Origin of the sequence: Clostridium sp. AM49-4BH (assembly GCF_003478335.1) — a bacterium.
Taxonomy (GTDB): domain Bacteria; phylum Bacillota; class Clostridia; order Lachnospirales; family Lachnospiraceae; genus Butyribacter.
The window spans coordinates 1-49,091 of sequence record NZ_QUFB01000020.1 but is presented as its reverse complement, the minus strand read 5'-3'; the positions used below and the strand labels follow the sequence as shown (position 1 = coordinate 49,091).

The window sequence follows — 49,091 nt, the reverse complement described above, 5'->3', positions numbered from 1 at the left end:
TTGCGCTCGTCGTTACTTATGTCTCGTATTTCAGAGACATTAAGTAACGTGACGTAGCGCATCGTAGCGAAAGCGTCCCGTCCAAAAATGGATGATACCTTGCTAAACCAGGACATCTCAGACATTCCTTCGGGCATGTATTTATCAGAGACTTAACAAAATAAGAAATCACGCAAAAAAGTTGCGTTCTGCGGCAATTATCTTAGTTCTAGGATGACAGAACAATTTAGTTTGTCGACTGCAAAATATTCTATTTATTGCCGACATAATAAGCAATATGCGGTTCGGACAAGAACTTCCGATATGGGAAGTTTCAGTTAATTTACATATACCGCTCCTCAAATTCATGGACTGGGATTGGCTTGGAAAAATAATACCCTTGATACACTCCACATCCCATTTGCGAGAGACGGCTGACCTGTTCTTTTGTCTCCACACCTTCTGTCACCACGGACAAACCAAGGACTTTGCTTAGCGAAATGATCATATTTAAGATTGACATACTTCTTTCTAATCGCTCCGATCTGGTTGTCCTCAAAAAGCCCATATCGATCTTTAACACATCAACGTCTATATCCTTTAATGTATTGAGGGACGAATATCCACTGCCAAAGTCATCAATCTCCACTTCAAAACCATAGTTTCTAAAACGGCCAATAGTTTCAAGTTCTCCGGCATTTCCCATCATGATCGCCGTCTCTGTAATCTCCAACTTCAAAGTAGATGGAATAATGCCATACCGTTCCACAAGAGATGTGATCGTCAGATAAACGTCCATATACTGAAAATCTTTGGTCGAAATATTTACAGATATGTATAGCTCATCACGTCCCTCTTTCTGCCACTTTGCCAATTGTTGTACAGCAAGCTCCCATATAAATCGATCAAGACGGTAAATAAGTCCTGTTCGCTCAAAAATTTCAATAAAGTCACCCGGGAAGATCAGTCCGCGTTTTGGATGCTGCCATCTCACCAGAGCTTCTGCACCGATCATTTTACCATCCGATGTCATCTGAGGCTGTAAATACATACAAAACTGTTTTTGTTCAATCGCCTCATCAAAATCTCCCACAAGCTGCTTTTCCTTAATCGTCTTGTCCAATATTGTATCGCTATAATATGCAATTGATCTGTCATAATTATCGCGCAAGGTTTTAATAGCAATATTTGCTTTATCACACATGATCGAAACATCTTCGTCTCTATCTGTTATTTCATAGACACCGATATATATATGCATATGATACATATTATTATTAAAAGTCTGGCCCATATCTTGTATCACTTGCATAATCTTCTGCTCTAGAAATTGATCCTTTGGAATACATACTGCAAATTTATCACCACCGATCCTTCCATAGACAGCGTTTTTACCGCAGTATTTTTTCAGAAGATCAGCCTCCATCTTTAACACTTCATTTCCTTTTTCCAGACCAAAGAGATCATTGATCAACTTAAAGTCCTTAATATTAGAACAAAGCAGCAGCCAATCCACATCCGGCGTTTGCTGCAAGACCTCTGACACCTTTGTTGCAAAATAACTTTGATTATATAATCCGGTCAAAGCATCATGCGTTGCCAAAAATTTTTCTTTTTCAAAGGCAAGTCGTTTTTCCGTAGTGTCTATAAAATTCAAGAAGAATCCGATATACTCCCCTTTTTTTGCAAATATTTTTCGGTATTCAATATCAAAATAATGCGTCACACCGTCAATAACCCATTGACTACTCGTCTCCACACTATTCTGATCTTGAAAATCATTCTCGTTGATCCAACGGCGTATCAGCTGTGTAATTTTTGAAAAATCGTCATTTGTAGATGAGAGCTACTGCGAAAATGGTCATTTGCATAGACACACTCTTGATTGATATCAAAACAAACTACCGAATTATTCATTTTAGTTACAACGAAAGACAACGTCTTTTCGATCAGTTCCCTCGGCGTCCGATACAGGGTCAGATAACATATCAAAATTGCCGCAAACACAAAAAACGGAAGTGACAGATCCAACGGAAAGCCGGAAACATTGCACGCCATGTTCAATGCCATGATCACGCAAAGGACTACAAAGATCGGAATATATTTCGTGCGATAAAAGCTCGAAATACGCATGATCTTTGTAAGAAAAGATGCAATCGCGCAAAACATCAAACAATACACAAAAACATAATGCAGATCATAAAAAATAGTTTTGCTGCTAATACAATACATTTGAATCCCTATATAGCTTACCTTTTTTAACGTAAAGACATGGTGAAAGAATGTATTTAAGAGCAAAGAAATCCCATCCAAATACGCAACAATAAAGCATCCGATTCGAAATGCGGACACTTCATGAAATACCCTTGTATATTGTTGGGAATACTGTAATATGTATATCAACACCAGATCAAAGAAAAACAAATAAACACTTTCCATAAAATATGCCACCAGCTGATACTGCGAAAAAGCAAATACGATATTGCTAATTATCGTGATTGTCACAAAGAACAAACATCTGGTAATAGAATCTGCCACATCACTTTTTACCTTTCTGGCATATTTTATACAAATCAGTATAGGAATTATTGTTAACAATAATATGACCATGTACAACTTGTCCATATAGATATCCTCCATTCCAACACAAACAATCCTATTACATTATACCCTGAAACGCGTACTTGTCAATTGACTTTCGATTTCAGAGTTCTCTGCTTTATATTGTTATCCGATCAATTTTATTGTATACTGTCACATGAATAAAAACAAAGGAGTAAAAATTATGGAAACGAAAACAAAGAAATTAGTAACCGCAGCACTCTTCGCAGCACTCGCCTGCGTTGCAACAATGATCATCAAATTCCCATCACCCTTAAAGGGCTACTTAAATATTGGTGACTGCATCGTATTGCTTTGTGGCTGGATGTTATCTCCGGTATACGGTTTTGTTGCAGCCGGTCTTGGTTCCGGATTAGCCGATCTATTATCCGGTTATCTCGTCTATGCCCCGGCCACCTTTATTATTAAAGGTCTTATGGCTCTGATCGCCTGCTATACCTTTAAGTTGATACGCAAATCTTTAGGTCATAATCTTCCTGCACGCATTGTCAGCGGTATCTTAGCTGAGATCATAATGGTACTTGGTTATTATGTATTTGAAGGGTTTATGTATGGCTTTATTGCTTCTGCAGTCAACATCCCGGCCAATGCCATTCAAGGAATTGTTGGTCTGATCCTTGGCACTATACTGATCAAGGCCTTTGAAAAAAGTAAGATAACTATAGAATAAGATTATCTCATAATCATTTTTACCAATGCTTTGCCGTCATACGATTAATCATCATCCATGACTAATCGTATGGCAAGGCATATAATTACAGTTCTGAATCACTGCCATCATTATATATCTTAAAACAAATAAAGTATTTCTACTCCACCGGGCAGTCTTCCTTTGCCACATATTCAAAGAAATCGAAATCGGCGTAATGCTTGTGTTTAACACGATCTGCACAGGTGATGCCCACCATTGTTCCGGTAAACTCTCCATATTTACAATACTCATCAGAAAACTTTGTGGTATCAAATGGGATGCCGATCTTTTCATAATGTTCCCCATCATACCCCCAATAAAACTGTGAATGTTTCCCTCGGATCTCCAATCGGAAATAGATCGGTACATCATCCACTGCTTTTCTTGTATTGACAAATTCTGTCTTCTCTCCATTTTCCAGAGCAATAATGGAAATTGCACTCTGTCCCAGCGTTTCGCTGTAATATTTCCGCAGATTGATATAATTCATATTATCATAATAAATGATAAGACCTGCCGAATGTTGATGTACCTCCGGCACAAACTCCATCTTTGTCGTTATCGTTGCATAAACACTTGTGAGTTTCCTTGCCAGAATACTCACCTTATTTAGAGAAGTTCTTGACTCCTGTCCCCTTAATCGGACATATCCTTTTCTAGCATGAATGTCTGCAAAGCTCTGAGGCATGAGACGAGGTGCATAATAAAAGTTGCCAAGCTCCGTTCCGTCAAAATCATCAAAGTCCGGTATTTCGGACACCTTATATTCCGGCAATTCACTTTCTTCGCAGTATTCCTTGGCAATATTGCTTCCGTCTGCCATGCGAAGCCACCCATCCTCGGTCCATTTCATTTTCTGGATGGCAGTCTCTCTGCCAAGCGTACAGCGAAGCTCCGGGCGGAATGGTCTGGAGCAAAGATGTACCAGATATACCTCTCCAAGCTGCGTCTCCACATAGCTCCATGACCGGCTTTCTGCAATACCACATCCGGGTTGAAATACTTTGGCTTTAAATGGTCCGGATCATGTCTTTCGTTGGACTCTATCGGATTAGACGTAACGATTGGATTCTGTGGATCTCCTTCATAAGGTCCCCATACATTTTTGGAACGCCCCATGGTTACACAATGATTATATCCGGTTCCTCCCTCGGCACACATAATATAATAATATCCATTTCGTTTGGTCAGATGTGGTGCTTCAATACAGCCTCTGTCTGTTCCACCCTTCCAGATCCGTTTTGGATACCCAATAATCTCCTTTTTCTCCGGATCATACTCAGAAACAGCAATCACTCCCGGTTTCTCATAGCCTTCTCTTGTCTCCCAATCCAAAGATACAATATATTTTCGCCCATCATCATCGTGAAGAATAGATGCATCGAAACCGGAGGAATGCAAATATACAGGCTCACTCCATGGTCCCTTAATATCCTTAGCGGTGATCAGGAAATTATCCACATCAAAATAACGTGCATTCATGGAATTCATCACACCATAGATCACGTAAAACATATCCTCTGTCTCGCAGTAAGTCAGGCATGGTGCCCAAATTCCTTTCGCTGATGGAAGTTTTTTTAGATCCGGATTGCTGTCATCTGTCAGCACATGGGTATAAAGCTCCCAGTTTTTCATATCGCGAGAATGATAGATCGGAATCCCCGGAAACCATTCAAAGGTAGATACGGCAATATAATAGTCCTCCCCTTTCCGACAGATACAAGGATCCGGATTAAAACCTTTTAATATTGGATTTCTAAGCATATTTGTTTCCTCCATTTCATAAAAAATGTACTCTCGGTATCTTCTCAAAACGAGTCATTTCGGCTGCATAAAAATGATCAATCCATTTACTCCCCACTGATCACACCACTGACTATACTGTGGGCAGACAGAACAATTTCTGTTTCTTTTCCGGAAATCCGTATATGAACCGGTACTGCTTCTTCTCCACGGTTTAACAGGATCAATACAATTCTTCCATCCGGATTTTCCCATGCAGTGACATCTATCTCATCGGTATATCTGCTAAAGCCAAGACGCACTGCACCAGGTTGGATAAAATGTGCAAAATGCCAGTAGTAATCCGCACTCATCCTCTGCAGCAATTCCTTGCGTTCCTCATCAAACAAGAACGGTGCATCACAATAGTTTCCCACATGATTTGGTCCCCCCTCTTTATTTAAGAGGATGTTCCAGTCATAAAATGCATTCAGACCATGATTCAAATTTCCAATCATATCATGAGCGAGTCGACCGGCATTGACCGATTCTGCAGCAGAATCAAACTTGTTGTATTCCAGGCAGCTTTCAGACAAAATAAGCTTTTTATCCGGGAACTGCTGTCGTACCAGGTCCAATGCCTCAAAATGATCCCCACTGTACCAATGAAATGCCGTTCCGGCAATCATGCCATCTGTTGTCGCATCGATCAGATCGCAGGCTCTTTCAAAAACACGTTCCTTGTTGTGATCCCATATAAAGATCTCTACATGCTCCAGACCGGCCTGCTTCATCGCCGGGTATAAATGATCTGTAAGAAATTCTTTTTCCTGCTCTGCAGAATACACGCAGGAGTCCCAGAGCTGGACAGCCTTTGGTTCATTTTGTATTGATATACGCTCCACCTCATAGCCACGTTTTTCAAACTCTGTGATATAACGGCAGATACATTTTGCCCATAACGGATAATATTCCTTTTTTAAGCTTCCACCATTTTTTCGCGAATCATTTGTCTTCATAAATTCAGGCGGTGACCATGGAGACAACATGATCTTTAATGGCTTTTGTGCCATCTTCTGCGCAGCAGCAAGAAGCGGAAGAATATATTTCTCTGTGTCCGAAAAATCGAATGACTCCAGATCCTGATCCCGCGGATCGCTTATGGCAGAATACAAATGTGTTGAAAAATCACAGCTGTCCATATGGATCCTCACCTTCCGGTAATTCATATGGTCCGGATGAAAATACATCGTGAGAATTCTTTCTTGCTGCTCCGGATCCAGCTGTTGAAACACATAACCTGCCGCATCCGTAATAGCTCCGCCAAATCCTTCAAAGCTCTGGTATTTCACCTGCGGATAAACGTTTATCACCTGATCCTCCACACCGTCATCATCAACAAATTCCACTGTCTTTTCATATTGTTCAAGCTTTTTTATTCCAACACTTTCTACATAGGTCAGCTTCATTCTTTTCCTCCTTCCTTCTCCCGCAAAATCATAACGCCCCAGTCTTTCAACGGCAGACTCTGCTCCTTTTTATAACACTGTCCGGTAAGAATATCTTCCACCATTTCAAAAGGACATGGAATCTCTTTCTCATCTTCGCTGTAGTGAAGAATATAGTGGATCTTCTCATGTTTATCATTGATCCCACTGCGAACGATCACCGGCCACATAATATTATCCTTAAAATAATTGTCAATGTGGGCACATGCTATGGCATCCTTCAATATTTCTTTCAGCTTGTCCTTTGTTACGTAACAACCGATATAATATCCATATCCCTGACCAAAAGAATTCTTTGTAACCGCCGCATATTTTCCCCAGTATTTATGCTCATATTGTTCCATTACTTGAGCACTGTCCGGTTTTAGCAATTCTGCAAAATATAAAACCTGTTCTCCGGCAACCTTGATCCGCCCAGGCTCAGTAAACTGGTTATAGCTCATACCGAAGCACTCGGTCATACCATGAGGCTGCGCATCCGGATACACGCTTAAATGACGATCTGACACAAAGGACTTAAAGGAGCTGACAAGCACACCCCCTGACTGTACATATTTCTTTAGTTTCTGTATAAAGGTATCTGAAACACTGTATAACGCAGGAGTAACGATCATCTGATATGGCTTATCCTTCTGCTCAAAGCGTTCTTCCATCTGATGAATATCTATCACATCACACGGAATATTCATTTCATACAGGCAGTCATACATCCGGCGTACCACATCGTTATAGCTTAAATCCTTGTCAATTGGAAACCACCGGAAACTGGTTAATGATTGATTATCTACTACCAATGCCACCGGGCTTTTTCTTGAAATGCACAGGACATCCTTTCCGATTCCTGCTATCTCTCTTCCAAACATTCCGGCTTCTTCATAAGCAGGATTTACAGCAAGATCATGGCTTAAAACGCCTTTCCAGTATGTCTCATATCCGTTATGAATGGAGTGCCAGTTCCAGTACATGATCCCTTCGGCACCACTTGCCAGATGGCTGTATCCCTGCAGTCGCAGCTGCCCCGGATACGGCGTCCAGTATTTAAATGCCTGTGCCTGGCATTCCAGTACCAAATATGAACTATCCTTCAAGGTACGGATAGAATCACCGCCAAATGCGATTTCTGCCCCGGTCAGATCATCTTGTGTCGGATGGTAAATATCCGTTCCCGCAATCGTTACTGCCTTAGACGCTTCATAATGATTTATGTCCGGCTGCACTCCATAAGAATATCCATCCTGAGCAATATCCGCTCCGAATTTCTTCCATTCGAAATCAAAATTATGCGTAATGAACTGATCCTGCCTCTTATATTTCTTTACGATCTCGGACTGCCACATCAGATATTCTGCCGCCAGACTCCTCTGAAATTTGGCAAATTCACTGGCAAGCCCGCCGTGAATACATCCGGCCATATCCGGAAAATCTGACCAGTCATGGATCGAATTACTCCAATAACGCAGTCCAAACACATCATTTAACCGCTCTGTCGTATGAAACTGCTCTTTAAGATACTCCACGAACATTGCCTGTACCTCAGGAGAAGCAGTGCCGTAATGTTTTGTCTCGTTATCAATCTGATAGCCGATAACACACGGATTCTTCGCTGTATGTTCGAGCAATCTGCAAATCACATTTTCAGCACACTGCCGAAACACCGGATGAACAATATCCATGATCTGGCGCCGTCCATATTTTGCTCTGGTGTAACCATTAAATACCATCACCTCCGGGCATTTCTTTTCCAGCCAGGAAGGAATGGCATAAGTAGGTGTCCCGATCACTGCATACATCCCGGCTTTTTCTACCGCTGCAAGAACTTTGTCAACATAAGAAAAATCGAATTTCCCCTCGACCGGTTCCAACGTGCTCCAGGTCGACTCGGCAATACGGACAGTATTCATACCTGCCTCCTGCATCATGGCAATATCCTCCTGTAAACGTTCGTAGGGCATATACTCCGGATAATATGCTGCGCCAAATATTATATCATTTCTTTCTAAGTCTTTCATAACATTCCTCCATCACGCATAGATTCATATAAGACAGACCTTCCAAAACCATAATGATCTCGGAAGGTCTTTTTTATTAATAGAAAACTGCTGACAAATGCACGCTTTCTGTCAGATTACAAATTACTACTGATCGTTACGATGCTTTCCCTGCTCCAGATCTGCGATAACCTGATCGTATTTCTTATCCAGATCAAAGAATACCATGCAGATTACGACGATCACAACCATTATAAATGGGATCCAAGCAAAGGACCAGTTGATCGCAGCCAATGCTTTTGCCGACTGTACTGCATTCTTTGCATCAAATCCACCGAAACCTAAAACCCAGCCCAGTGCTGCAGTACCGATACCGGATCCAACTTTCATACAGAAAGAGGAAGCTGCGTTGCCCATGCCGGCAGTACCATAACCGTTGTACCACTCTCCATAAGTGATCGCATCCTGCAAAAGACCAAACATGGATGCTCCTCCACAAGCAAATCCCATACCCTTTACAACAGATAATACACAGGTAAGTGTTACATTTGTTGTAAAACCGGAGAGAAGGAATCCGATTCCGGAAACAGCCATTCCACACATAAACAGATTTTTCTTGGAAACCTTTTTCATGATAAACGGTGTCACAAACAGAAATGCAATCTGTGCCATGGACAGACAGTTCGAAATAATTGCGTATTTTCCGGCATTTCCAACATTATATTGCGCAAAATATACAGCTGATCCGAAGAAACAGGACATCATAAAGTACATTGCAAAGATTGCGATTACAAGCAGTACCCAGTACTTATTTACAAATAATCCCTTGATCCCCTTGAAGAAAGAAATCCGATTCTCCTTTGTTTCTTTCTGATCGGAACCACTCTCTACGACACGTTCTTTACACATAAAGAATGTGAACATATTCAGGATTACAAATACGATCATTAAAACGATAAATGTCAGCGACCAACCTTTCTGGGAATAAACATCTCCACCACCAAAAGCTGCTGTCATCTTTAATACGACGGTGTTGATCGTCATCGTTCCTGCCGTTGCCAAAAGGTTACGGAAGTTGCCAAGAAGACCTCTCTCATACTGGTTGGTTGTCATCAATCCGTTAAGCGTAGCATACGGAACATTGATTCCTGTATAGAAGATCGTGGATACCAAGTTATATGTTAGGAACATATAAGCTAACTGTGTCTTGCCAACAAATGATGCCGGAACGGTAAACATCAGAACCGTACACACAGCCAGCGGAATACATAATCTGGCGATCCATGGACGGGCTTTTCCCCATTTACTATGGGTATGATCAATAATATATCCCATTACCAGATCTGAAATACCATCAAATATTTTTGAAATTGCAATGATCGAAGCGGCTGCTGCTGCACTGGCTCCCACCACATTCGTGTAATATACCAACAAAAATGCACTAATTGCAGAATATACTAAATTTCCTGCATAATCTCCTATACCATAAGCAAAACGCTCTAAAAAGGTAAGTCTTGCATTTGGATTCATCTTATTATCATTCATACTTGTTACCTCCTATTTTGTAATTTATTTATCTAACGGAAACCATCCAAAATCAACACAACGTCCCAGATCCCAGCTGTCCCAGCCGACCCAGCCATCTGTGTTGACTGTATCTGTAAGCAACTTATAACTCCAGTAAAAATATCCGGATCCCTTATCCCAGGCCTCCTTCTGCATTTTGGCAACCGCCTGATAGATTTCCTTTTTCTGCTCTGGAGTATACGTCTCCACAGAAGCACCTTCCAGTCCGTTAAGAACAGTCTGTCCTCCCTTAGTATCCCAACCACAGGCAAGAGAATTAAACAGACACCACTCACCGCAGATAACCGGGAAATACTGCTGCATTTCCTCGATCTCCTTCATGAAGTGCTCTTTCACATATTTTTCGTATCCTTCTACTGTCTGCTCACATCCCATCATTTCTGCCATCATCAAATATTGATGGGTATCCAGAACGACATTTTTATACTTTTCTTCCCGCATAAAATCTTTCCAGATAGTAAGTTCGAATCCGTCGTGAATAACGATGTATTTATCCTCTGACAGATATTTTTCAATGCGGTCATACGCATCCAGATAAAACTTTCGGATGAATTCCACGGTGATCGGAGCGCTTCCTTTCGCCATCTCCTCGTCTACCGGTGGATATCTTTTCTGAATATTGAGAAGCTCCCATGCTCCCTGCAATGCCGGTTCATTGATCAGCTCAATTCCCCAGAGTCCTTCTCTGTGTCCGTATCTTTGTGCCAGTCGTTCCAATACGGTATGAACAAATTCCACCTCTTCCGGATTCTGTGCCCATTTACACACGCCGCAGATTCCGCCATTATCAGATCCGTTCTGTCCCCCCGGTGCAGTATGCAGATCGACCAGTATCTTCAATCCATATTTTTCAGCCCAGTTGAATGCCTTGTCCAGATCCTCAATGCATCCAATAAACGGCTCTCTGTCTCCAAAAATAAAATATGGTACCGGAATACGAACCGCATCCAATCCCCATGATTTGATCGTTACAAAATCACGCTCCGTAATGTACTCACTGCGATGGATCTTGATCCTTGCCTCATACACCTCTTTTGGCAACTGTCTTGGAAGCCAATACTCATCCTCTGCCGTGGTTCCTTCAAACAATGCCGGATTCATCCACTTTTCCAGAACAAGCCAGTTTCCTAAATTAACACCCTTCACTTTCATAAATGTTCACCCTACCTTTCTTTTTAGATATTCCGTTTCGGTTGTTTCTTAACTTGTGACTACATTTTATGATGGAAACGGGCTCATTTATATTAAAAATATTAGATTTTTAACATAATTATCAGATAATATGATATACTTCATCTATAACATGACAGAATAGGAGGAACCCCTGATGCAAGATACCATTTTACTTCAATATCTTTCCAAAAAAATACACACTCATGCATATAAATTAACCATCGACGGGGAAATTACTTTTTCCTGCTGCAAAGTCCTTGCTTTTCAGGATACCTATATCAAAGACAAGGATTTTCTGGACTTTTTACTGGAATCACTGCCACAGGGAATTCCTTGTCTACGATCCATCCGGCAAAAAAATATTTACGGCATCGTTACAGGCCACAATGCTATTTATATTGTCGGTCCTGTCAGTTTTGCCTCTCCTGTTTATCTGAACTGCGACTACAACGAACTAATATTAGAAGAAGAAATTGAAAAATACGTTCCACAGGTCAATCCGGATGACTACCTGGAAGATATATTGTTTCTGAACCATATGATCACCGGAGTAGAATCAACAACCGAGCAGATCATAGAGACTAACTGCCTCAATCATGACCATACGGGAAAAGTACAAAAACACTTTAACGATATACTATTTGAAAACCATGAAAATAATGTCCATCATAATCCCTACGATCAGGAGATGCGGGAATTTGGCAGCATCGAAAACGGTGATCTGATCCAATTAGAAAAAAGCCTGCAAGAGGATTATGACGGAACGATCGGCACTCTTGCAAAGGACCCCTTGCGCAATCTCAAAAATCTCGGTATTGTTCTGGTCACTCTCGCAAGCCGGGCTGCGATCCGCGGAGGACTCTCTCCGGAAATTTCCTTTTCTCTGAGCGATTCCTACATCCAACAGATTGAAGAGTGCAAGGATCTTGCCCTTGTCGCTCCCCTTGCCCACAAAGCAGAATTCCAATATGCTGAAATGGTTCATGAGATCAAAGAGAAGCAGAAAGGCATTTTGAAAAAACAGAAAAATCCCCGCATTAATAAATGCAAGGATTTTATCTTTTCTCATTTACATGACCGGATCACACTAGAAGATTTGGCTGCTGAAGCAGACTGTAACCCCAACTACCTCTCCCAGCTATTCAAGGAATGCGAAGGGATCAGTATATCCGGTTACATTCTTCAGGAGAAGATCAACCGTGCCAAAAATCTACTGATCTATTCCGATTATTCCTATATTGAGATCGCAACTTATCTGGGATTTTCATCGCAAAGCCACTTGGGAACCCAATTCAAAAAACACACCGGATACACTCTGCGTCAATACCGTGAAATCTACGGACGAAAGGAATGATCTAGCGTAATTCCCTCTTCAAAATGAAGCCGTTTGCTGCAGATCTCCAACGCAGGCAACCTATGGGATACAAACAACACCGTCTTATCCGTAAGCTGCTTCAGATTATCAAGCAGCTTTCGTTCCGTCTGCTGATCCAGCGCACTGGTGGATTCATCCAATATCAATACCGGACGATCCGCATATAGTGCTCTTGCAATGGCGATCCGCTGCATCTGCCCTTCTGAGAGTCCCGCTCCCTTTTCTCCAAGGATCGTGTCAAGCTGCATCGGCAGGTCATAGACAAAATCTGCACAGGCAAGATGAACCGCCCTCTTTAGTTTCTCGTCAGGATCCATATCATTTCTGTCAGCGTGATTCCTGTCGACACTATCCGTTTTCGGGCAGTCTGCAGTCCCATCCACCTTTGACTTTCCAAAGGTGATCACATCCCGGATGCTGCCTCCCATCAAAAAATTTCCCTGCGGTACATAAGCAAATAGTCTGTTCATATTCTCTATGGCAATACTTGTACCATTGTTCAAGATCACCGATATCGTTCCTGTCTGTGGACGGTAAATTCCCATCAAGAGCTTTAACATGGTAGATTTGCCACAGCCGGAAGTTCCGGTAACCGCCACAAAATCACTCTTCTTTATCGAGAAAGAAACATTCTGTAACACATCTCTTTTATGTTCGGCAATATCAGTATCTGCGCCATTTGCCGCTACAACATCACCTTCCCGCACCGTTGAACTGCCTGTATCCGCTTTCCCCGGATAACGGAAAGAAACCTGGTGAAAAGTAATCTCCCGGATCTGTTCCGCATATAGCTTCCGGATTTCTTCGATACTGCGACGCCCTGACTCCTCTATATCTTCATATTGCTCCACTTCCATCAGCCGCTCAGCACTGGCGATCATGGTATAATACCTTGGCACATATCCCCCCAGGCCGGCAAGAGGTGACTGGAGCTGCCCGATCAACTGGATCATAGCGGTCAGCGTACCAAAAGTCACATTTCCATGGATAATGCCATAGCCGCAAAATCCAATTCCCAAAAGATACATTCCATTGATCACAAGGCTGAATCCGCTATTACAAATGTTGGAGATCCACGCTTTTCTCATACGGGAGCTTTTATGAAGCTCCATCGTATCTGCCGCCTGTTCCACCGCTATATTTTCTGCTCCAAAGACACGGGCCACAAGCATGCTGCTGATCCGCTCCTGTAGATACGTTCGGACTTTCCCGTCTTTTTCCTGAACATCCTTGTGAAATCTCTTGAGCGGTTTTCGAAGTACGACCGTAATCACCAGAAAGAGTATTCCACCGGGGATCATGATCACTGCCAGTCCCGGCTGTAAATATAGAATAAGCACCATAGAACCCACCAGCCGTATCAGCATCCCCAAAAATCCCGGCAAAATGTCCGTCATGCCGTCCGCACAAACAACAGTGTCTGATGTAAGGCGGTTCATCCACTCCTCCGAATGCTTCAAACTAACGCTTCCATAATCCTTTGTCAGCAGGGAATAAAACATCTCCTGCTTCAAGGTATTTTCCATGCTGCTTCTGGTATATTCCGAAACCTGTCTCGTTATGATGCGGATCGCAAGTTGGCTTAAAACAAGAAGTCCAAACCCTATCATTCCCATCACAAAACCATGGCTGTCCTTTGCTACAGCACGGTCAACCATCTGCTTCATTACAAGGGCATAACAGACCCCAAGTCCACTCACGATAATTTCAAATATGGCCAACAGCACAACAAAGGAACGGTATTTCTTTGTCACTTTTCTAAGCCATGTAAGTGTACTTTTTTCTTTCACCGATACCCTCCAATCCTTCTTCACTTCATTTTCGAAAGCAGCCTCCTATTCAGCCGGAACAAATGGAAGCTCTATCGTATCCGAACTTTTTTTGCCGGAATCTGATTTGTCTGATCCACCATCTTTCTGATTTTCCGGTTTCTTATTGTTATTCGTTGTCTGATCTGACCCTGTAGCGGAATCTTTACCATTGCCATCATTGCTTTGATCGCGATCTGGATTCTCCGGCTGATCCTCCTGTTTTGTTGTATCCGCTTTAGAATCCGATGGCACCTGATTTTCCGAATGTAAGGGCTTTTTATCTGCTTTCGCTTTGCTGTCTGCACCGGTTGTATTCTTTGGGTCCGGCGATTTCGAATCATTCTTTTTCCCTTTGGACTCTGCCTGCTCCCGTGATGCCTTTTTTCCATGCGTACCACTATCACTCTGTGTGGTTGATGTATCATCTCCCGACTGTGGAGTATCTGTACCAATCGGCAAAACCGGAAGCTCATTGTCCTTTTCCTTACTCTCTGTCGTCTGCCCTGATGCAGCCTGACGGCTATTCTTCATAGTACCCGGACGGTTTACTGCAATCGTCACTCCAATAGCGATTGCCATAATGACAATTCCAATTCCGGATACCAGCAATATCTTTCTCTTATTTTTCATCTTTACACCTCTGCTCATTTTAGCCATAAACACTATTATAGTAAGCTTACCATACAACGCCTGTAACCACAAGAAAAACAAGGCTGTTCAAGGCATCTCCCGTTTCCGTAACATTCCGTTTCTTATGCAAAAAATGCCAGACAGTCAAGTCTGCCTGACATTTTAAGTGCATTATTCTACAACATAATCCTTTTATGGAGTATCAATGCCCATTGGTGGGAGCGCATTGTCATCACCACTGGTCGTAATAATATCCTCTGTTTCAAATTCTACAATCTCCATCTCCGGTGTTTCGTATCTTTCTTTCATGCTTGTTTACCTCCCTTTAATTCTTGTTTTTGTAGTATTCATATCCTTGTGCACAGCTGCCATATGCATAAAGTGCCTTGACAACTTCTCTGAGCGATTCAATATTATTGATATTATCACATGCACTGCTCATGACCGTGTACGCATAACTGGTTGCGCCATATGTTAGTACTGCAGATTCTGCATCAGACAAATGCACTTCAAATTCATACTGCTTCTGCAACTGACTTGCTTTTATTCCATGCAATGTGATCTTATAACAGTTCCCTTCATTGACTTTTGTTATCTCGTACTGATCCTTTGATATTTCAGTGCTACCAAGCCAAATTGCAAACATATCTTCCTGCACTGTCACATCTTCCGCAAACTGCACAGAAACACATAGATCTGTCGTAGAATTCAAGGATAAATACGCAGATTTAAACGTAACTTTATCTGGATCACTATGGTTTGTAATAACAGCTTTATTTGCCTCATTTTTTATAAAATTTATAATGCTTGTATCATCAAACACTGGTTCTGTCAGAGCCAAGCCATCTGACGCAAGCTGATCTGTCTTATATCCAAAATATTTCTGTGCCGCACCACCATAATTCAACATGCCTTTTACAAGCTGAACAGTTGCACTGCCATAGTTACTTCCCTCTGCAGACGTATGTGACAGGATATAATCTGCATATTCTTTTACCGTGTATGTATACACTTTTCCCGTCTTTTCACCATTGTTACCAATCATCTGTGCCTTGATATCTGAAGTCATTTCTTTGGCAGCCACTTCACAGGTAAAGACGTAATACGTCACACCATTCTTTACCGTTGTATCGGTTGTGGCGGTCGAACCGTCTTCATGCGTTCCACTTACATATACCTTTGATGTCGTGCCATTGGGCAAGGTAAAATTCATATATGCGGATTCATCATTTACAATGTCATTCGACAACTCCATGTAGAAATTGACGCCGATATTACCGGTAAGACTTAAGGAATACCCAGCAAGCTTCGCACCGATGCCATCTATAATCGCACCACAGTCATCACATTTCCCATCATTATCCGCATCCGGATGGTCACCATAGGTATTCTTCTTTGTATTCGAATACGCATAAGATACGGCATCTCCAGGTTTGCCCTCACATCCTTTATAGGTAGCATTCTTGTAAACTTTAGATCCACCTAAAGTCGGATAAGTGTCTTTTCCGATGGTCTGTCCCCAGACTTCATCGGACTGGTCAAGCTGTAAGAGATACGCAACCTCACCGGTCTTAAACTCATCTGTCGTTTTGCCTTCGACTTTTTCGGTTGTTCCCATATCATTGCCTATCGCAGCTCCTGTATAAATGGTGCTGTCATAATAACAGTTTGTGATGGTTGCATTGGATTCATTACGTCCGATCACACCTCCTACATAACGTTCTTTACCACTGACACTACTGGTATTATAACAGTTTGTGATAGTTCCTTTATTCCGTCCGTTCACGCCTCCCACATATCCACTACCACTAACACTACTACCGGTATTATAACAGTTTGTGATGGTTCCTCCGTCATTATATCCGTTCACGCCTCCTACATAACGTTCTATACCACTGACGCCACCGGCATTATAACTATTTGTGATGATTCCTCCGTCATTATATCCGTTCACACCTCCCACATACCTTCGCTACCACTGACGCTACCGATATTATAGCAGTCTGTGATGCTTCCGGTATAATTAATTCCGCTCACGCTTCCGGTATAATTAATTCCGCTCACGCCTCCTACATATTCTAAGCCACTGACGCTGCCGGCATTATAACTGTTGATGATAGTTCCTTTACTATTATATCCGCTCACGCCTCCTACAAAACCGCTACTACCACTGACGTTTCCGGTATTATAACAGTTTGTGATGCTTCCGGTATCATTATATCCGCTCACGCCTCCTAGAGTTCCTAAACCACTGACGCTGCCGGTATTATAACAGTTTGTGATAGTTCCGGTATAATTATTTCCACACACGCCTCCTACCTTGCTGGTACCATAGAAATAAGAGTCCAAAATACCTGCATTGGCAATCTTACCATTGTTACGACTGAACAATCCTACATCATAACTATCCTCTTGATTGAAATACAAACCACTGATGGTGTGGTTTTGTCCGTCAAATATACCAGTGTATGGACTTGCGCTAGTGGCAATCGGCGTCCATTCCTTGAATGTTCCCTCATTCAAGGTTCCATCCGACTTCAGAACATTTTTATTCACAACAATATCCGCGATCAGAACTGCATTGGCTGATTTATTCTGCGTCACGCCCGAAAGTGTTCCATTTACAAGTCCGGCAAACCAGTAAAGCTGACCTGCATTACTGATCTCGTAAACCGCATCCTTGCTATCGTCCCCATTCATATCATACTTGTCTTTGGTGAGATTTGCCGGCTGGTATACATTATCACATGCACAGAAACCGTTCTCGCCGATGCTGTGAGTTTCTGTTTCCTTCGTCACATATCCGATCGGACAGTCTTTGCATGCCACATTTTTTATATGTTCATTGTCATCTTTCCAAGTGTATGTAACATCACCGTCTTTGTTATGTGTATGCTCTACTCCATTTACCGAAAGGCTCGCACCATCTTCCAAAGTGAGTTTCTCCGGATTGGTAATGCTCGCACCACTCTCAAATTCAATGCTTTCTTCACTTGCAATCGTTAAATCTTCTTTTAAGGTGGCTTTACCATATACATATGTTTTCGTTACATCAACACCCGTCTCATAGTCTTTCCATTGCTTTGTGATGACAGAGTTGCTACTATCAACATTTTGTATTACATCATTTTCTCCAAATGCTTTACCAGTTTCCGCCAGAATCTGACTGCCTGATATAGTAATTCCATTCTTTGATGAAATTGAACTCGCCATATCCTCGGTACTCTTAGCTTTAACATAACTATCCGTTATACTTACTGTATTACCCGAAAGTACTGATTGAAATTTATCAACGCAGGCAACAATATGACTTTTCTCTATTGTCAATTCACCATTACATTCGATATCGACAGTTTCTGTTGTTGCTCCCGTAATCTTCAGATTGTTTGTCTGTTCAGAGTTAACTCCAACAGTAATCTCACCATTTCCAATCAGACTTCCATTATCACTGCCACCGTTTATTTCCAGTGTATTACTTCCACCATCTACATTAAACTTAATCTCTCCACTCAAGGTATTTTCCCCGGATAACAAAACGGTAAGATCACCACCTTCAACAGTAATATCTTGAACAGACGCATTTTGGAGTACAAGCTGATTCTTCTCACTATCATAATGCCAATTTGTTCCCTCGTATAACGTATTCGCATTACCGGAAACTTTATCATCCTGAAGTTTCCCGTTCATAATAATAAATTGCTGGCTCTCATCCATTATAGACAAGATTTGTGGAACTTTTCCCGTTGTAGTCTCCTCCGCCTTCGCATTCATCACGCCCCAGCCGCTCACATCCACCGCCGACAGCACCATAAGAGCCGCCATGGCTCCGGCAAGTATCCGTCTTGCTCCTCGTTTTCTTTGTTTCATATCTTCCTCCCTTTCTAATATTACATATCCACCAGATCAGACCACTTCCTTATTCCTTTCATCATTTTCCTGAAACCGGCACAAATGGCAACTCCGGATTATCTATACCACTTGTTGTAATAATATCCTCTGTTTCAAACTCTACAATCTCCATCTCCGGTGTTTCGTATCTCTCTTTCATAATCTGATACTCCTTTCATTTTTGTATGAATTCTGTGTTCATGTCCATGTACTCTTGCTATTCGGTTACCTTGATCGTTCACTTACTAATTGGATTGGCATATAGACCGCGCGGTATATGCATAATTGGAAAATGCTTTCACCAGTGTCACCAGAGCATCCTCATAAGTCCCCTCCTGAGCTTGTAATACCTGATAACAGTACATCATCGCACAGTAATCTCCACTCAATGTGTTCGTACCATCAGTTACAGTAAACTTTTTTGAATTTCCTAACTCATTTGCCTTGATGTTTTCCAGAGACAGAATATAATACTGACCTCGTTTCACCGGTGTGATCTCTTTTCCGTCTACGATAAAATTCAGCTTTGACACATCGATTCCTTCCTTTGGTTCATAGAAGATATTCAATGTAGTTTCCGATTTTAACACCATACTAAGTCCGGCAAATTGTCCAAGCACTTTATTTTCAGCCTTATTTGCAACAAAACCATTAATATAACCATCAAATCGATCCTGTATTTCCAACTCATTATCATTTAAATACTTATTTGCCAGCTCATCCACCGCCTTATTAAAATACTTCTGTGAGCAGGCACCATAATTCAGCATAGCCACAGCAAAGGGATAGGCATCCTGATACAAATCAACATGATCAATTAAATATTGCGCATAGTCTCTGACGGTATAGGTATATTCTTTGCCGCACTTTCCATTTCCATCAAACATCTGCGCTTTGATATCCTGTGTCATCTCATAGGATGCTACCTCGCATGGAAATCTGTAATATGTTTTCTCTGCATTGATCGTGGTATTCGTCTGTGCCTCGGAAACCAGTACTTTCGTAACAGTTCCATTTGGAAGGGTAAACTGCATATACGCATCCTTATCTGCGATAATCTTATTCGACAACTCCATGTAGAAGTTGACGCCGATATTACCGGTAAGACTTAAGGAATAACCGGCAAGCTTCGCACCGATGCCATCAATGATTGCACCACAGTCATCGCATTTTCCATCATTGTCCAGATCCGGATGTTCACCGTAGGTATTCTTCTCTGTATTGGAATATTTATAGGACACTGGCTCTCCCGGTTTGCCCACACATCCGTTATAAATAGCGTTCTTGTAAACTTTAGCTCCACCTAAGGTCGGATAATTGTCTGTTCCGATGGTCTGTCCCCAGATGGAGCCATCGTAAGTCACAGTGTCATCACCTTCTCCGGTTGAGCAGCCCTGTGACAGGAGATACGCAACTTCACCGGTCTTGTACTGCTCTGTCGTTTTTCCTTCGACTTTTTCGGTTGTTCCCATATCATCGCCTATCGCAGTTCCTGTATAAACGGTACTGTCATAATAACAGTTTGTGATGGTTCCATTATTGTAATTACCTCCACTTAATCCTCCTACAAATTTACCTGTTGCTTTGACTTCACCCGTGTTATTACAATTTGTAATACTTGAGCTATCATTATCTCCACTCAATCCTCCTATATACTGACTCGTTCCTCTAACTTCACCTGTGTTATTGCAGTTTGTGACGGTTCCGCCATTGGAATTTTTTCCGCACACGCCACCTACATACGATTTACCGCTGACAATACCTGCATTATTACAGTTTGTAATTGTTCCGTAATTACTTCCACATACTCCCCCTACGCTTTCATCATCTTCACCAACGTTCCCCTTATTGCTGCAATTTGTAATTGTTCCGTAATTACTTCCACACACACCTCCTACAGTTTCACTTCCTCGAACAATACCTGTATTATAGCAATTTGTTATTGCTCCTTGATTCGTGTTAGATCCGCACACGCCTCCTACCTGCCATCCCTTATAGGGTTGACCATAGAAATAAGAGTCCAAAATACCTACATTAGCAATCTTACCACTGTTAACACTGAACAATCCTACAAAACTAGTCTCTTGCTTAAAATACAATCCACTGATTGTGTGGTTTTGCCCTTCAAATATACCAGTGTATGGACTTGCGCTAGTGGCAATCGGTGTCCATTCCTTGAATGTTCCCTCATTTACTGTTCCATCCGACTTCAGAACATTTTTATTCACAACAATATCCGCGGTCAGGACTGCATTCGCCGATGCATTCTGCGTCTCGCCCGAAAGCGTACCATTTACAAGTCCTACAAACCAGTAAAGCTGACCTGCATTACTGATTTCGTAAACCGCATCCTTGCTATCGTCCCCATCTATATCATACTTGTCTGTGGTAAGCTTTGCCGGCTGGTATACCTCATTACATGCACAGAAACCATTCTCGCCGATGCTGTGAGATTCCGTTTCTTTCGTTACATATCCGATTGGACAGTCTTTGCATGCCACATTTTTTATATGTTCTTTGTCATCTTTCCAAGTGTATGTAACATCACCGTCTTTGTTATGTGTATGCTCTTCTCCATCTACCAAAAGACTCGCGCCATCTGCCAAAGTGAGTTTCTCCGGATTGGTAATGCTCGCGCCACTTTCAAACTCAATGCTTTCCCCACTTGCAATTGTTAAATCTTCTTTTAAAGCGGCTGTACCATATACATATGTTTTCGTTACATTATCTTTCGTCTCATAGTCTTTCCATTTCTTTGTGATAACAGAGTTGCTGAAGCTACAATCGCTTAGTACAGGGTCTGAACAATCTAAAGCACGACTAACCACAATCTGGCTTCCTGATACATTAATTGGTTGATTTGACCTAATCACCTTACCTTCGTATCGTTCTGTTGTTGCTTTCGCTTCAACAAAACTGTCTACTATATTAATTTTATCGCCACTGATTACCGTTGAAGAATCATCATTGGCTACCACATGACTATTTTCAATCGTTACGATACCGCTGCAATCAATTTCGGAAGTCTCCAGCGTTGCTCCTATAATATTTAAATTATTATTATTTGAGACATCGTCACCTACACTGATTGTTCCGCAACTTAGACTTCCATTATGATTGTTACCATTTATTTCTAATGTAGGCACAATTCCGCTTTCTGTTGAAATACTTTGAATCAACATTTCTGATTTCATAGTATTTGTTCCGGATAAGATAATCGAAAGATCACCATTCATACTTGTAATATGTCCAGAAATAGACGCATTTTCCAGTACAAGTTGATTCTTCGTGCTGTCATAATACCAATTGGTTCCCTGATATATCGTATCATTACCAGAGACTTCATTATTTTGAAATTTCCCATTATCAATAATTTTTGTTGAGCCTATCGTCAAATATTGGGGAGTGGTTCCCACCGTAGTCTCCTCCGCCTTCGCATTCATCACGCCCCAGCCGCTGACATCCGCCGCCGACAGCACCATAAGAGCCGCCATGGCTCCAGCAAATATCCGTCTTGCTCCTCGTTTTCTTTGTTTCATATCTTCCTCCCTTTCCCTGCGATGTACTCTCGAAATTCTTCGTTTAGAAGATTCTGTCATTCAGAGATTTTCGCATAATTTAAGATCATTTCCTTGATCCTGAGTAACTCCGAGGTATAGTCCTTGTTGTCCTCTGATCCCCAGATAAATCCGCTGGCACAATACGTACAAGCCGTCATCATTGTATGCACTGTCACACGAAAAAATTCCTCCTTCGGAATATCCGTGCGGAACGTGTGATCCTCCTTTGCCTTCTCATACATCCATTCCAGTCTCGTATCGACTGAATAAAGGGATGCATGAAACTCCTCAAGCTGTTCCTCCTTCACCCCCTCATGAGTAACATAATGGTTGAAGTTGTCATTATATTGCAATAAATCCTTGTGATGCTGGTACATTTCGATATAACTGTCCAGCGTGAAAGTAAACCTATCAATTGCCGGAATATCTCCAATCGATGTAAGCGGACGCTTCGCATCCAGTGCATCCAGATACTCTTTCCATTTGGCAGCACACACCGCGATCACTAACTCCAGCTTATTCGGATAATAGCGGAATAATGTCGCGCGTCCTACTCCTGCCGCCTCTGCAATCTCTCCCATACTGACCGGCTCAATTTTCTTCTCTACAAAAATTTGAAACGCAGCATTGATAATTGCTTTTCGTCTGTTATCCTTCATACTGCTTTTTATCTGTGTCTCATTCATAAAATAACCCTTTCCGTGATACTCGCTGTCTCAATCATACTGAAAGATTATTGTCTTGTCAATATCGGATAGGGGGAAATGATCATCATTCGCTCATTATTTGTCCATTATTATTCAACACTTTCCCTACTGATCCTGTCGGATTTTTTCACAATAGTTATTTCTTGGAATGTCCTGCTTCTCCTCTCCTTACTGAAAATCATCCGAACAGCCCGGTACACCCAGTAAAACGGCAGAAGCCAGTGATGTCTTTTCAGTACCGGGCAATAATCATACTGCTCTTTCCGTCCCTTCTTCTGCGAGGATATCATTTATTCAGAACACTTTCTTGCAAAGATCCCTATTTTCTTTTTCAAAATCTGCAGTACCAAGGATCTCACACTGCTTGTCAATATAAGGAAAATCAAGAGAATCTTCCAGCCGATTCAAATACACATATTGATCCAACAGAGAACGGATCCCTGTACCGCTTCCATCAAAGTGTTTGAACATATGCGTCATAATAGCTTACGTTTCACTTCCTCCACAATATCTTTTATGCTCTCCGCCATATCCGCTTGTATGCCTACTGCTCTGTTACCAAAACTTTCCGGAACAATTGCCTGGTCAAGACTCAGTCTGATAAGACTTATATTATCATGTTCTCTTACCAGCTTTTCAAATGGAAACCGAATGATTGTTGGTGTATTAAATCCAACTCCCAGTTCCAATCTTTGCAATATTCTCTGATATAATCACAGACAGGGCAGATGGTAAAATACTGTCTTGCCAGACGGATTGTAAAGTTCTTCATATGCGACCTCTGATTCCATTCAAATTATAATTCTACTTCTGTTTCTTTTTCTTCCGGATAAATAAAGCCATTCCTGTCACTGCAATCGCTGCCGCAATTACTATCAATATAATTCCCCGCACCGGCATACTTTGTGATTTTTCGGAGGCTGTATCTGCATTTGAGCCGACGGTATTTTCGTCGGCATCTATGCCTTCATCAATTCCTGCAATCTCTGTTCCACCACCCTGCTTTTCTGTATCACCATTTTGTGCTGTAGCGCCGTCATCTGTCTTGTTTTCTTTCTTGTACTGCTCCGCAAGTTTCTTTTCCTCTGCGGCTGTATCTACTGAGGAATCAACCGTAACTTTATAATTGCTCTGATTATTGTTGGCTCCGGACTGTTCCTTAGTCTGATTATTTGATGTGCCGGACGGATTAGCGTTTCCGGCATCTTTATTTCCTGAATTATGGCCATTCTTATTGTCTGTGGCATCGGACGGATTCGACTTTCCGTTCTCATCTGTATCTTTCTTATCCGTATTCTCATTGGAATCCTCAATTTTGGTATCTGCGGAAGCAAGTACCACATTCTTGAGATTTCCGGCACCGGAAAATGCATTTGCATGAATCGTTGTAACTGTAGATGGTACGATTATCTTCTCTACCGAATTACATAATAAAAATGCATAATCATTGATTTCTGTTACCGCCTTGTCATTAATATAGGCAGGAATGGTAACCTCTTTGTCGCTTCCATTATATGCATAAATTGATACGTTTTCTCCATTATCTTCGTATTGAAAATTTCCATAATATTCTGCCGCATATACCTGCATACTTCCAAGCAGGCAAAGAAAGCAAATGCATACTGCTGTTAAAAGCATGTTTTTTATCTTCACAATCAATCTCCTCTGTGTTTAATAATTCAAATTTCTTTCCTGTAATTTTGAAAAAGCGGCGGTTTACACCGCCGCCTCCATTTTTATAATTATACCTAATCATCTAATCCTGGAATTTCACCAGTACCTCCAGAAGTTGTAATCACATCTTCTACCTCAAATTCAACAACTTCCATTTCTGCTCTTTCATACATTTCTTTTTCCATTTCTTGTATCCTCCTTTAATCATTGTATGATGCATTCTTTAAGTCACTATATATTGTTATTCGCTTACCGGAAGAATCCGTATAAACAATATATCCTATGAATGTATACTCAGAATCAGCTGTCATGGTTTTTGAATAATAAAACTGATTCTTTACATTATTTGGCGATGCATTAATTGTGCTCATTGCAGAACGAATGACTACACCCGGCGTATTCATATCAAGCGTATTCTGTTTTCCACTTACATAAACAACACCAATGTCTACTAACTCATTCCCGCTAGGAATATCATAGTTAAAATACATTGTGGCTTTTTTACTTACGCCCTGTTCCTTCACCGATATAACCGGCTCACCTATGACTATCGTCGGCTCCTTCACTACCTCACTGTCTACCTGCTCATAATATGCCGTGAGCGTGGTGTCTCCGGTGATGATGAAAGTATATGTGCTGTCATAGCTTACGATATTGCCATTTGCATCCTTCCAGCCAACAAACTGTTTACCTTCCATCGGATCTGCAGTAACCGTAACACTAGACTGTGGAGCCTTTTGCTCTGTCTGTGAACCTACTTTCAATGTATAAGTAATATCCTGCGCCTTAAATACCGGATAAAGACTGGTATTCTCACTAAAGGTCGCCGTTTCAAAATCAACCACATCTTCTGCTGTTGCACCGCTTGCCTTTGCAGACCATCCAAGGAAGTCAAATCCTACCTTTGTCGGTGCATTTACTGTAGTGGTAATCTTTCCTTCGCCGGAAACAACCTTCTGGCTGTCCAGAAGCTTTCCTGACTGATGGTAGAAACTTACAGTTACATAAGCAATCTCATTTCCTTCCTCTGTCTTAACCTTGACAAATTCCGGTGTCAATGTCGCATCACCAATCACTGTGAAGTTGTAAACAGCATCCGTACTTACCGTTGTTCCATAACTATCCTTCCAGCCTACAAATTCATAGCCATCACTCGCTGTTGCTGTCACTGTTGCTATCTGCCCATATACATACTTTCCGCCTTCTGCATCCGTACTACATGTTCCACCTTCTACGCTTTCACATGTCACTGTATATTTTACCTCGTCAAGCCATGCATAATATTCATCCGGACTGTTAGCTGCCAAAGTAAATGTATATGTACTCTCTGTTCCTACAGATGTATTGCCTGCTTTATCTTGGGTCCATCTGCTGAAAATGTATCCTACACTTGGTGTTACTTTAAGGGTAACGGTATCGCCGTTTGCATACCATCCATTTCCTGATGCTATGCCTCTTTTAGCATCCGCAAATGATATGACAATATTGTGATCTGCCTTGATAAGTCCACCTGTACCTACTGTAGATGCTGCAAGCAGCTTATCAAAGGCTGTTGCAACATCTGTATCAGAAGAAGCCTCTGTAATAGTGTCTGCAACAACAATAGCCTTTCGTAAAGCATCAATAGAAGCTGTCGTGTACTGCACATCTGCGTACTTTCCATCACTTAAATTCTGCTTAACTTTGGTAATTAGCTTTCCAAGCTGTTCAAATGTTTTAAAATCCAGCTTACAAACATCGCATTTGCCATCTAAATCTTCATCGGTGTGCTCAGCATAAGCCGGAGCTTTCTGTGTATTTGAATACGAATAGACCAGATCACCCGGATTGCCTTCACAACCTGGATAGGTTTCATTCCGATATACTGTATTCTTGGCATCCCCTGCCTTTTTCAGAACTGGATATGTATCACCATTTCCGCCAAGTGCCTGTCCCCATACAGAGCCACTGTAAGTTACGGCATCTTCACCTTCACCTACTGTACAACCTTGTGAGAGAAGATACGCAACTTCACCGCTTGCGAATTGTGCGGTGGTTTTGCCGCCATTTTCATCTTCTGTGTCTGCGAGGTAATAGCAATTTTTGATTGGCCCAAAATTGTATCCACATATACCGCTTATATCAGCATCTGAGCTAGTAGCAGTAACGGTTCCTATGTTATAACAGTTTGAAATTGGTGCAATACTACAGCCACACACACCACCCACAGAAGCTACTTGGTCGGTAGCGGTAACAGTTCCTGTGTTATAACAGTTTGTGACTGTGCCACTATTGTATCCACATATACCGCCTATAGTAGCAGATGACTTAATAGCGGTAAGATTCCCTGCATTATAACAGTTTGTGATTGTGCCGTCATTGCGTCCACACACACCGCCCACAAAATCATTCCCCTTGAAATAGGAATCAACAACTCCAACATTTTTTATGTTGCCATCAGCTTCTGAACTTCCGAATAATCCAATACGTGTTGAATTATCATTAAAGTATAAACCACTTACGGTTTTATTATTTCCGTCAAACGTTCCTGAATACAGTGTTATATGATCTTCCATACAATCTGCAATCGGTGTCCAGGTTATAAAATCACTTCCGTTGGAAACATTGCCCTCTGTGTCGTATTGTAAAGAATCAAGAAGATTATCATTTACTGTGATGTTGGCTGTCAGAATTGCATTGGCTAATGTGTTTTGTTCAATACCATCAAGAGTGCCGTTTACAAGTCCTGCAAACCAGTAAAGCTGACCTGCATTGCTGATTTCGTAAACAGTCTCTTTCATGCTGTCATCGTCAATGTCATATTTGTCAGTTGTTTCAACAGCAGGCTGATATACGATTGCATTGCATTTTGGGCAGTTCCCGAAACCGTTGCTGTTGAAAGTTATTTCAACCCCCTCATGCTTACACTCTTCCTCTTCCGTGGATTGCTGTTCAGTCTTTCCAGCACTATCATTTACCTGCACTGCAGTCTCCTCCGCCTTCGCATTCATCACGCTCCAGCCGCTCACATTCACTGCTGACAGCACCATAAGAACCGCCATGGCTCCGGCAAACATCCGCCTTATTCCTCGTTTTCTTTGTTTCATATCTTCCTCCCTTTCCGTGATACTCGCTGTCTCAATCATACTGAAAGATTATCGTCTTGTCAATATCGGATGTGGGGAAATGATTATCATTCGCTCATCATTTGTCCATTATTATTCAACACTTTCCCTACTGATCCTGCCGGATTTTTTTCACAATAGTTATTTCTTGGAATGTCCTGCTTCTCCTCTCCTTACTGAAAATCATCCGGACAGCCCGGTACACCCAGTAAAACGGCAGAAGCCAGTGATGTCTTTTCAGTACCGGGCAATAATCATACTGCTCTTTTCCCGGAAACAGTCGTTTTATTATATAAGCAGCTTTTGAAATACTTCCATCTTTTTCCGATGCTGAGACATGCTGTTTACTACTCTGCGCTCTGTCGTACCATATGCTCCGGAAGTCATATAATAATAAAGCAGCTTACTCTCTTCCGGCGAAAGAGCGTGACGAAATCTTTCCGTCCCTTCTTCTGCGAGGATATCATTTATTCGGAACACTTTCTTGCAAAGATCCCTATTTTCTTTTTCAAAATCTGCAATACCAAGGATCTCACACTGCTTGTCAATATAAGGAAAATCAAGGGAATCTTCCAGCCGATTCAAATACACATATTGATCCAATAGAGAACGGATTCCTGTACCGCTTCCATCAAAGTGCTTGAACATATGCGTCATAATATATACATAGAAATCCTCATCCGTAAAGCGATACTCGGATCGATTTCCTTTCGGACGCAGACGGTCTTTGATCCTGTCATAATAGCTTATCCACTCATTGTGATGACCCGCTCCGTAAAGTGAAGTATGCATTTCAAAATTATAAACCGGTTCTTTTTCATAGACATCATGATTTCCCTGCTCAAAAACTTCGACCTCATAACCGCGGCTTATCATGTAATCCCGGATCTGCTTCGCATAGTCTTTATCAAACAAAATGTCATTGTCCGACATCTGCCGCATGCCGATGGACGGATAAAACTCTTTTAATATCACGCCCTTTAATGGCATATGCCAAATTCTCTGCTCATCCATATAAGAAAAAATCTCTGCACGTTCCCGATCGAATAAGATTACTTTACGGATTGCTTTGGCAATACTCTGTTCCCACTCTATCGGAAGCTTCACGCCAGCCTTTTTCAGCACGGTTCCGGTAAGTGCTTCCACAAAATGAGCCTTGCTAAATCGATACATCATCTGCATTCTGTCTTCGTCGTATGCTTCCTGAAATGTCTTGATATAAGCCTTCGCAGGCATTTTCTCATTAACACCACACCCTAACAGATAAAGCAGATCACACATCATATCTGAAAGGTCCGCGTTTCTAATTTCTTGCTCCATCCTTTTCTCCTCCATCAACAATATTTTTCTCATTATATACCCACCCATATGATAAATAAGAGTATTATCTTTGGATTACTTGTTGTATAACCATTATTGAAGTTCTAGAGAATTAGAAATATAAAAATGGAAGTTCTTCTCCTTACAGTATTTTTTTATTTTTTGGATCAGTTTTTCGTCGGTTGTATATTCCAACAGATATACTTCCATTCCGTCTGCTTTGCAAGCTTCCAAATATTTGCTGTAATACTCCCGTGTTTCCCTTGTTTGCTCATTAAATGTTCCTTTATCAAAATCGATACCGCTCCACACAGATTCCTGGTTTACACCTGTCATAATATGATCAACATCCCCATAGCGTTCTCTATATTCTGTCACATATGTATCCCCACCATTGATGATGACCGCTTTTTTTAATGTCATAATGTTTTGCAAAATCGCTGTAAGACCCTCAAAAATACTTTTGCGCGGAGCATAATAATATACATCACAATTGTCTATAAAAAAACCGTCAACACCTTTTTCAAATAGTTTCTTAGAAAGCTGTTCTATAAACTTCTGCCATGCCGGGACAGACACATCCACCCATTTTTCTTCATCCCAATGCTCGTACTTGCCAATTGTAAACTTCTCGTAAGTTTTATAATATTCCCTGAAGTTTTCAACAGATCCAATATTTAGATACGTATATACCTTTGTTCCATTTTGATGGAGCGATTCGATATCCTTTTTTGTAAAATATTGCGCATCAATTACAATCAGATCATATCTTTTAAAGCGTTCCAAAGATGAGGCGTCCGCATTCAGAAACACCCCATAATCATTTTTCGCTAATGTTTTCCCATAATCATTTTTCTCTAATGTTTTCCCATAATCATTTTTCTCTAATGTTTTTACTTTATCGTCTTTTATAAAAAAGCATCCCATAATAAACATCAGAATAACTAGTAAAGCCACGGCTCCCATCTGCTTGATTTTTTTCCTGCTCAATGACACTCATCCCCTTTCCATAGTTTCCAAATCTATAACACAGTATAACACAGAATAAATGTGATATGGTGAACTAATTGAACCTCCTTAACTTAAACCATTCACTTCGTTCTTTCTGACACTGCAATCTCTGTGCCTTTCACTTTGCTGATCTCATACTCTACTCCATTCTCCCGCAGTCTGGCAGCGACACTTTCTGCCAAAACATACAGGATGATCTTCACATCTTCATCCGTCTCCAAGTCTCTCGGAGTCGTTGTGCTGTTTCCTATGGACTTGATCAGGCATGGGTATGTTCCCTCTTAACCGGAGAATCATCCCAGCCATTCGCAAAGATCTTGTTGTAAGATACACCGATACTTACGGTAAGACCTAACTCTGACTTAATTCTGCGACTGATATCCTGAGCAACTGTAAGCCCATCTCCCATAAGGGAACAGCTTCCTGACACTACCGCTGATGCCGTAATTTTCACACGGGCTGTTTGATCTTCCTGCATCTGCCGGAACCGGAGAATTTCTCGACAGCGATAACTTTGAAATGATCGAAGTAGGAAACGAAGTCGCCCCGGAAGCAGATTTTGGTATCCGAATCCACGGTGACAGTATGGAACCCCGCTATATCAACGGACAGATCGTGTGGGTACAGCAGACGGAAGAACTGGAATCAGGGGGGATCGGCATCTTCTATCTTGATGGAAATGCCTACTGCAAAAAGCTGGATTGCAGCAGACTGGGAACCTTCCTTGTCTCCCTGAATCAGAAATATGATCCGATCCAGATCACGAAGTCATCGTTTATTCCTATCTTGCCGAAGGGAGAGCCAAGCGACCAGACAGCAAGCCCCGAAAAGCCGAGCATCTTTCGTATGACCTTTGCTTTTGTGGCGGATATGCCGTCAATGTTCTGTCCGTCAACGCCCCTGATCTCCAGAAGCTCAACTCCGTTTTCCTGCATGGCTCGATCTGCCCAGCAAGGTCGGGAGCGGCTTCGTCTGCGAAAGCTACAAGTCGAAATCTCATGGCAACATCTCCAAGCTGTTTTATTGAAACTATGATAGCACAATTGCAAAAATCATCATTGCACATTACAATTTCACGCATGATGTGGTATGATATATAAGGGAATGAGATCATGGACTTTCTAAAAGAGACCGACCGCTCGGACATCGGAATCACTATTATATTCCAGGAATCAAAGATACCCTGAGTGAGCTTGCTTACTTTGAAGGCGACGACTACAGTAGGACGCTTTTATTTACAACAAAACTTGCCGGGGTCATGGATATGCTGGGAAAGCAAAGCTCACACAATCCAACAGCCGAGCCCACGATCTCCGAACAGTTGGTATGGTATGTCAACGATATGCTGTGCGAGGAAATAACTGTAGAGAGACTGGCGGAGCATTTCTTTTTAAGTGCATCCCAGTTCACCCGGCTGTTCAAGGAAGCGACAGGGGCTGAGCCTTGGGCGTGCATAACCGCCAAGCGGCTTGTCAGGGCGAGAGAACTTCTACAAAGCGGTGAGAGCGCAAAAAGAGCCGCAGAAGTTGGCAGTTTCAACGATTATTCGGTTTTCTATAAGGCATATGTAAAGCACTTCGGGGAGAAGCCGAGTGCTTTTGCAAAGGATGCAATAATATAACTATAGGAGAAACACCATGAGTATTATAACTAAAACAGATAACGGCATTATATATAAGCTCAAAGACGAGCTTGTCTGCATCGAAGCGTACGGCAGGGATATTATCCGTGTGCGGATTACGAGAAACAGTACGCTTTCAGATGAAAAATGGACTCTGCTTGATGTGGAGGACTGTTCCTTCGAGACAGAGATTACAGAGGGGAAAGCCTCTGTAACAAGCGGCATTCTAAGATCGGAGATCTGCGACCTGCCGTGGGGAGCATATATGCTTTCTTTTTACAAAAACTGCAGCCTTATTCTCCGCACTCATGAAGAGGGCGAATATACCTCAAAATTTGAACACACCGACGGTCAAAACTACCGTACACGCATCATCTTTGACGCAAGAGATGACGAGCATTTTTACGGGCTTGGGCAAGAGCAGCAGGAAAACTTTGATAAGAAATACTGTTCCTTTGACCTGAAACACTGGAACACGAAGTCGAGCCTGCCCTTTGTCTATTCCTCGCTGGGCTACGGATTCCTGTGGAACAACCCCGGAATAGGCAGAGCCGAGTTTGCAAAGAATCATACTATCTGGTCGGAAGAAAGCTGCTATCAGGCAGACTTTCTTGTTATCGCAGGAAAAACGCCTGCCGAGGTCATGAACGGTTATGCAAGAGTGACAGGCTTTGCTCCGGAAATGCCCGACTGGGCGGCAGGCTTCTGGCAGTGCAAATTAAGATATGAAAGCCAGGACGAGGTACTGGAGGTCGCCCGCAGATACAAGGCGGAAGGCATACCGATAGATGCAATAGTTATCGACTTTTTCCATTGGACGGAGCAGGGCAACTGGGAGTTCGACCCCGAATACTGGCCCGACCCGAAGGCGATGTGTGATGATCTTAAAGCTATGGGTATCGAGCCTGTTGTGTCTATATGGCCAACTATCAATCCAGACAGCCGCAACTGGGAAATGATGAAAGACGGCAATATGCTTGTTCGAACCGAGAACGGACAGTTTGGGATATTCGATTTTCACGGTCAGCAGACTTATGTTGATGTGACATCACCCGAAGCAAGAGAATACATGTGGCAGCAAGTGAAAAAGGGATATTTTGACCTCGGCATCAAGACCTTCTGGCTCGATCAGGCAGAGCCCGAGGTTCACCCGCAGCAGTTTGGCAATCTGAAATTTCACATTGGAAACGGCGCACAGACTGCGCTTGCTTATCCCTATTATTACGCAAAGACATTCTATGACGGTCTGAAGAACGAGGGTATAAATGATATAGTTCTGCTGACAAGATGCGCCTATCCCGGAAGCCAGAAATACGGCACAATTGTCTGGAACGGCGATATTCCCTCAAATTTCGATGCACTGAGGCAGAGTGTGGTTTCGGGACTGTCGATGTCTATGAGCGGCATACCGTGGTGGAATTCCGATATCGGCGGTTTCTTTGGCGGTGACATTGAAAGCGACTGGTTCAGGGAGCTTATCGTGCGGTGGTTTCAGTTCGGGCTGTTCTGTCCCGTTATGAGACTGCACGGAACACGCAACCGTCAGAGCGGCTACAAGCTCCGCCACCCGAATGTAAAAGAACCCAGCGGCGGTGACAACGAGCTGTGGTCGTTCGGCAAAAGGAACTACGAGATACTAACAGAACTTGTTAAGCTTCGTGAACGGCTGAAGCCATACATAACCGAGTGCGCAAGATGCTCATCTAAGACTGGTGAACCGATAATGCGCCCGATGTTCTTCGACTTTCCCGATGACGATATCTGCTACTCGCTAAAAGACCAATATATGTTCGGCAGAGATATTCTCTTTGCGCCTATACTGGTGCAGAACTCCACAGAACGGCAGGTATATCTTCCCGAGGGCGAGTGGATAAGAACTACTGACGGACAGCTTTACTCAGGCGACAGGTGGCTGACTTGCCATGCGGAGATAGACGAATTTATTGCGTTTGTGAGAAATGGAGCTGAGGTGTCGGAGTGTTTTAAAAAAATGCAGAGGAAGATTCTTTAATGATAACATATTTACAATACTGGTAATACAGCCTAATATTCGTATATAATTTTTTAGCGAGCTGCTGATAAACGGCAGCTCGCTTTTGTTATGATCTCAGTAAAGCGATGCGTTTCTATTAGGCAAATATCTCTGACTAAAAAAATATATATGATGCAGACGATATATGTCCCTTGCGGTCTATTTAGCTTGTTTCCTGACTATTCAGGAAAAATATTTCTACCCTCGCCCCACCTGTATTTTCAGAATTTGAAAGTTTAATACCTCCGCCATATTTTTCAGCCACAGTTTTTGCAAAAAATAGTCCCATCCCATAATGGGCTTCGCCATTTCTACTTGTGTCATCCATAAAAAACTGCTCTGTGCCATGCAATAATGCTTCTTTTGTAAATCCTGATCCGCTATCCTCCACAATGAATGTCAGCCGGCCATCCTGCTCCTTTGCGTCAATATAAATGATTCCATTTTCTTTTGTATGCTCCACTGCATTCTGAATCATATTCATTACGGCCCGGAACATCGGATCATAAGCAATCGTTACCTTTTTAGCACTTTGTTCCGCCTTCCAATCTATTTTCTGGTGATAGATTTCTACCAGTCCGAGTGCCTGTTCCTTTATATCTGCGAAAAAATCTTCTAACCTCACCGTTGTATAGGTAACATCACTGCAATTCCATGATTTTGTGACATCTATCAACTGTTTTACATAACTTTGTATCTGTGTTGTGCCGTTCAAAACATAAGTGATATTATTCTTCTGTTCTGTGGTCAGTTCAGTCTCTGAAAGTAGTTCTGCATTTCCCCGTACAATCGTAAGAGGTGTTTTAATATCATGCGCCAAAGCAGACATCTGTTGTTTCTTTTCCTGCTCTGTTTTCCACTGCTTTTCTAAAGATTCTCGCAATGCATCTCGCATATCATCGATTGCCGATAAACAGTCATCAAACTCTTTGATACCGGAACAGGATGTCTCATATTCCAGATTTTGATCCTTTATTTGTCTGATTGCGTCTAATACAGGCTGCATCTGCTTTTTGATTCTTTTTCCAAAACGTATGGACGGAATGATGATAATCGCTACCGCTCCAATCACTGACATAATACTCATCACATTCTGTGGTCCTATAAAATGCTCCCTCAAAAAAGCTGAATGATATTGAGGTGTCAGGCGATATTGCAATACAACATATTCATTTTCCCTTACAATTACTTTATAAAAATATTTCCCGGATGCGTTTCCGTACTTTGCAACATTCCATGCTATCTGTTCGTATTGTTCTGACAGATCTCCACCTATTTTCTCTCCATTCTCTGAAAAGATTACATAATCACAAAGTGCAGGAATCATCTCAGCAGTTACTTTATCCGCACGTAAAATCGTATCATATGCTTCATTAATCTTTTGCTCTGCATAATTCGCCGGATAGATACAGCCCACACTAATCAAAAGGTACAGCAGCAGCCAAGCAACAATCACCAAACCTACTAATGATCCAAGCATGACCAGTACATATCTCATAAAAATCCAGCTGAGTGCATTGCTTCTCTTTACTCTTCCCATTTATATCCAATCCCCCAGACTGTTTTTATCGGTGTATAATCATAATCCGCAAATTTTGCTCTTATATTTTTGATATGCGTGATAATGGTACTGTCATTACTCTCACTGTCAAAACCAAAGACCTCTTCTAAAATCTGTTCTTTCGAGAAAACCTGTCCCCTGTTTTTAGCCAGAAATTCACAAATTTCGTACTCCGCTTTCGTAAGAGGAAGTTCTTTATCATCCATCAACAGTTTCTTTTGAGACATCTGAATGCAGACTCTCCCTAAAACCATCCGGACAGAATGTTCCCTGTGTTCTCTTCTAAGATGTGCATTGATCCTTGCCCGAAGTTCCATCACTCCAAATGGCTTTGAAATATAATCATCTGCTCCTAAAGAAAGTCCGTTTACCAGACTGTTTTCCTCCGTTTTTGCCGTAAGAAACAAAATCGGACAATCCACAAGTATCCTAATTCTTTTGCATAATTCGAAGCCATCAATTCCAGGCATCATAATGTCCAGTAAAATCAGGTCATAACGATGTAATTCTTCCATATTAATTTTTAGTGGATTACTTACTTTGGTAACCAGATGTCCATCCTTATTCAAAATGCTTTCTATCATTTCCAAAATTGCCGGTTCATCATCAACTGCCAGTATTTTTGCCATAGTTTCCCTCGATTCTATTCCGATATTCTGTTTCCTTCCCAGTGGTTTACCCACCAAAAATAGTATACCATACTAATCCCTGTAAATATTAAGCAACCTGGTATGAATGACAACCATTCACCTACACTAGTTTCTCCCAATACAGATTGCAGATAAGTATATGGTACTCTACCCGTCCAGCAGACAAATACATATTTCCACACATAATCTCCAAGTCCGGTAAGCATCAATGCACTAATTAGTCCTGATATAATCCCTGCTCCAATGGATACCCCTTTTCCAAACTGAAAAGCCAGAATCAGCTGCCACAGATAAAGTGGAACACTGCTTCCCCACAGCAGCAATGCTGCAAATATACATCCTTTCATGATTTCGATATCGCTTGATGCGATTCTTCCAAATCCAATTCCGAATATGATTGCTGTCAATAGGATAGAGCACAGACACAAAACCAGTAGCATCAACAGTTTCGATAAAAATGCTGCAGGTTTATCCGGTAAAGACAACAGATTTTGAAAATCACCTGCATTTTGTTCCTGTTCCATCACACTTGCTGTAAAAATTCCAATAAGTACCGGAAGTCCTGCTCCTATTGCCTGATAAAATGCAATCACTTTCATATTTTCATTCCATGGTGAAAAAAAGTAATATATTAAAAATATAACGCTGGTTATAATCGGAATCAATAAGTGTGCCAGAATCACAGATGTTCCTTTCATCTTTCGCAAGTCTGCATTAAGAGATCTTCCAATCATCTTATTTCACCTCTCTTCTCTCAAACCATTTCAAAAACAGAACCGTTACAAAAACAAACCAGATGATTGAGAGACACATTCCCGGAACAATGACTCCCGTATCCAAAAGAGGATTCCCTGCTTCTGCGGCAAGTCCGTTTGGTAAAACATGAAGCAACGGCACATCATTCGCATAGGGATTGCAGAAACAAGTACATACCAGATTCTGGTTTGTGATATTACCACACCGCTGACGGTAATAAATAGGCAGACGAACAGGTTTACAATCATTCCAAATCGTTCACTTAAAAATAAAGCTACCGGAATCTCCCATAACTCAGAAACCGTCAGAAACAATACTGCAATCAACGCTCCTCCAACTGGAACATGTGTCGTTAGAAGAAAGCCTCCAAGCGTTGCTCCTGCAAACACAATCACATTAGAAAACAAAATCATGTACCCAATATAAATAATTTTCCCCAGCAACAATTTTCTTCTGTCTGTGGGAATAGTCATTAAATGATAGTATTTTATCTTTTTCTCCTGCGCCACAGAAAGATAACAAAATAGAGCAATCATCCCCGGCAGCAAAAGTGTATACCACCAGTTCCAAACACTTTCTGCATAAGCATTTGTCATCCCAAGAGTAAATATAAATGCCATGACAAATGTAAGAAGAGGAAATCCCCAGATAAACTTTTTTCGCATGGTTCTTTTGGCTTTTTGATGTTCTGCTTTTATAATATTAACCATGGATTTCACCTGCTTTCTGGTTTTTTCTTACCACATTCATAAACAAATCTTCAAGATTATCTCCCTGCTTTAATGCTCCTTCGTATCCTAAGATTCCACCTGAAATAATCCCGACTTTATCTGCAAGTAACTGTACCTCTGAGAGAATATGACTGGAGAGAATTACAGTGATTCCCTGTTCCGGAAAAGACCGGATCAGCTCTCGTAATTCCTCGATGCCTATTGGATCTAATCCATTCGTAGGTTCATCCAATATCAAAAGTTCCGGTTCTCCAAGCAATGCCATTGCAATGCCTAGTCTTTGCTTCATCCCCAAAGAAAACTGTCCTGCTTTCTTCTTTCCGGTGTTTGTAAGTGATACAATCTGCAAGACCTCATCAATTCTGTTTTCATCTATACCAAGCAATAATTGTCTTACCTTCAAATTCTCTCTGGCGGAAAGATTTTCATAAATAGGCGGATTTTCAATTAACGCTCCTATTTTTGATAAATCTTTCCTATCCAAAAGTTTTCCATCAAAGTAAATCTTTCCTGCAGTTGGTTTCATCATACCGGTCAGCATTTTCAATGTGGTAGATTTACCAGCGCCATTCGGTCCAAGCAGTCCATAAATCTGTTTCTTTTCTATATTAAGTGAAACATTATTTACCGCTTTCTGCTTTCTAAAATATTTACACAAATTTTGTGTCTGCAACATCATTTCCATCTTTACTATCCTTCCTTCCATATTTCATTTCTTACTGAAATATAACCTAACAGAAAAAAATAAAGATTTGATGAAGATTGCTAAATAATTCGTCTACTCTATTTTTATTCTCGTATGGAATAAACCATCAATTGAATATCATTATCAGAACTCGGCTTTCCACTGAAATCAGCAAAGCTGTTACAAATACGAAGTCCTAATTTACAAAATATCTCCGTGATTTCATCCAAACTATATAACCTTATAGGATTTCCTTCTTTCATTTCAGGCTTATAAAGTGCTTCTCCATACATATAGTCTACCTGCCCATATATCAGCGTTTTTCTATCCTTCTCCCATTCAAAAGCAGATAATGTAAGTCCCTTTTCTCCTGCATCCCATCTGCCATGTGCCGAAGCCCACCTGAGGGATCTCCACTTTGTTATGCAACTGAAATGTTCCGTTTTCGTGTATGTTTTCCATTATATTTTCTCTCCTTTCTTTACCTGTTACATCTCTGTCCTTTCCCGTCTAATACATCATTGCATTAATCTCGAAGTAAATAGTGCTTGATATCCGTGTCAACTGTGCGTCTGCGAATCGACGGCGCAGCGGTGCCTGCGTCTAGCTCCGCAGGTGTGCAGAGGATGCGGATAGCGAGTACTATTTACTCGAGAGAATCCGTAGACAGCTTCAGATAAGAATTCAGAGCCGCCATGGGGCCTGATACATCCCTGGACAGAACCGGAGACATGTTAGCGGCAATGGGATCCTTAGACATACGGCCGTCTGCGGAGGCTCCTATCCGCTTTCCGATGTTCACAATCCAGGAAAATGTAGCGATACACGGGGAAAAGATAAGATCGCCATACCGGCTGTTGTATGCCTCTACCCGTTCCACAAAATAGTTTACCATCTCGCAGGCCAGATTGCCAGCTTCTTTTTGTCCGTTTCCGAATTTCGCCCCTTCATTTATCATCTTCATCTGCAGAACCTGATTTCCCTCCCAGTTATTTTTCAGAATCTCCACCAGCTGCGGCAGTGTCACCATCTCTTCTTCAAATACGAATTTCTCAATGGCTGCCATGGCATCCGCCGCATTGGAAACTCCCTCGGGTTTCAGCCGCAAGGCTGAACTGTAACTACAGATGTGGGTAGATGCAGAAGATTCCTTGACATTATAGTAATGTTCAAAAAACGCTGAGAATAATTTCTTCTCAGCGTTTCCGACAACTATTTTCTTTCCTTTGACACCTTCTCACTTATTCTCTGATAGATTTCCTTTGTCTCTGCGTCATTTTCCCCATTTACAACTAATATTTTTCCATCTATGTTCATGACAACATATGAATGGCAGGAGGCATGAGTGTAGCGGATATAATCTCCGAAGATATCGTTTTTGAAGTTTCCCATAGCATACTTCAGGTTTCCAAAACCATTAGTTCTGTAATCATTATCGTTCTGCAATACATTTACTTCATAAGAAATGCTGTCAATTTGCGAATACTCCCCTGTATAATCATTCCATCCTTTTGCTTCAATGTTAAAATCACGATCATTACAACGAATCTGAATGCTTCCACAAAACAAAGTCCATATAGTAAACACAATAGTGGAAATTGCGATGATCAGATATATCACACTTTTTTTTGTATTATACTGAATTTTTAAGCCTTCTCCGGTTGCCAGCTTTTTCTTATAAAAAAGGTAGGAGTAGAGAATGCTAATGATTGCAGCTGCCATAATGCTTACAATATACACAACCAGTGCAGCCATGCTTTCCCCAAAAAGTCCACAAAGCATACATAAAATACCTGATGCCATCCATAATTTGCCGCTGAATCTATGTGTTGCATTCCAGTTTTCTTCATCCATTAAAGACCATACAACTCTTATTCCTATGGTATTATTCTGTTTCACTTTTGGCAAATAATTTCCAATAACCATAAACAGCAGTCCAGTTCCATAGTAAATTACTGCCATAAACAGATTTTCCATATCTGCACCCATATTGACCAGTCTTGCAATACCATTATAGAGTAATGTTATAATTGGTATAATCCACATCGTCATTCCTATAATCTTGCGGCTCTGCTGTCTGTTCCGGTTATCATAAAATGTTATTGCCACCAGCGCACAATCCGTCACTACAAAAAACACATTTACCCACATGCTCTGTGTACTAGTGAATCCTACTAAAACCCCGATGAGCATTACCAGAACAGAACAAATTAATGAACCTCTATATTTTTTTATCATTTCCTTCATCGTCCGATACTCCTTTCAAATCTATAATCCACAACATGACATCTTCCAATACGGAAGTGTTTAATTCATAATAAATAAATTTTCCCTCTCTTTTATTTCGGATTAAATCAGCCTCCTTTAATATTGCCAGATGTCTGGATATAGAAGCTCCCGTTACTGAAAAATGTTCACATATCTCTCCAGCAGAAAGCCGTCCATTCTTTAATAAATTTAAAATCTCACGTCGTATTGGATCTGCCAGTGCTTTTAATGTATCTTGTATACCCAAGAATTCATCACGCTCCTTGTTTAACATTTAGTCTAATTGTTAAATGTATTATAATGTAAGATATGTTATCTGTCAACGACTAGATTTTTCTAAAAGAACGTGCTTTGTTCATTAAGGGCAGAGAGGCTTTTTGTCCCTCTGCCCTTAATAACAGATATCTCTTATAGCACTCATCTAACATATCGAAAGACTCTTAAAAATCTAATTCTCCATATCAACAGTATCCTCTTTCTTCCATCCAGTCTTTCACATAGCATCTGATTCCAATATAAACCACATGCACCAGTAATAATAGTGTAATGAGATTTATAGAAATAGCAGATTTTATCCAATCTCCAAAATAAATTGCAATGGCTGTGCTTGTAATAACTTCCACAATGCTGATGATATCCCAACAATATTTCCGGTAGATTTTTCCTACCTGATAACCAATCCCAACTATCAGTAATCCGGTTATTATGAATAAAATCCCCATAACAATAGCTACGATCAGCCAGTACATAAGCCCGGAAAGGATACGGTTAGGTATTCCGCTGCTTAACTGTCCGAAAGAATCTGCACCTATGATAAACTCCCGAAACAAGCTGCCCATTCCTTTTCCTAACACACCGAAAAAGGTGATACAGTCGTTAAGGAAAACTGGCGAAAGAATAGCCGTAAACAGTGTTATTGTTATGCTGTACCATGCCAGTAGGAACAGGATACTTTCATAACCAGTTGTCATATTTTTATATTTCTTTTCCAGCTGACTTTTGCGGTTATCGCATTTTTCTTTTGCTTTCTGGTAAGCAGTGCGGTCACATTTTTCACATTTCTCATAAGGCACTTTTTTCTCAACAGCTACCTCAAAGCTAAACGGGATTGCCTATTTTCTTAAAATCTCATGTGGAGCTTCTATTTCATTTGCCAAGGTATGCTCTGTTAATTCTGACATCAATTTCAATTTTTTATTAATCAATGGTCGCATACAATTAGGAACATGTTCCTGATGCGCTCTGTGGATTGCTACACATTCCTTACAGTTTCCGTGATAACGACAGGCTTTCAGGCAAGGACAGTGATCTTTGTCTTTATACTCCTTACGAAATTCCGCTGCAAATTCTTCTTGCAGTCTCAGCCCCTCGACACGGTTTCCCTTATGAAATTCTACCATTGCATCCAGTTCTTTCTGGTTCCCTTCAATCTTCATGTTATTATAGCGCCTCCATTTCAACTATTCCTCATTTTCTGATAAATTCCGATTGAGATTTCACCTGTTTTAGGGAATTTAATAACTGTTATATTTTGTTATTAAATTCTCTGCAAACCCTTGAAAACACTGGATTTATCGCAGGTGAGCTTTCCCTTATTGTTTCCCTTGTGTTATATCGTCCCGTCAGCGTTTACGAACTCTGATAAGGGCAAATACAAGGGCAAGAAAAATCTATAAAACAGTATAACACAAAATAAAAGTGACATGGTGAACTGATTGAAATGCTTCTGATTTTTGTAACAAATGACTGATTGAATGATAAGGAGATTCTATACGATGAGAACAATATTTGCAGAATACAATCCACACAGAAACAGCATTGATATTTATACTTCTGCTGGTTATATGCTCCGCATTGACTGTTGGGAAGCCGAAAAGGATTTAAAAACCACACCCGGATCAGACTGTGCATTGAACGCACTTGCCATTGATAAACCGCTTGAATATGCAAAATTATATCTTGATGAAACAATGCAGATATGGGTAGATGCAGAAGATTCATTAGAACTATGGTGATTTTTTCAACAGCACTAAGGTTACTTTTTCCCAATCTCATTTATTGAGAATCGTCTTTTTACCGTGCATATATATTCAATATCTTTTTATCTATTATAATGAAATCAAGGGCTGGTCTAATGCCAGCCCTACAAAAATGAAAATTCACATAGAAAATAAATTTACAATTTTTCCGATATAAACCTGTTATCAACAAATACAAACATAATTTATATTATCGTATCTATTGATATGATATGTATTTCAAAGAGTTACCAGAAGTTTTTGAAAACTTTTCCCTTGTGATATTATCTAAAGCTCCTAATTTTATACTTTTCCCATGATGGAGCAGCTTATTTGACCGTATCTCTAGCACCAAAGATGTTGTATTCTATACTGATACATCAATAGAATTGCGAACTAACCTATTACCATTTTTGACAAGCGTAGATTCCACTGATTCTCTTGTAACGTTATCAAGAATGCTTGTATCAAACTTTTGTCCCGGCTTCCAATTTGGATTAGCCGATTTCACTGCTGCATACATAGCAGCTCTATACTGTCCTTCGTATTGCTCTAAAGTCCATGTACCACTTAAACGTTTGTCTTTACTTACGCTTAACTGATAATCCTTAAAAATATCTGAACGCTTAGTTGTATCACCATTTGAAATACCGTTTTCCTTAATAAATTCCCTCTTCACATTATCAAACATCTTTTGACGATATTCCTCGGATACACTCGTGAGCTGCTGCCATGATGTACCTTTTCCGGTAACATCCATTCCCGCCACTCCATTTGCATTCAGTAAATCGCCATCCGAATCAAATTGCTTCATCAGATTCTTAATAATGGTATCTCTTCCACCGAATGTTTCATATATCAATCTTTCTTCTGCTGACATCATGGCTTCATTTTGCATAATACCAGATAACCAGCCTTTTTCTTTCAAAGCCTTATATTGTTTACTATTTGTGTTGATACCATTATAGGTATTGCCTAATCCGCTGATATTCATTGACATATAAAACCTCCTTGTAAATAAATTCAAAATCCGTTTAGAATTAACTCAATGCTATATAGTATATATCGTCATAAATCTCCAAGAAATAAGTTTCACTGTTAAGTGCCCTCTTGATTATACAGGTGGTTGTTGCGTGTTCTTCGTTCCTCTTTGGATAACTTTTGACGCAACCTCTTTTCCAAGTTCTCAAACTGGCGGATTTTCTTCTTTCCATCCTCAATCTCGGCTGTCCCTTGTGGGTGTCAATCAAAATTATTTTTCTTGGTCTGCGTCAACCGTTCCAACACCGTCATCAGTATATAGCTCGGCTGGAATTGAATTGACAGCAAGTTGTTTTTCTGGCGGTATCGAATTATACCACTCAAGCCATTCAAGGGTTTCTTCGGATAAGTCCGATTTGTTAAATAACTGTCCTTCAAATTCAACCGTTTCATTTTCAGCATCTTCCATATGACTATATAAGAAATATTTACCATCAATTAAAACCACAATATTATTTTCATATTGATATACTTTAGCACCTACAATATCGTCATTGGCTTGGAAATTCTCTTTTGGCTCTTGCGATGAGCTAACTTTGCTTTCGATTTCCCCTAAATAAGTGAACTGGCTTTCTTTATCTGTAAAATCGAGTTGACTATCCGTATATTGATACAACTTGTTATTTACATAAACCATAGGAGCCAAATCTCCAGAAATAGGGGGATTAGAGCCATTAAGTAAACGCGGAATTGTAACTACGCAAATTATAAGGCAAAGACAGGCTGCCATAATTCCCCACTTTATCCATATAGGCTTTTTCATTTTCGTTTTGTAGTTGAGTGCTTCATCAACATATTTTGTATCAAGCTCGCTCATAGCGTCAGAAAATTTCTTTGCGTTCATACGAATACCTCTCTTTCAATCAAGTATTGCTTCATTTTCTCGCGGATACGGGTCAGCCGGACAGAAATATTTTTTTCTGAAAGCCCTACAAACTCGGCTATGTCCTTGTAGCTGTCGGAAAACCAATAGCGGCGCATAAAGATAACGCGGTTTTCGATAGTCAGCGTGTCTAAAAAAGACTCAATGATACAGGCTAACTCTCTGACCTCGATTTCTTCTTCAATGTTTTTCTGGTCTGCAATACAGGCTTCAATTTCCTCCAAAGCAATCGTGTAATGACTGCTTCGTTTGGCTGCTTCCTTTCTCCAATAGATTTTGAGCGAAATATTCCGAACGATTTTCAAAAGATACGACAACAATGGGTTAGGTCGTGCTGGGGGAATGGCGTTCCATGCACCTAAATAAGCGTCGTTTACACATTCCTCCGCGTCCTGTCTGCTCCCTACTATATGGTAGGAAAGATTGTGACAGGCTTTTCCATATTTTATGTCCAGTTCCCGTATGCCCTGTTCCGAACGCTCAAAAAACATTTCTATGATTTTTTCATCGTCTATCATCACACCGCCTCCTTTCCGGCTTCACTCATATACTACGGTTTCAGCGGCAAACACTACATCTAATCCGAAACTTTTTTCAAAAAATTACCATTTTGCTTTATTATAAAATACATAATCGCAGAACATGCAACTCCTACAGGATATGTTATTGTCATAGATGCCATTCATATAATTGTTCACACTAGACATTTTATAATACCTCCATTCTTTCATTAGGCTTTCGCATTAAAAACCGCCTCAAATGATATGTTTATAACTGTTTCTGTTCTCATCCGTTACAGCAAGTCCTGTTAATCCGGTATTCGGATCAATCCAGTCTCCATTTTTGTCATACTGGCTCATCAGGTTCTTAATTGCCTGAACATTTGTAAACATTGCACCGTTTCCATTTTTCATCATCTCACTCAGTACTGCTTTATACTTTTTACTGTTTGTGTCGATCGCTGCTGCTTTTAATTGTTTCTGTACAGAATTGCTATTCATTTGATAATCTGGATTACCAAAGACTGTTGGTTTATCCTTCAGAATGTACAAGCGATCAGATAACCACCATTCTTGCACTTGTAGAAGCCTATCTTCGTACATATAAAACCCATGAAACAGAATAGCAGAAAGATTTTGATTTTCTCTTGATTATTTCTGCATTTTTCTGGATAAAAACAGGGCGGTCAGCTCTCCATAGCCTTCCACCCTGTCATCTTATCTTTTCATAGAAGAAACTATTGATTATATTGGCAATTCACAATCTTTTAGCCAAAATCGCAGTTCCAACCAAAGTACCGATTTGATATTTTCCTTTTACCGAACCTTCTTATGCCTTAATATCAAAACTCGATCTATCAGGTACAGAAATACTCACAGATTCTGCTACAAGGCTCTGTGTCATACTTTTTACATCATTACCAGTTACGGATAAGGTATAATCACCCGTTTCCTTTCTTTCTGCCGATTTTTCTGCACGTTTCTTTGCAGCTTTTTCTTCCTCTGCTTTTTTAGCAGCTCTTTTCTCTTTTACTTTTTCCTCTTTTTCTCTGTTCTCTTTTGCCTTTCGTTCAGCATTCTCTTTCGCTATTTTCCCATCTGGATCATTTGTACAAGATGCTGTCTCTATAATATTTCCGTTTGCATCAATCATATAACTCTGATTTGTCACAGTGCCCAAACATCCATTAATCGTATCTTTTGTACAATCCGGAATGGCTGCTAAGTTTTCCTCCAAATACTTTGCTTTTTCCGGATCATTCATGCACTTTTGTAAAAATGCACTTGAAACAGATACCGTTGTCGGAATACCCTGCATTGAAGTCAGCCCTATATTCATATAATGGTATTTTCCTTGCAAGTATTTTGAATAATCATTTACATTACTATACCCTGTCTTAATCTGCTCTGTTTTTGTCACACCGGGACGTGATGTTTTTAATTCAACTGTACTTGTTGTCACGTTGCCATCTTTTGTATTTGTACTATCCTTTTCACTATCTGTTTTTTTTACAGTATTCTTATAATTTGAAGCATAATACGATGTGTAACTGCTGTTATTGATACCCGTAATTGCCATAATCCTACCTCCCTGTTATTGAAACTTAAAATAATTTCTATTATATTGAACGACTTGGATATTTAATTTCTCTCAGCCTCAATATGATATGTAATCCAAGTTCTCTTTTTTTCCTATGTTCAAATGACTAAGCACTATTTATACTTACTATTTGCATTTGGCAAATTAAGATATGTATCCATACTTTTCGTCCAAAGCAACGATAAGTCAAACCTTCCCAATTTGTTTAAATCTTCTATGCTTTTTTTGAACATTGCGATAAAATCTCTTCTGTCGTTAAGTCCCATATTACCAGCTTCAAGCGGCAGAGACGTGAAACCTCCCTGCTTTTCCACTTTGTAATGTGCCTCCAATGCACGCATTTCGACTACTGTAGCATTTGATGGATTAACATCATTGATATAAATTCTTTGCTCAAACTCTTTCCCGTTTTCGTCCACACCTTTCGCTAACACCACAGGATTTTCATCCGTCGAATCATCCGCATATTTAAGACAATAAGAAAGACCTGTACCATTACCTCCTGTCCACAACATATTATCTGTTGTAAATATCTGATATACCTTCGGTGTTTCTGCCATATAAAATGTCTTTTCCCCAGATGCAGGAGTTTTCATTTGATTACCTTTTTGTTGACCGTACAATGAAGATACGGTATTCAGACCAGAACCAATGTGCATACTTCTATTCCTCCAATCAGTTTATCTGAATTGTAAATGTACTGCTTGTATTCCACCATCGTCATATCTTTAGCAGACACAGAACCTATTTTTGAATTGCCCACTATACTTCCACTAGCTTCGCTCTTTTCTCTTACACTATCCGCAAAACTTGTATCTTCCTTCTCCTGATCTTTAGCCGCATTTTTCTGCTGGTACTGATTGTAAGCCCGCGTCATATAGTTCACATTAATTGTATTACTCATAGTAACCTCCTTTGCTTTCTTTATCGGATAAAATAACCTGTTCTCCTAGTCCCATATCATCAAACGACCATATTACGCACACAAAGACCATATTTTTACAAGATGACCACTGCCTTAGTAGAAGCTCTGTATCTCAAACTCTTTGAAATACAATGCTTCCCTGCATTTTCTATATCGGCATGTTGATATTATTACTTTACTATCCTGCACACTCTCTGAGAGTGACTGTATCTATCAAAAAAGAAGCCAGCAGTTTATTCACGCACTGCTGACTTCTTATAATACTACTCATTTTATTTACTTCGCTGCGTCTCAGACAATTTTTTTATTTTTAAACATAACCTCTGTTTTCCCGCCATCCCTTTACATACCACCTGATTCCAACATATACCAGTTGCACGAATAATAAGAGAAATAGCAGATTGATTGGCAATACTTCCTTTATCCAATCCCCAAAGTAGATAGCTATTGCCATACTTACAAGTATCACCATTATGGTAATCATATCCCAACAGTATTTCTTATATAGCCCTGCAATCTTTATTTCGATGAATGCCAAAAGTATTCCCACACCCACCAGACATCCACCGCAAATCAATATTCTTATCAGCCAGTTTATAATTCCAGCAACGACAGGATTGGATATTCCATCACTAATCTGTGCCACGTTCTTTCCTGCCAGTACAACCCAGCCAGCAATGGTCTGTGTGAAAGTTGCGATTGTATCAAAGAATACCACGCAATCAGAAATAAATATTTTTGACCGTATCATCTGAAAAAGAGTAGTTGATACGGAATACCATATCAGCAGAAACATCAATGCTTCATACATGGCTGTTTTTGTTTTATATCTGCCTGCCAGTTTTTCCCTCTGCATATCATACTTTTCCTTAGCTTTCAGATAAGCTGTCTGTTTACAATTCCCGCACTTTTGATAGAGTACCGGCTTTTCAACCGGTATCTCTACTTTTTTCTGATGGGAGAGTGCATAATCCCGTTCCTGTTCTGCCTGTCTCTGCTTATCTCGACATTCCTCTATCATGGCTTGGACGGTGTGTGTTTTCTCTTTCTCGCTCTGCAACAATTCTTTTGTTTTCCTCAAGTCGTTCTTTAAGGCTTGAATGTTCTCTGTTTTGTTCTCGCTGTTTAACTTCTCGTTCAAGGTCAGCGATTCGTCGAGCTGCACTTTCAGTTCCCTGATAGTCCGGTCTTTCTGGTCGAGTTCTTCCTGCATCTGCTCTGTCAGCAGAAGCAACTCTTCCAGTTGATCGTCGCTCTTTGAGTTTCTTAATTCGTTCATCAATCAACCTTCCTTTCTCTAATTGCTGTTCAAGTTCAGTAATTCGCTGTTCTGTTTCTGCAATAGCCGGTTCTCGCTGTTTAATTTCTGTGCCAATTCCTGCCATTGCTGATTTTCGTCTGTGAGTTTCTGTATCTGGTCTGTCTTTTCTTCCAGAAGCATCAACAGTTCTTCTGTATCCGGTAAGATTT

General features: G+C 40.8%; 44 protein-coding genes and 3 pseudogenes. 6 read left to right on the top strand and 41 right to left on the bottom strand.

Annotation, left to right across the window (positions count from 1 at the left end; translation table 11 throughout):
- Positions 1 to 322 precede the first annotated feature (322 nt).
- On the bottom strand, positions 323 to 1,738 hold the full coding sequence (locus tag DW981_RS07440; protein ID WP_118507280.1) for a bifunctional diguanylate cyclase/phosphodiesterase: 1,416 nt from the start codon (positions 1,736 to 1,738) through the stop codon (positions 323 to 325).
- A 44-nt stretch (positions 1,739 to 1,782) separates the two neighbouring features.
- Positions 1,783 to 2,604 carry a hypothetical protein gene (locus DW981_RS07435; protein WP_118507279.1) on the bottom strand — a complete coding sequence of 274 codons (822 nt, stop codon included), beginning with the start codon at positions 2,602 to 2,604 and terminating at the stop codon, positions 1,783 to 1,785.
- 160 nt (positions 2,605 to 2,764) lie between these two features.
- Here DW981_RS07435 and DW981_RS07430 point away from each other — a divergent pair, with 160 nt between their 5' ends.
- Positions 2,765 to 3,271: an ECF transporter S component gene (locus tag DW981_RS07430; protein WP_022024761.1), complete on the top strand. Its 507-nt coding sequence runs from the start codon at positions 2,765 to 2,767 to the stop codon at positions 3,269 to 3,271.
- A gap of 139 nt (positions 3,272 to 3,410) precedes the next feature.
- Here DW981_RS07430 and DW981_RS16140 read toward each other — a convergent pair whose 3' ends face one another.
- The 6 genes from DW981_RS16140 to DW981_RS07405 form a co-directional block, all read right to left on the bottom strand.
- Positions 3,411 to 4,247: a hypothetical protein gene (locus DW981_RS16140; RefSeq protein WP_347474530.1), complete on the bottom strand. Its 837-nt coding sequence runs from the start codon at positions 4,245 to 4,247 to the stop codon at positions 3,411 to 3,413.
- Complete coding sequence (locus DW981_RS16135) at positions 4,142 to 5,056, bottom strand: family 43 glycosylhydrolase (RefSeq protein WP_347474529.1); 915 nt, start codon at positions 5,054 to 5,056, stop codon at positions 4,142 to 4,144. The genes DW981_RS16140 and DW981_RS16135 overlap by 106 nt, the downstream gene beginning before the upstream one ends.
- A gap of 86 nt (positions 5,057 to 5,142) precedes the next feature.
- Complete coding sequence (locus tag DW981_RS07420) at positions 5,143 to 6,483, bottom strand: glycoside hydrolase family 30 beta sandwich domain-containing protein (protein WP_118507278.1); 1,341 nt, start codon at positions 6,481 to 6,483, stop codon at positions 5,143 to 5,145.
- Entirely contained in the window at positions 6,480 to 8,531 is a 2,052-nt protein-coding gene (locus tag DW981_RS07415; RefSeq protein ID WP_118507277.1) for a beta-galactosidase, read from the bottom strand. The genes DW981_RS07420 and DW981_RS07415 overlap by 4 nt, the downstream gene beginning before the upstream one ends.
- A 126-nt stretch (positions 8,532 to 8,657) precedes the next feature.
- Positions 8,658 to 10,055, bottom strand: a complete 1,398-nt coding sequence (locus tag DW981_RS07410) for a glycoside-pentoside-hexuronide (GPH):cation symporter (RefSeq protein WP_118507276.1) — start codon at positions 10,053 to 10,055, stop codon at positions 8,658 to 8,660.
- 24 nt (positions 10,056 to 10,079) lie between these two features.
- Positions 10,080 to 11,249 (bottom strand): cellulase family glycosylhydrolase, encoded by a 1,170-nt coding sequence (locus tag DW981_RS07405; RefSeq protein WP_118507275.1) that lies wholly within the window; start codon positions 11,247 to 11,249, stop codon positions 10,080 to 10,082.
- A gap of 175 nt (positions 11,250 to 11,424) precedes the next feature.
- Here DW981_RS07405 and DW981_RS07400 point away from each other — a divergent pair, with 175 nt between their 5' ends.
- Positions 11,425 to 12,624, top strand: a complete 1,200-nt coding sequence (locus tag DW981_RS07400; protein WP_118507274.1) for an AraC family transcriptional regulator — start codon at positions 11,425 to 11,427, stop codon at positions 12,622 to 12,624.
- Here the strand turns inward: DW981_RS07400 and DW981_RS07395 are convergent.
- The 13 genes and pseudogenes from DW981_RS07395 to DW981_RS15085 all read right to left on the bottom strand — a co-directional run.
- Positions 12,606 to 14,435: an ABC transporter ATP-binding protein gene (locus DW981_RS07395; protein ID WP_182434187.1), complete on the bottom strand. Its 1,830-nt coding sequence runs from the start codon at positions 14,433 to 14,435 to the stop codon at positions 12,606 to 12,608. The two genes, DW981_RS07400 and DW981_RS07395, sit on opposite strands and share 19 nt — an antisense overlap.
- Before the next feature lie 45 nt (positions 14,436 to 14,480).
- A complete protein-coding gene (locus DW981_RS07390; RefSeq protein WP_118507272.1) occupies positions 14,481 to 15,086 on the bottom strand; it encodes a hypothetical protein in 606 nt (201 codons plus the stop codon).
- Between the two features lie 325 nt (positions 15,087 to 15,411).
- Entirely contained in the window at positions 15,412 to 17,040 is a 1,629-nt protein-coding gene (locus DW981_RS07385) for a GLUG motif-containing protein (RefSeq protein WP_182434186.1), read from the bottom strand.
- On the bottom strand, positions 17,037 to 18,953 hold the full coding sequence (locus DW981_RS07380; RefSeq protein WP_118507270.1) for a GLUG motif-containing protein: 1,917 nt from the start codon (positions 18,951 to 18,953) through the stop codon (positions 17,037 to 17,039). Before DW981_RS07380 ends, DW981_RS07385 begins: the two co-directional genes overlap by 4 nt.
- A gap of 266 nt (positions 18,954 to 19,219) precedes the next feature.
- Positions 19,220 to 22,513 carry a GLUG motif-containing protein gene (locus DW981_RS07375; protein WP_182434185.1) on the bottom strand — a complete coding sequence of 1,098 codons (3,294 nt, stop codon included), beginning with the start codon at positions 22,511 to 22,513 and terminating at the stop codon, positions 19,220 to 19,222.
- Between the two features lie 56 nt (positions 22,514 to 22,569).
- Positions 22,570 to 23,220: a TetR/AcrR family transcriptional regulator gene (locus DW981_RS07370; protein ID WP_118507268.1), complete on the bottom strand. Its 651-nt coding sequence runs from the start codon at positions 23,218 to 23,220 to the stop codon at positions 22,570 to 22,572.
- Between the two features lie 315 nt (positions 23,221 to 23,535).
- On the bottom strand, positions 23,536 to 23,721 hold the full coding sequence (locus tag DW981_RS07365) for a nucleotidyltransferase family protein (RefSeq protein WP_118507267.1): 186 nt from the start codon (positions 23,719 to 23,721) through the stop codon (positions 23,536 to 23,538).
- Complete coding sequence (locus DW981_RS07360) at positions 23,718 to 23,939, bottom strand: hypothetical protein (RefSeq protein WP_243034687.1); 222 nt, start codon at positions 23,937 to 23,939, stop codon at positions 23,718 to 23,720. Before DW981_RS07360 ends, DW981_RS07365 begins: the two co-directional genes overlap by 4 nt.
- A 106-nt stretch (positions 23,940 to 24,045) precedes the next feature.
- On the bottom strand, positions 24,046 to 24,894 hold the full coding sequence (locus tag DW981_RS07355) for a leucine-rich repeat protein (protein ID WP_118507266.1): 849 nt from the start codon (positions 24,892 to 24,894) through the stop codon (positions 24,046 to 24,048).
- 221 nt (positions 24,895 to 25,115) lie between these two features.
- Positions 25,116 to 28,001 (bottom strand): InlB B-repeat-containing protein, encoded by a 2,886-nt coding sequence (locus DW981_RS07350; protein ID WP_182434183.1) that lies wholly within the window; start codon positions 27,999 to 28,001, stop codon positions 25,116 to 25,118.
- Between the two features lie 306 nt (positions 28,002 to 28,307).
- A complete protein-coding gene (locus DW981_RS07345; protein WP_182434182.1) occupies positions 28,308 to 29,339 on the bottom strand; it encodes a nucleotidyltransferase family protein in 1,032 nt (343 codons plus the stop codon).
- Between the two features lie 93 nt (positions 29,340 to 29,432).
- Positions 29,433 to 30,329, bottom strand: a complete 897-nt coding sequence (locus tag DW981_RS07340) for an endo alpha-1,4 polygalactosaminidase (protein ID WP_347474528.1) — start codon at positions 30,327 to 30,329, stop codon at positions 29,433 to 29,435.
- Positions 30,330 to 30,493: 164 nt separating this feature from the next.
- Positions 30,494 to 30,780 (bottom strand): annotated as a pseudogene (locus DW981_RS15085) (hypothetical protein); the annotation flags it as partial.
- 89 nt (positions 30,781 to 30,869) lie between these two features.
- Here DW981_RS15085 and DW981_RS07325 point away from each other — a divergent pair.
- The 3 genes from DW981_RS07325 (at position 30,870) to DW981_RS07315 (ending at position 33,982) form a co-directional block, all read left to right on the top strand.
- Positions 30,870 to 31,385, top strand: coding sequence for a S24 family peptidase (locus tag DW981_RS07325; RefSeq protein ID WP_118507261.1), 516 nt, complete (start codon positions 30,870 to 30,872; stop codon positions 31,383 to 31,385).
- A 229-nt stretch (positions 31,386 to 31,614) separates the two neighbouring features.
- On the top strand, positions 31,615 to 31,971 hold the full coding sequence (locus DW981_RS07320) for an AraC family transcriptional regulator (RefSeq protein ID WP_243034685.1): 357 nt from the start codon (positions 31,615 to 31,617) through the stop codon (positions 31,969 to 31,971).
- A gap of 16 nt (positions 31,972 to 31,987) precedes the next feature.
- Complete coding sequence (locus tag DW981_RS07315) at positions 31,988 to 33,982, top strand: TIM-barrel domain-containing protein (RefSeq protein ID WP_118507260.1); 1,995 nt, start codon at positions 31,988 to 31,990, stop codon at positions 33,980 to 33,982.
- 184 nt (positions 33,983 to 34,166) lie between these two features.
- On the opposite strand, the gene DW981_RS07310 is transcribed toward DW981_RS07315, so the two are convergent.
- From DW981_RS07310 to DW981_RS07260, 11 genes and pseudogenes are all read right to left on the bottom strand, one after another.
- Positions 34,167 to 35,543: a HAMP domain-containing sensor histidine kinase gene (locus DW981_RS07310; protein WP_118507259.1), complete on the bottom strand. Its 1,377-nt coding sequence runs from the start codon at positions 35,541 to 35,543 to the stop codon at positions 34,167 to 34,169.
- Positions 35,531 to 36,193 (bottom strand): response regulator transcription factor, encoded by a 663-nt coding sequence (locus tag DW981_RS07305; protein WP_118507258.1) that lies wholly within the window; start codon positions 36,191 to 36,193, stop codon positions 35,531 to 35,533. The genes DW981_RS07310 and DW981_RS07305 overlap by 13 nt, the downstream gene beginning before the upstream one ends.
- A gap of 14 nt (positions 36,194 to 36,207) precedes the next feature.
- The gene (locus DW981_RS07300; protein WP_005330844.1) at positions 36,208 to 36,948 is read right to left on the bottom strand and encodes a lantibiotic immunity ABC transporter MutG family permease subunit; all 741 of its coding nucleotides are present in this window, start codon (positions 36,946 to 36,948) and stop codon (positions 36,208 to 36,210) included.
- A 1-nt stretch (position 36,949) separates the two neighbouring features.
- Positions 36,950 to 37,680: pseudogene (locus DW981_RS07295) on the bottom strand (lantibiotic immunity ABC transporter MutE/EpiE family permease subunit).
- Positions 37,673 to 38,386: a lantibiotic protection ABC transporter ATP-binding protein gene (locus DW981_RS07290; protein ID WP_118507257.1), complete on the bottom strand. Its 714-nt coding sequence runs from the start codon at positions 38,384 to 38,386 to the stop codon at positions 37,673 to 37,675. Before DW981_RS07290 ends, DW981_RS07295 begins: the two are co-directional and overlap by 8 nt.
- Before the next feature lie 104 nt (positions 38,387 to 38,490).
- A complete protein-coding gene (locus DW981_RS07285) occupies positions 38,491 to 38,679 on the bottom strand; it encodes a hypothetical protein (protein WP_005330841.1) in 189 nt (62 codons plus the stop codon).
- Positions 38,680 to 39,032: 353 nt separating this feature from the next.
- Positions 39,033 to 39,494 (bottom strand): pyruvate formate lyase family protein, encoded by a 462-nt coding sequence (locus DW981_RS07280; protein ID WP_279220184.1) that lies wholly within the window; start codon positions 39,492 to 39,494, stop codon positions 39,033 to 39,035.
- Between the two features lie 104 nt (positions 39,495 to 39,598).
- Complete coding sequence (locus DW981_RS07275) at positions 39,599 to 40,525, bottom strand: SdpI family protein (RefSeq protein ID WP_243034684.1); 927 nt, start codon at positions 40,523 to 40,525, stop codon at positions 39,599 to 39,601.
- A gap of 82 nt (positions 40,526 to 40,607) precedes the next feature.
- Positions 40,608 to 40,901 carry an autorepressor SdpR family transcription factor gene (locus tag DW981_RS07270; RefSeq protein WP_054754373.1) on the bottom strand — a complete coding sequence of 98 codons (294 nt, stop codon included), beginning with the start codon at positions 40,899 to 40,901 and terminating at the stop codon, positions 40,608 to 40,610.
- Between the two features lie 214 nt (positions 40,902 to 41,115).
- On the bottom strand, positions 41,116 to 41,763 hold the full coding sequence (locus DW981_RS07265; RefSeq protein WP_118507253.1) for a DUF6040 family protein: 648 nt from the start codon (positions 41,761 to 41,763) through the stop codon (positions 41,116 to 41,118).
- A 3-nt stretch (positions 41,764 to 41,766) separates the two neighbouring features.
- Entirely contained in the window at positions 41,767 to 42,090 is a 324-nt protein-coding gene (locus tag DW981_RS07260; RefSeq protein WP_004613237.1) for a hypothetical protein, read from the bottom strand.
- Positions 42,091 to 42,429: 339 nt separating this feature from the next.
- On the opposite strand from DW981_RS07260, the gene DW981_RS07255 reads away from it, so the two are divergent.
- Entirely contained in the window at positions 42,430 to 42,669 is a 240-nt protein-coding gene (locus DW981_RS07255) for a DUF6061 family protein (RefSeq protein ID WP_008115692.1), read from the top strand.
- A gap of 370 nt (positions 42,670 to 43,039) precedes the next feature.
- Here DW981_RS07255 and DW981_RS07250 read toward each other — a convergent pair whose 3' ends face one another.
- The 9 genes and pseudogenes from DW981_RS07250 to DW981_RS15620 all read right to left on the bottom strand — a co-directional run.
- A complete protein-coding gene (locus DW981_RS07250) occupies positions 43,040 to 43,666 on the bottom strand; it encodes a DUF3879 family protein (RefSeq protein ID WP_008115691.1) in 627 nt (208 codons plus the stop codon).
- Between the two features lie 258 nt (positions 43,667 to 43,924).
- Positions 43,925 to 44,557, bottom strand: a complete 633-nt coding sequence (locus DW981_RS07245; protein WP_055264414.1) for a hypothetical protein — start codon at positions 44,555 to 44,557, stop codon at positions 43,925 to 43,927.
- Complete coding sequence (locus DW981_RS07240) at positions 44,554 to 45,114, bottom strand: RNA polymerase sigma factor (RefSeq protein WP_014080624.1); 561 nt, start codon at positions 45,112 to 45,114, stop codon at positions 44,554 to 44,556. Before DW981_RS07240 ends, DW981_RS07245 begins: the two co-directional genes overlap by 4 nt.
- A gap of 237 nt (positions 45,115 to 45,351) precedes the next feature.
- Positions 45,352 to 45,699, bottom strand: coding sequence for a DUF3879 family protein (locus DW981_RS07235; RefSeq protein WP_347474527.1), 348 nt, complete (start codon positions 45,697 to 45,699; stop codon positions 45,352 to 45,354).
- A 226-nt stretch (positions 45,700 to 45,925) separates the two neighbouring features.
- Positions 45,926 to 46,675, bottom strand: a complete 750-nt coding sequence (locus tag DW981_RS07225) for a hypothetical protein (protein ID WP_118507252.1) — start codon at positions 46,673 to 46,675, stop codon at positions 45,926 to 45,928.
- A gap of 134 nt (positions 46,676 to 46,809) precedes the next feature.
- Positions 46,810 to 47,355: a hypothetical protein gene (locus DW981_RS07220; protein WP_055195992.1), complete on the bottom strand. Its 546-nt coding sequence runs from the start codon at positions 47,353 to 47,355 to the stop codon at positions 46,810 to 46,812.
- Positions 47,334 to 47,600, bottom strand: a complete 267-nt coding sequence (locus DW981_RS07215) for a hypothetical protein (RefSeq protein ID WP_118507251.1) — start codon at positions 47,598 to 47,600, stop codon at positions 47,334 to 47,336. Before DW981_RS07215 ends, DW981_RS07220 begins: the two co-directional genes overlap by 22 nt.
- Positions 47,601 to 47,931: 331 nt before the next feature.
- The gene (locus DW981_RS07210) at positions 47,932 to 48,642 is read right to left on the bottom strand and encodes a DUF6040 family protein (protein ID WP_014080632.1); all 711 of its coding nucleotides are present in this window, start codon (positions 48,640 to 48,642) and stop codon (positions 47,932 to 47,934) included.
- Positions 48,620 to 49,091: pseudogene (locus DW981_RS15620) on the bottom strand (conjugal transfer protein); the annotation flags it as partial. The pseudogene DW981_RS15620 and the gene DW981_RS07210, both read right to left, overlap by 23 nt.

What these genes read in the sequence shown, in the direction of transcription:
- DW981_RS07235 (WP_347474527.1), bottom strand. Translation starts at nt 45,699, where the DNA reads ATGTACGAAGATAGGCTTCTACAAGTGCAAGAATGGTGGTTATCTGAT.
- DW981_RS07305 (WP_118507258.1), bottom strand. Translation starts at nt 36,193, where the DNA reads ATGGCAAAAATACTGGCAGTTGATGATGAACCGGCAATTTTGGAAATG.
- DW981_RS07370 (WP_118507268.1), bottom strand. Translation starts at nt 23,220, where the DNA reads ATGAATGAGACACAGATAAAAAGCAGTATGAAGGATAACAGACGAAAA.
- DW981_RS07290 (WP_118507257.1), bottom strand. Translation starts at nt 38,386, where the DNA reads ATGGAAATGATGTTGCAGACACAAAATTTGTGTAAATATTTTAGAAAG.
- DW981_RS07410 (WP_118507276.1), bottom strand. Translation starts at nt 10,055, where the DNA reads ATGAATGATAATAAGATGAATCCAAATGCAAGACTTACCTTTTTAGAG.
- DW981_RS07250 (WP_008115691.1), bottom strand. Translation starts at nt 43,666, where the DNA reads ATGAATATCAGCGGATTAGGCAATACCTATAATGGTATCAACACAAAT.
- DW981_RS07420 (WP_118507278.1), bottom strand. Translation starts at nt 6,483, where the DNA reads ATGAAGCTGACCTATGTAGAAAGTGTTGGAATAAAAAAGCTTGAACAA.
- DW981_RS07220 (WP_055195992.1), bottom strand. Translation starts at nt 47,355, where the DNA reads ATGCACATTGGTTCTGGTCTGAATACCGTATCTTCATTGTACGGTCAA.
- DW981_RS07310 (WP_118507259.1), bottom strand. Translation starts at nt 35,543, where the DNA reads ATGGGAAGAGTAAAGAGAAGCAATGCACTCAGCTGGATTTTTATGAGA.
- DW981_RS07240 (WP_014080624.1), bottom strand. Translation starts at nt 45,114, where the DNA reads ATGATAGACGATGAAAAAATCATAGAAATGTTTTTTGAGCGTTCGGAA.
- DW981_RS07400 (WP_118507274.1), top strand. Translation starts at nt 11,425, where the DNA reads ATGCAAGATACCATTTTACTTCAATATCTTTCCAAAAAAATACACACT.
- DW981_RS07225 (WP_118507252.1), bottom strand. Translation starts at nt 46,675, where the DNA reads ATGGCAATTACGGGTATCAATAACAGCAGTTACACATCGTATTATGCT.
- DW981_RS07345 (WP_182434182.1), bottom strand. Translation starts at nt 29,339, where the DNA reads ATGGAGCAAGAAATTAGAAACGCGGACCTTTCAGATATGATGTGTGAT.
- DW981_RS07415 (WP_118507277.1), bottom strand. Translation starts at nt 8,531, where the DNA reads ATGAAAGACTTAGAAAGAAATGATATAATATTTGGCGCAGCATATTAT.
- DW981_RS07300 (WP_005330844.1), bottom strand. Translation starts at nt 36,948, where the DNA reads ATGATTGGAAGATCTCTTAATGCAGACTTGCGAAAGATGAAAGGAACA.
- DW981_RS07320 (WP_243034685.1), top strand. Translation starts at nt 31,615, where the DNA reads ATGCTGGGAAAGCAAAGCTCACACAATCCAACAGCCGAGCCCACGATC.
- DW981_RS07430 (WP_022024761.1), top strand. Translation starts at nt 2,765, where the DNA reads ATGGAAACGAAAACAAAGAAATTAGTAACCGCAGCACTCTTCGCAGCA.
- DW981_RS07405 (WP_118507275.1), bottom strand. Translation starts at nt 11,249, where the DNA reads ATGAAAGTGAAGGGTGTTAATTTAGGAAACTGGCTTGTTCTGGAAAAG.
- DW981_RS07245 (WP_055264414.1), bottom strand. Translation starts at nt 44,557, where the DNA reads ATGAACGCAAAGAAATTTTCTGACGCTATGAGCGAGCTTGATACAAAA.
- DW981_RS07285 (WP_005330841.1), bottom strand. Translation starts at nt 38,679, where the DNA reads ATGTATGGAGAAGCACTTTATAAGCCTGAAATGAAAGAAGGAAATCCT.
- DW981_RS07210 (WP_014080632.1), bottom strand. Translation starts at nt 48,642, where the DNA reads ATGATAGAGGAATGTCGAGATAAGCAGAGACAGGCAGAACAGGAACGG.
- DW981_RS07315 (WP_118507260.1), top strand. Translation starts at nt 31,988, where the DNA reads ATGAGTATTATAACTAAAACAGATAACGGCATTATATATAAGCTCAAA.
- DW981_RS07260 (WP_004613237.1), bottom strand. Translation starts at nt 42,090, where the DNA reads ATGAAGATTGAAGGGAACCAGAAAGAACTGGATGCAATGGTAGAATTT.
- DW981_RS07325 (WP_118507261.1), top strand. Translation starts at nt 30,870, where the DNA reads ATGATCGAAGTAGGAAACGAAGTCGCCCCGGAAGCAGATTTTGGTATC.
- DW981_RS07215 (WP_118507251.1), bottom strand. Translation starts at nt 47,600, where the DNA reads ATGAGTAATACAATTAATGTGAACTATATGACGCGGGCTTACAATCAG.
- DW981_RS07375 (WP_182434185.1), bottom strand. Translation starts at nt 22,513, where the DNA reads ATGAAACAAAGAAAACGAGGAGCAAGACGGATATTTGCTGGAGCCATG.
- DW981_RS07435 (WP_118507279.1), bottom strand. Translation starts at nt 2,604, where the DNA reads ATGGACAAGTTGTACATGGTCATATTATTGTTAACAATAATTCCTATA.
- DW981_RS07255 (WP_008115692.1), top strand. Translation starts at nt 42,430, where the DNA reads ATGAGAACAATATTTGCAGAATACAATCCACACAGAAACAGCATTGAT.
- DW981_RS07365 (WP_118507267.1), bottom strand. Translation starts at nt 23,721, where the DNA reads ATGACGCATATGTTCAAACACTTTGATGGAAGCGGTACAGGGATCCGT.
- DW981_RS07350 (WP_182434183.1), bottom strand. Translation starts at nt 28,001, where the DNA reads ATGAAACAAAGAAAACGAGGAATAAGGCGGATGTTTGCCGGAGCCATG.
- DW981_RS07390 (WP_118507272.1), bottom strand. Translation starts at nt 15,086, where the DNA reads ATGAAAAATAAGAGAAAGATATTGCTGGTATCCGGAATTGGAATTGTC.
- DW981_RS07380 (WP_118507270.1), bottom strand. Translation starts at nt 18,953, where the DNA reads ATGAAACAAAGAAAACGAGGAGCAAGACGGATACTTGCCGGAGCCATG.
- DW981_RS16135 (WP_347474529.1), bottom strand. Translation starts at nt 5,056, where the DNA reads ATGCTTAGAAATCCAATATTAAAAGGTTTTAATCCGGATCCTTGTATC.